The 57,549-nt window shown below is 51.7% G+C and carries 53 protein-coding genes and 1 tRNA gene (2 of these 54 cut by a window edge); 38 read left to right on the forward strand and 16 right to left on the reverse strand.

Annotated elements, in window-relative coordinates:
* Positions 1–464, forward strand: partial view of an NAD(P)-dependent oxidoreductase gene (locus F3J29_RS09695; RefSeq protein ID WP_166865699.1) — the 3' end only. 565 nt of this gene lie to the left of the window's left edge; the window shows 464 of its 1,029 coding nt (coding positions 566–1,029); the start codon falls outside the window, past its left edge; its stop codon occupies positions 462–464.
* A gap of 30 nt (positions 465–494) precedes the next feature.
* Here F3J29_RS09695 and F3J29_RS09700 read toward each other — a convergent pair whose 3' ends face one another.
* Genes F3J29_RS09700 through F3J29_RS09720 form a run of 5 tightly spaced genes read right to left on the reverse strand, consistent with a single transcriptional unit; the run spans position 495 to position 5,958 of the window.
* A complete protein-coding gene (locus F3J29_RS09700; protein WP_166865701.1) occupies positions 495–1,439 on the reverse strand; it encodes a carbohydrate kinase family protein in 945 nt (314 codons plus the stop codon).
* Positions 1,440–1,446: 7 nt separating this feature from the next.
* On the reverse strand, positions 1,447–2,454 hold the full coding sequence (locus tag F3J29_RS09705; protein WP_166865703.1) for an ABC transporter permease: 1,008 nt from the start codon (positions 2,452–2,454) through the stop codon (positions 1,447–1,449).
* Positions 2,454–3,443 carry an ABC transporter permease gene (locus F3J29_RS09710; protein ID WP_166865705.1) on the reverse strand — a complete coding sequence of 330 codons (990 nt, stop codon included), beginning with the start codon at positions 3,441–3,443 and terminating at the stop codon, positions 2,454–2,456. Before F3J29_RS09710 ends, F3J29_RS09705 begins: the two co-directional genes overlap by 1 nt.
* On the reverse strand, positions 3,440–4,945 hold the full coding sequence (locus F3J29_RS09715) for a sugar ABC transporter ATP-binding protein (RefSeq protein ID WP_166866655.1): 1,506 nt from the start codon (positions 4,943–4,945) through the stop codon (positions 3,440–3,442). The genes F3J29_RS09710 and F3J29_RS09715 overlap by 4 nt, the downstream gene beginning before the upstream one ends.
* 32 nt (positions 4,946–4,977) lie before the next feature.
* A complete protein-coding gene (locus F3J29_RS09720) occupies positions 4,978–5,958 on the reverse strand; it encodes a sugar ABC transporter substrate-binding protein (RefSeq protein ID WP_166865707.1) in 981 nt (326 codons plus the stop codon).
* A 531-nt stretch (positions 5,959–6,489) separates the two neighbouring features.
* Here F3J29_RS09720 and F3J29_RS09725 point away from each other — a divergent pair.
* Positions 6,490–8,796 carry a molybdopterin-dependent oxidoreductase gene (locus F3J29_RS09725; RefSeq protein WP_166865709.1) on the forward strand — a complete coding sequence of 769 codons (2,307 nt, stop codon included), beginning with the start codon at positions 6,490–6,492 and terminating at the stop codon, positions 8,794–8,796.
* Between the two features lie 4 nt (positions 8,797–8,800).
* On the opposite strand, the gene F3J29_RS09730 is transcribed toward F3J29_RS09725, so the two are convergent.
* A complete protein-coding gene (locus tag F3J29_RS09730) occupies positions 8,801–9,676 on the reverse strand; it encodes a LysR family transcriptional regulator (RefSeq protein ID WP_166865711.1) in 876 nt (291 codons plus the stop codon).
* Between the two features lie 144 nt (positions 9,677–9,820).
* Between F3J29_RS09730 and attM the strand changes: the two genes are divergently transcribed.
* Positions 9,821–10,603, forward strand: a complete 783-nt coding sequence (gene attM, locus F3J29_RS09735) for an AttM family quorum-quenching N-acyl homoserine lactonase (RefSeq protein WP_166865713.1) — start codon at positions 9,821–9,823, stop codon at positions 10,601–10,603.
* A 1-nt stretch (position 10,604) separates the two neighbouring features.
* Here attM and F3J29_RS09740 read toward each other — a convergent pair whose 3' ends face one another.
* Positions 10,605–11,792, reverse strand: a complete 1,188-nt coding sequence (locus F3J29_RS09740) for a sensor histidine kinase (protein ID WP_166865714.1) — start codon at positions 11,790–11,792, stop codon at positions 10,605–10,607.
* A complete protein-coding gene (locus F3J29_RS09745; protein ID WP_166865716.1) occupies positions 11,789–12,487 on the reverse strand; it encodes a response regulator in 699 nt (232 codons plus the stop codon). The genes F3J29_RS09740 and F3J29_RS09745 overlap by 4 nt, the downstream gene beginning before the upstream one ends.
* Positions 12,488–12,613: 126 nt before the next feature.
* Here F3J29_RS09745 and F3J29_RS09750 point away from each other — a divergent pair, with 126 nt between their 5' ends.
* The 20 genes from F3J29_RS09750 to F3J29_RS09845 all read left to right on the forward strand — a co-directional run bounded on the left by F3J29_RS09750 (position 12,614) and on the right by F3J29_RS09845 (position 35,960).
* Positions 12,614–13,402, forward strand: a complete 789-nt coding sequence (locus F3J29_RS09750; RefSeq protein WP_166865718.1) for a MipA/OmpV family protein — start codon at positions 12,614–12,616, stop codon at positions 13,400–13,402.
* Between the two features lie 358 nt (positions 13,403–13,760).
* Positions 13,761–14,105: a helix-turn-helix domain-containing protein gene (locus tag F3J29_RS09755; RefSeq protein ID WP_166865721.1), complete on the forward strand. Its 345-nt coding sequence runs from the start codon at positions 13,761–13,763 to the stop codon at positions 14,103–14,105.
* Positions 14,106–14,747: 642 nt separating this feature from the next.
* Positions 14,748–15,239, forward strand: coding sequence for a type VI secretion system contractile sheath small subunit (gene tssB / locus F3J29_RS09760; RefSeq protein ID WP_166865722.1), 492 nt, complete (start codon positions 14,748–14,750; stop codon positions 15,237–15,239).
* Entirely contained in the window at positions 15,236–16,717 is a 1,482-nt protein-coding gene (gene tssC / locus F3J29_RS09765) for a type VI secretion system contractile sheath large subunit (RefSeq protein WP_166865723.1), read from the forward strand. Before tssB ends, tssC begins: the two co-directional genes overlap by 4 nt.
* 27 nt (positions 16,718–16,744) lie before the next feature.
* The gene (locus F3J29_RS09770) at positions 16,745–17,236 is read left to right on the forward strand and encodes a hypothetical protein (RefSeq protein ID WP_166865725.1); all 492 of its coding nucleotides are present in this window, start codon (positions 16,745–16,747) and stop codon (positions 17,234–17,236) included.
* Between the two features lie 49 nt (positions 17,237–17,285).
* Positions 17,286–17,702 (forward strand): GPW/gp25 family protein, encoded by a 417-nt coding sequence (locus F3J29_RS09775; RefSeq protein ID WP_166865726.1) that lies wholly within the window; start codon positions 17,286–17,288, stop codon positions 17,700–17,702.
* Positions 17,695–19,494 carry a type VI secretion system baseplate subunit TssF gene (gene tssF / locus F3J29_RS09780; protein WP_166865728.1) on the forward strand — a complete coding sequence of 600 codons (1,800 nt, stop codon included), beginning with the start codon at positions 17,695–17,697 and terminating at the stop codon, positions 19,492–19,494. Before F3J29_RS09775 ends, tssF begins: the two co-directional genes overlap by 8 nt.
* Positions 19,485–20,426: a type VI secretion system baseplate subunit TssG gene (gene tssG / locus F3J29_RS09785; protein WP_166865729.1), complete on the forward strand. Its 942-nt coding sequence runs from the start codon at positions 19,485–19,487 to the stop codon at positions 20,424–20,426. Before tssF ends, tssG begins: the two co-directional genes overlap by 10 nt.
* Positions 20,427–20,441: 15 nt before the next feature.
* Positions 20,442–22,421: a type VI secretion system Vgr family protein gene (locus tag F3J29_RS09790; protein WP_166865731.1), complete on the forward strand. Its 1,980-nt coding sequence runs from the start codon at positions 20,442–20,444 to the stop codon at positions 22,419–22,421.
* Positions 22,422–22,430: 9 nt separating this feature from the next.
* Positions 22,431–22,871, forward strand: coding sequence for a DUF6931 family protein (locus F3J29_RS09795; protein WP_166865732.1), 441 nt, complete (start codon positions 22,431–22,433; stop codon positions 22,869–22,871).
* On the forward strand, positions 22,871–23,170 hold the full coding sequence (locus tag F3J29_RS09800; RefSeq protein WP_205246728.1) for a PAAR domain-containing protein: 300 nt from the start codon (positions 22,871–22,873) through the stop codon (positions 23,168–23,170). Before F3J29_RS09795 ends, F3J29_RS09800 begins: the two co-directional genes overlap by 1 nt.
* A 10-nt stretch (positions 23,171–23,180) precedes the next feature.
* Entirely contained in the window at positions 23,181–24,248 is a 1,068-nt protein-coding gene (tssA, locus tag F3J29_RS09805; RefSeq protein WP_166865734.1) for a type VI secretion system protein TssA, read from the forward strand.
* Entirely contained in the window at positions 24,248–24,874 is a 627-nt protein-coding gene (gene tssJ, locus F3J29_RS09810; RefSeq protein WP_166865735.1) for a type VI secretion system lipoprotein TssJ, read from the forward strand. Before tssA ends, tssJ begins: the two co-directional genes overlap by 1 nt.
* Position 24,875: 1 nt before the next feature.
* Positions 24,876–26,237, forward strand: a complete 1,362-nt coding sequence (gene tssK, locus F3J29_RS09815; RefSeq protein WP_166865736.1) for a type VI secretion system baseplate subunit TssK — start codon at positions 24,876–24,878, stop codon at positions 26,235–26,237.
* Positions 26,237–26,854 carry a DotU family type IV/VI secretion system protein gene (locus F3J29_RS09820; protein ID WP_166865738.1) on the forward strand — a complete coding sequence of 206 codons (618 nt, stop codon included), beginning with the start codon at positions 26,237–26,239 and terminating at the stop codon, positions 26,852–26,854. Before tssK ends, F3J29_RS09820 begins: the two co-directional genes overlap by 1 nt.
* A 5-nt stretch (positions 26,855–26,859) precedes the next feature.
* Positions 26,860–30,273, forward strand: coding sequence for a type VI secretion protein IcmF/TssM N-terminal domain-containing protein (locus F3J29_RS09825; protein WP_166865740.1), 3,414 nt, complete (start codon positions 26,860–26,862; stop codon positions 30,271–30,273).
* A 20-nt stretch (positions 30,274–30,293) separates the two neighbouring features.
* A complete protein-coding gene (gene tssH / locus F3J29_RS09830) occupies positions 30,294–32,819 on the forward strand; it encodes a type VI secretion system ATPase TssH (protein ID WP_166865742.1) in 2,526 nt (841 codons plus the stop codon).
* Positions 32,816–33,907 (forward strand): VasL domain-containing protein, encoded by a 1,092-nt coding sequence (locus F3J29_RS09835; protein WP_166865744.1) that lies wholly within the window; start codon positions 32,816–32,818, stop codon positions 33,905–33,907. Before tssH ends, F3J29_RS09835 begins: the two co-directional genes overlap by 4 nt.
* Before the next feature lie 732 nt (positions 33,908–34,639).
* A complete protein-coding gene (locus F3J29_RS09840) occupies positions 34,640–35,479 on the forward strand; it encodes a winged helix-turn-helix domain-containing protein (RefSeq protein ID WP_166865746.1) in 840 nt (279 codons plus the stop codon).
* Positions 35,469–35,960 carry a hypothetical protein gene (locus F3J29_RS09845; protein WP_166865748.1) on the forward strand — a complete coding sequence of 164 codons (492 nt, stop codon included), beginning with the start codon at positions 35,469–35,471 and terminating at the stop codon, positions 35,958–35,960. Before F3J29_RS09840 ends, F3J29_RS09845 begins: the two co-directional genes overlap by 11 nt.
* Before the next feature lie 32 nt (positions 35,961–35,992).
* Here the strand turns inward: F3J29_RS09845 and F3J29_RS09850 are convergent, their stop codons facing one another.
* On the reverse strand, positions 35,993–36,592 hold the full coding sequence (locus F3J29_RS09850) for a hypothetical protein (protein WP_166865749.1): 600 nt from the start codon (positions 36,590–36,592) through the stop codon (positions 35,993–35,995).
* Positions 36,593–36,918: 326 nt separating this feature from the next.
* Here F3J29_RS09850 and F3J29_RS09855 point away from each other — a divergent pair, with 326 nt between their 5' ends.
* From F3J29_RS09855 to F3J29_RS09870, 4 genes are all read left to right on the forward strand, one after another.
* Complete coding sequence (locus F3J29_RS09855) at positions 36,919–37,701, forward strand: fimbria/pilus periplasmic chaperone (RefSeq protein WP_166865751.1); 783 nt, start codon at positions 36,919–36,921, stop codon at positions 37,699–37,701.
* Between the two features lie 17 nt (positions 37,702–37,718).
* Positions 37,719–40,232, forward strand: coding sequence for a fimbria/pilus outer membrane usher protein (locus tag F3J29_RS09860; protein WP_166865753.1), 2,514 nt, complete (start codon positions 37,719–37,721; stop codon positions 40,230–40,232).
* Positions 40,233–40,287: 55 nt separating this feature from the next.
* Complete coding sequence (afaD, locus tag F3J29_RS09865) at positions 40,288–40,731, forward strand: AfaD family invasin (RefSeq protein ID WP_166865755.1); 444 nt, start codon at positions 40,288–40,290, stop codon at positions 40,729–40,731.
* Positions 40,732–40,895: 164 nt separating this feature from the next.
* Positions 40,896–41,450 (forward strand): hypothetical protein, encoded by a 555-nt coding sequence (locus F3J29_RS09870; protein WP_166865756.1) that lies wholly within the window; start codon positions 40,896–40,898, stop codon positions 41,448–41,450.
* A gap of 413 nt (positions 41,451–41,863) precedes the next feature.
* On the opposite strand, the gene F3J29_RS09875 is transcribed toward F3J29_RS09870, so the two are convergent.
* Together F3J29_RS09875 and F3J29_RS09880 are read right to left on the reverse strand one after the other, a co-directional pair.
* Positions 41,864–41,951 (reverse strand) — tRNA-Ser (locus F3J29_RS09875).
* Between the two features lie 156 nt (positions 41,952–42,107).
* Positions 42,108–43,733 carry an ABC transporter substrate-binding protein gene (locus F3J29_RS09880; RefSeq protein ID WP_166865758.1) on the reverse strand — a complete coding sequence of 542 codons (1,626 nt, stop codon included), beginning with the start codon at positions 43,731–43,733 and terminating at the stop codon, positions 42,108–42,110.
* Positions 43,734–43,959: 226 nt separating this feature from the next.
* On the opposite strand from F3J29_RS09880, the gene yccA reads away from it, so the two are divergent.
* Together yccA and tusE are read left to right on the forward strand one after the other, a co-directional pair.
* Positions 43,960–44,619 (forward strand): FtsH protease modulator YccA, encoded by a 660-nt coding sequence (gene yccA / locus F3J29_RS09885; RefSeq protein WP_039291604.1) that lies wholly within the window; start codon positions 43,960–43,962, stop codon positions 44,617–44,619.
* 136 nt (positions 44,620–44,755) lie between these two features.
* Complete coding sequence (gene tusE / locus F3J29_RS09890) at positions 44,756–45,085, forward strand: sulfurtransferase TusE (protein WP_166865759.1); 330 nt, start codon at positions 44,756–44,758, stop codon at positions 45,083–45,085.
* Here the strand turns inward: tusE and yccX are convergent.
* A complete protein-coding gene (yccX, locus tag F3J29_RS09895) occupies positions 45,082–45,369 on the reverse strand; it encodes an acylphosphatase (RefSeq protein ID WP_166865761.1) in 288 nt (95 codons plus the stop codon). The two genes, tusE and yccX, sit on opposite strands and share 4 nt — an antisense overlap.
* Before the next feature lie 164 nt (positions 45,370–45,533).
* Between yccX and rlmI the strand changes: the two genes are divergently transcribed.
* Positions 45,534–46,724, forward strand: coding sequence for a 23S rRNA (cytosine(1962)-C(5))-methyltransferase RlmI (rlmI, locus tag F3J29_RS09900; RefSeq protein WP_166865763.1), 1,191 nt, complete (start codon positions 45,534–45,536; stop codon positions 46,722–46,724).
* Positions 46,725–46,785: 61 nt separating this feature from the next.
* On the forward strand, positions 46,786–47,103 hold the full coding sequence (hspQ, locus tag F3J29_RS09905; RefSeq protein WP_008461265.1) for a heat shock protein HspQ: 318 nt from the start codon (positions 46,786–46,788) through the stop codon (positions 47,101–47,103).
* 27 nt (positions 47,104–47,130) lie between these two features.
* Here hspQ and F3J29_RS09910 read toward each other — a convergent pair whose 3' ends face one another.
* Entirely contained in the window at positions 47,131–47,544 is a 414-nt protein-coding gene (locus F3J29_RS09910; protein WP_166865764.1) for a CoA-binding protein, read from the reverse strand.
* A 168-nt stretch (positions 47,545–47,712) separates the two neighbouring features.
* On the opposite strand from F3J29_RS09910, the gene csgI reads away from it, so the two are divergent.
* Together csgI and mgsA are read left to right on the forward strand one after the other, a co-directional pair.
* Positions 47,713–48,360: a curli synthesis inhibitor gene (gene csgI, locus F3J29_RS09915; protein ID WP_166865766.1), complete on the forward strand. Its 648-nt coding sequence runs from the start codon at positions 47,713–47,715 to the stop codon at positions 48,358–48,360.
* A gap of 99 nt (positions 48,361–48,459) precedes the next feature.
* Positions 48,460–48,918, forward strand: coding sequence for a methylglyoxal synthase (gene mgsA, locus F3J29_RS09920; RefSeq protein ID WP_166865768.1), 459 nt, complete (start codon positions 48,460–48,462; stop codon positions 48,916–48,918).
* Here mgsA and helD read toward each other — a convergent pair whose 3' ends face one another.
* Complete coding sequence (gene helD, locus F3J29_RS09925) at positions 48,919–50,973, reverse strand: DNA helicase IV (RefSeq protein WP_166865770.1); 2,055 nt, start codon at positions 50,971–50,973, stop codon at positions 48,919–48,921. It lies immediately after the preceding gene.
* A 130-nt stretch (positions 50,974–51,103) separates the two neighbouring features.
* On the opposite strand from helD, the gene F3J29_RS09930 reads away from it, so the two are divergent.
* A complete protein-coding gene (locus tag F3J29_RS09930; protein ID WP_166865772.1) occupies positions 51,104–51,550 on the forward strand; it encodes a YccF domain-containing protein in 447 nt (148 codons plus the stop codon).
* A gap of 9 nt (positions 51,551–51,559) precedes the next feature.
* Entirely contained in the window at positions 51,560–53,701 is a 2,142-nt protein-coding gene (gene yccS, locus F3J29_RS09935) for a YccS family putative transporter (protein ID WP_166865774.1), read from the forward strand.
* Here yccS and F3J29_RS09940 read toward each other — a convergent pair.
* Positions 53,686–54,315 (reverse strand): TfoX/Sxy family DNA transformation protein, encoded by a 630-nt coding sequence (locus F3J29_RS09940; protein WP_166865776.1) that lies wholly within the window; start codon positions 54,313–54,315, stop codon positions 53,686–53,688. The genes yccS and F3J29_RS09940 overlap by 16 nt on opposite strands.
* A 217-nt stretch (positions 54,316–54,532) precedes the next feature.
* On the opposite strand from F3J29_RS09940, the gene sulA reads away from it, so the two are divergent.
* Entirely contained in the window at positions 54,533–55,042 is a 510-nt protein-coding gene (gene sulA / locus F3J29_RS09945; protein WP_166865778.1) for an SOS-induced cell division inhibitor SulA, read from the forward strand.
* Positions 55,043–55,399: 357 nt separating this feature from the next.
* Positions 55,400–56,455 carry a porin OmpA gene (gene ompA, locus F3J29_RS09950; protein WP_166865781.1) on the forward strand — a complete coding sequence of 352 codons (1,056 nt, stop codon included), beginning with the start codon at positions 55,400–55,402 and terminating at the stop codon, positions 56,453–56,455.
* 91 nt (positions 56,456–56,546) lie between these two features.
* On the opposite strand, the gene matP is transcribed toward ompA, so the two are convergent.
* Positions 56,547–56,999, reverse strand: coding sequence for a macrodomain Ter protein MatP (gene matP, locus F3J29_RS09955; protein WP_166865783.1), 453 nt, complete (start codon positions 56,997–56,999; stop codon positions 56,547–56,549).
* 176 nt (positions 57,000–57,175) lie between these two features.
* Here matP and F3J29_RS09960 point away from each other — a divergent pair, with 176 nt between their 5' ends.
* Positions 57,176–57,549: the start of an AAA family ATPase gene (locus F3J29_RS09960; RefSeq protein WP_166865785.1), read on the forward strand. 1,381 nt of this gene lie beyond the right edge of the window; the window shows 374 of its 1,755 coding nt (coding positions 1–374); its start codon is at positions 57,176–57,178; the stop codon falls past the right edge of the window.

A 57,549-nucleotide genomic window follows, 5' to 3' on the forward strand; every position in this document is an offset into this window, starting at 1 on the left:
CTTTCGGGATGAATATTTTGGTGGTGGATCCGTTTGTCGCTGCCGAAGATATCGACGAGCCGGGGCTGCATAAAACCACGCTCGACGCGTTGTTCCGCGAGTCAGACATCGTCAGCCTGCATTTAAGCAGCGGGCCACACAGCGATGGTCTGGTCAACGCGTCCCTGCTGCACAGCATGAAACCGGGCGCGAAGCTTATCAATACCTCCCGCGCCTCCGTGGTGGTGGAAGCCGATCTCATCGAAGCCTTGCGTCACGGGCCGCTCGGCGGCGCGGCGCTGGATGTCTACCACCAGGAGCCGCTGTGGCGTGATCATCCGTTTATCAGCGAGCTGGATAACGTCATCATTACGCCGCACATCGCCGGGGCAACCCGAGAAAGTATCCAGAAACACACCGCGATGATTGCCGCCGATCTTCAGCGGTTTGTGGCTGGTGAGCCGCTGCTGTACGCCTGGCGCTAAGAGAAAAAACGGCCCTTCGGGGCCGTTTTTTTATGCCAGCAACGGCGTCGTCGCCATAAAATCCTGCAAGTGTTCCCAGTTCACCACGCCCGCATCAGAGCCTAATCCGGTTGCCACCAGCGCGGCAGTTGCGGAAGCGACCCGGCAGGCTTCATCCTCCGAAAGTCCCCTGGCCAGGGCGGCAATAAACCCGCCGCAATAGCTGTCTCCACAGCCGGTTGTGTCGCTGGCAATCACGCTCCAGGCCGGGAAATGCCGGGTTTTCTCGCGGCTGAATAGCCAGGAGCCCCGCACGCTGTCTTTAAAAATGCAGCATTTCGCACCCAGCGCGAGGAAGAAATCGGCAATCTCTGCGGGCGCCTGTCGCCCGGAGATAAACGCGGCCTCTTCGAGCGCAGGCATAAAATAATCCACATAAGGCAATAGCGGGCGTAAGAGTGCCAGCGTATTGCTATCCGGTGCGATTAAATCAAAGCTGGTAATGACGCCCCTCACTTTCGCCGCGGCCAGTAAGCGAGCGCTCTGGCCGCTATCCATGCCAGCAAGTAGCCCGGTGCCACCGTGGTGCAGATAGCGCGTATTCAGTACCCGACCGAAATCAGCCTCAGCGACGAATAGCTCATCCGATGCGCCCCGGCAGTGCAGCGCAGGCCGCTCGCCGTTCGGACGAATGGGCAAAATCGTCGCCGACGTCTCTTTTTGCAACGTCCGCTGGATCAGCGAACAGTCAATCCCCAGCCGACGATAGCTGCCCAGAATAAACTCGGCTTTTTCGTCCTCACCCAGGCAGGCCACGGTTGACGTGCGAATGCCCAGTTTGGCGGCATTCACTAAAGCCCCGGCGGCGGTTCCCGCCGGGTTGAGGCGAATTTGCTCAATAAACTGCACGCCGCCGCCGGAGGGGATGCCCACTACCGGCCGCCCCGCAATATCCAGGATGGTCAGGCCCACAAAAATGGCGTCAAATTTGCTCATAACGTCCTCACCGGTGCTGCTGGCGCAGACGCGCCTGCCAGAATGAAACGGCCAGCGCCACCACCAGGATCACGCCCACCAGCGCCTCTTTCACCAGGTAGTTCAGCCCCATCAGGTTAAGCCCGTTATCAATAATCGCGAGGAACAGCACGCCGCCCAGGGTACCGCCCATGCTCACCCGCCCCTGCCGCTGGAACGCGGTGCCGATAAACACGGCGGCAATGGCATCCATCAGGTAAGACTGCCCGGCGAGCGGCGTGAACTGACGCAGGTTGGCGGATAAAATAATGCCGCCCACGGCACACATTGCCGAAGCGGCAATCAGCACCCAGAACAGGGTTCGCTTATCGGCTATCCCGGCGATTCGCGCGGCTTCACTGTTTTGCCCAATCGCACGCACCCGCTTACCAAACAGCGTCCGCTCGGTCAGTAACCAGGCGGCGAACCAGACCACCAGCACGATAAGCACCGGCGTGGGGATCCCGCCAACATTGCCCACAGCTAAATCGTGATATTCCGGCGCCATGCGCCGCCAGGAAATCGCCCCGCCGCCGTCGGTGTAAATACGCTCGGCGCTGCTGGCAATAAACCAGGTACCTAGCGTCGCCAGAAACGGCTTAATGCGGCAGGCGAGGATAAGAAAAGCGTTGACCAGGCCTATCACCACGCCGCCCAACAGGGCGCACAGCACAGCCACCTGCCAGGGAAGCTGCCAGGTTTTGAGCGCAATTAAAGCCAGCATGGCGCCAAAGTCGATAGCCACGCCGACGGAGAGATCGATCGCCCCGGCGCTGACAATCAGCGTCATCGCCAGCGCCACAATCAGCAGAATGGCGCTGCCCTGAAGCAAATTGCTCCAGTTATCCAGCGTCAGGAAAACGGGGTTTGACCAGCTAAACAGGACGATGAAAAACAGCGTGACCAGCGCAAAGCCCGCGCGCGAAAGCCAGGCCAGCGGTTTTCTTCCGGATTCACCGGTCGGAAGCGTTGCCGCCAGAGCAGAAAAAACTTTCATTATTTATTGGCTCCTTTCTGCTGCAGGGCTGAAGCCGCCAGCACCACGAGAATAAGTCCGCCTTTAATTGCGCCCACCCAGAAAATATTTACCCCCAGCAGCCCAAGGCCGTTAGACAAGGCATTGACCAGGATAGCGCCCAGTAATGCCCCCCAAACGGTGACCACCCGGCGGCGCGAGAAGGCTGCGCCAAGGAAGGTCGCCAGCACCGTTTCCATCAGTAAAGGCGTGGCGGTTCCGCTGGAACTGCCCGACCCCTGCGCCAGCAGCGGGAAGACCGCCAGCCCGGCTGCAACGGCGGCAATAAGCCAGGACGCGAGAATAAGACGGCGCACGTTAAGCCCGGACATCTGCGCCATGTCTTTGCTGCCCCCCGTCGCCTGCAAATGCTGGCCAAAACGGGTGTGATGCAGCAAAAGCTGGAAGCCCACGAAGACCAGCAGCAGATAAACCAGCGCATAAGGAATGCCCAGCACGCTGCCGTCGCGAAACGCCACCATCAGCGGGTCGCTGACGCTAATCCGGCGCTGCCCGGTCAGCAGATCGGTCAGGCCAGTAAAGGCCACCGAGGTTGAGAGCGTTGCCAGCAGCGGGGGCAGTCCGGCAACCAGTACCAACAGCGCGTTGATGCCCCCGCACAGCAGACTCAGCGCCGCCACCAGCAGCAATAGCAGCGGCCACGGCGTAAGCCATTCGCTCATGCCCAGGCTTAACAGCGCCACGCCGAACACGGCGATGGCCGGGAGGGAAAGATCGATCCCGCCGGAAACGACGTCATCTCCTCCGGCAGCAATCACGCAAACAAGGCCAAAACTCAGGATAGCCAGCGGCACGCTTTGCACCAGCATCAGGCTGATGTTCTGCCAGCTAAGGAACCACGGCGATTGAATGCTCAGCCAGACAAACAGGCCAACAAACAGCAGCAGCGGAAATTTTTCAAACAACGCAACGGAGCGGCCTGCCCCAAAGCGGCGGATTTCAGTCATCATGCTGCATGCTCCCGTCCACCGTTAATCGTTGCCAGTAGCGCGTCAAGGGTCAGTCCCTGAGTGGGCAAGTTCGCCACCAGTTCCCCGCGCCACATCACCAGAATACGGTCGCACAGGCCCAGCAGTTCGGTCGCGTCGCTGGAAGAAACCAGCACCGAACGCCCCTGCTCGGCAAGCTGTCGGGTGCGTTGATAGATATCGCTGCGTGCGCCGATATCGACGCCGAGCGTGGGCTCATCAAGAATAAACAGGCGGGCGTCAGTCCCCAGCCAGCGGGCAAGAATCACCTTTTGCTGATTCCCACCGCTCATAAAGCGCACAGGCAACGCCGGGAGTGCAGGACGAATACTCAGCCGCGCAATCCAGTCTCTGGCTTTTTGCAGCGCCCGGGAGCGGTGCTCCCAGCCAAACGTTGCCGTGTCCGGCAGCGACGCAAGGTTGATGTTATCGGTGGCCGAAAACGGCAGGATCAACCCCTGATGACGGCGATCGCGAGGTACAAGCGCCATACCGGCCCGGATAGCCTGCCGCGGGGAGCGAATACGGCGGGAGCGCCCTTCTATGACGATCTCGCCCTTTTTCGCCGCGTTCAGTCCGTAAAGTGTATCCACCAGCACGTCCCTACCCGCACCCAGTAGCCCTGCCACGCCGACAATTTCACCTTTGCGGATTTCAAAGCTGATGTCCCGTAGCTGCTGCCCGTCAGACAACGAACGCACGGCAAGCAGCGGTGTTTCTCCCTCTGTGGCATCAGCCTCGTGCTGACGAGGGGTATAAAGTCGGTCAATTTCTCTGCCGACCATCATATGAATGACGGCATCGGTATTCTGCAGCAGGTCGCGATCCGGGTAGCCCACCACTTCCCCGTTGCGCAGCACGGTGCCCGCATCGCACAGCGCAGCGATTTCGTTGAGATAGTGGGAGATGTACAGAATCGCGATGCCCTGCGCCTTGAGGCGTAGGATAGCGTCAGACACCAGGCTCGCTTCGTGAGCTTCAAGCGGCGCCGTAGGTTCGTCGAAGACCACCAGCTTTGCAGTGCCGTCAATCAACGCTCTGGCGATTTGCACCAGCTTACGCTCGGCCAGGCTCAGTTGCCGGATCAGACGGTCAGGGTCGAGATCAAGTTGCCATGTTCGGAGAAAAAAGTCTCTCGTCGCCTGTCGCATACGGCGGCTGTCCAGCAGCCCACCGGCACGGCGATATTCCTGCCCCAGAAACACCGACTCAGCAACGGTAAAATGTGGGATTAGATTGAGTTCCTGATGAATAACGCGTATTCCCTGAGCCTCAATCGCCGCGGGCTTACCCAGCGGAAGCGGAACGCCGTCAAGCGTGGCCACGCCGCCATCGGCCTGGTAAACCCCGGCAAGAATTTTAATTAAGGTGGATTTGCCCGCGCCGTTTTCACCGATAAGCCCGTGAATTTCACCGGGGCCTATCGTCAGCGTGACCGCGTTTAACGCGGTCACATTGGCAAATCGTTTACTGATGCGGTCCATCACCAGACCGCGTTGCGTTTTTGCCGCGTCCACTACTTCAGCTCACCGTAACCCAGTTTTTTGTACACGGCTTTGGCTTCATCCGGGCCTTTCACCGGGATTACCGGAATAAAGGTCTGAATTGGCAGCTTCTGCCCTGCGAAGTAACGTGCCACGTTTTCGGCAGACGTCTGGCCAATCAGGTGCGGCTGCTGGGCAACGTTGGCCACCAGCGGGCTGTCTTTTTCTGCCATGATTTCCAGCGTTTCCGGACCGGCGTCGATGGCGGTGACCTTCACATCTTTATCACGTCCGGTCTCTTCCAGCGCCTGCACAATACCGATAGCCGGCTGGTCCCAGCAGGCAACATGGATAGCATCCAGCTTGCCTTTCGGATACTGGCTAAGTAATTCGAGGGTTTTCTTACGGGCATCCTCCGGCGAGTTAGCAAACTGCTCAGCAAGCTCCGGTTGAATAATTTTAATGCCCGGGTAGTCCTTCAGGACATATTTCCATTGGTCATAACGTATACCGCAAATGCGTAATGAATTAGAGAAGGCATTAAATACCGCGACGTTACCTTTGCCGCCAAGCGCATCAGCCATATAGCGGCCAATGGTTGAGCCCAAAGTGTAGTTGTCAGATGTCGTGTTATTCACAGAATACTGAGAAACATGGTCAACGGTAAAGACTGGAATACCGGCATCGCGCAATGCTTTAAATTTAGGCTCAACGGCACTGTCGCCCAAAATACTGATTACGGCATCCACCTTACGGGACAGCAGAATATCGTGGTTATTGGCATGAACCTGGTTGTCCCTGCCACCATCAACACCGATAACCTTGCCGCCCAATTTTTCTACTTCCTCGGTCGCGCCCTTATAGGCTTCACGATCCCAGAAGTGCTGGGTTCCTACGACGGCAACCCCGATTGTTTTCCCCTGTAATGAGAGCGTATCTGCGGCGAAAGTAGCGCTTGATGCCAGTGACACCAGGCCAACAGCGGCAGACAGAAGTCTTTTTTTACCCTTCATTGCTATAGTTATCCTGTAGTTATTATTCACACTTACGCTTGATGATCCGGGTTTCAGCCTGGCAGCAGGGGCTTATTCCGCGACACTTATTTGAGGCAATAAATGTCGCGAGCGCCCTGGCATCCGGCAAAAAAAGACCATTAAGCGACAGCATGACAACAAGCATTATCAAGCCAAAATAAAAAATAGATATATCTTATACTTTCACAGTCATGTCATTAAGTCACTTTGGAATGAGGTAAACAAACATGAAAAAAACACATGTAAAACAGACAACAAGAAAATAATTCAACCACATTAAAATCGCGGGTTAATTATTTTTAGAGTGGAAACGAAATCCCTTAAAATAAAATTAAACGACGATATATTCTTGTCAGTTAATTATAAATCCTGTCGGCTTATATAAATGAAACAGTATTCGCTAAAGTTCTGCCGATTTGCCTGATTTTTCATCGCCGGATGAATTTCCTCTTTGCGCCCACCTCCCCGTATGATGCCGCATTAGCCCTATTGAAAACGCATGGTATAAGCATGAAAGCGGAACATCAGCTGGCGGTAATGCACTGGGGAACCTACCAGATCACCACCGAGGGCGAGCGTATCGCCGCCGTTTCTCCCGTCTCGTGGGACAAAAATCCTTCCCGCATCGGCCAGTCTCTGGTGGATGCCGTCACCGGGAATACCCGGATCCGTCGCCCGGCGGTTCGTCTCGGCTACCTGAAAAACGGCCCGGCCTCACGCGAAGGCAGAGGGAAAGAGCCTTTTGTCGAGGTGAGCTGGGAGCAGGCGCTGGATCTGCTGGCACGCGATCTCCGCTCGGTGCAGGAGCGCTGCGGCAATGAAGCGATTTTTGGCGGCTCTTACGGCTGGGCCAGCGCCGGGCGCTTTCACCATGCCCAAAGCCAGCTGCATCGTTTTCTGAAAGGCTTTGGCGGCTACACCGCCAGTACCAATACCTACAGCAGCGCGGCCGGAGAACGGATCCTGCCGCATATTCTTGGCCCGTTGAGCCCGCTGCATAAACAACACACCCATTTCTCCGTGCTGGCAGAACATTGTGAGATGTTTGTGGCCATAGGCGGATTGCCGCTTAGAAATGCTCAGGTCAACGGCGGCGGCGCAAACGACCACATGCTGAAGCACTGGCTTGAGCGTCTGGCGCAAAATGGCGTGCAGTTCGTGAACATCAGTCCGGTACAAAACGATCTCAGCGCCGTAGAAAGCGCCCGCTGGCTGGCGATTCGCCCCGGCACCGATACCGCACTGCTGCTGGCGCTTTGCCATACATTGATTGCAGAGTCTCTGCACGATGCAGCTTTTATCCATAGCCACACCGTTGGCTTCGAACAGCTGCGCCGCTATCTTTTCGGCGAGCACGACGGCGTGCCTAAAACCGCTGACTGGGCGGCAGATATCACCGGCATTGATGCCGAACAAATCTTAACGCTCGCCCGTACCATGGCGGGCAAGCGCACGATGATCAATATTTCCTGGTCCATTCAGCGTGCTCGCCAGGGAGAACAGGCGTACTGGGCAACCGTGGCGCTGACTTCTCTTCTTGGCCAGATAGGTACGCCTGGTGGAGGTTTGGCTTTCGGCTATGCCTGTACCAATCTTGCAGGTGCTGCGCGCGTGCCTTTCTCCGGGCCTCGCCTTCCCGCAGGAGAGAACAAGATAAAAACGGCGATTCCCGTGGCTCGCCTGTCGGACATGTTGTTACATCCCGGCGGCGAATATGAATTTGATGGCAAGCTCTGCCGCTACCCCGATATTCGCCTCGTCTATTGGGCTGGCGGCAACGCTTTCCATCATCATCAGGATCTCAACCGCCTGGTTGAAGCCTGGCGTCGGCCGGAAACCATCGTTGCCCACGAGCAGTACTGGACGGCGCAGGCGAAGTTTTCCGACATTGTGTTGCCGGTGACGACATCTCTTGAACGCGACGATATCGGCAGCGGCAGCCATGACGGCTTTATGATTGCCATGCGCCAGCAGATCCCGGCCCTCGCGGAAGCGCAGGATGACTACACCATTTTCTGCGCGCTTGCGAAAAAACTGGGCTTTTACGAGGCCTTCAGCGAAGGGCGGACCGCCGCCGACTGGTTGCCTCATCTGTATGAATCTTCACGGGAGAGAGCGCAGGAAGACGGCGTAGAGCTTCCCGCTTTTGACGCCTTCTGGGAGAAGGGAAAACTGGAGTTCACCCCGCCCGCTAAGCCACAAGTTTTTCTGGCCGATTTCCGCGCAGATCCGCAACAATTCCCGCTTTCTACTCCGTCGGGAAAAATTGAGCTTTATTCAGACACCGTGGCCGGTTTCGGCTATCGGGAGTGCCCGGGCTTTCCCTTCTGGGATGAAGAAGAGGCCGCTTATCAGCAACAGCAGGCCAGGCAGTGGCCTTTGCACCTGCTTTCCAGCCAGCCACGCACCCGACTGCACAGCCAGTACGATCATGGCAGCGTGAGCCGGGCCACAAAAATTCAGGGGCGCGAGCCGCTGTGGATGCACCCGATTGATGCGCACAAACGCGGGATCCAGGAAGGGGAAGTGGTAAAGGTCTTTAATGGCCGGGGGGCCATTCTGGCCGGCGTTCACATCAGCAACCAGATCCTGCCGGGGGTGGTTCAGATCTCGACCGGGGCCTGGTATGACCCGATGGATCCTTCCACGCCGGGCTCTTTAGATAAACACGGCAACCCGAATGTGTTGACCGAGGATCGAGGCTCTTCGCGCCTGGGTCAGGGTTGCAGCGCCCAAAGCTGCCGGGTAGAAATTGAGCTTTGGCACGAGGCACTCCCGCCGATTACCGCGTTTGATCCTCCCGCGTTTGTGGCCTGAGAAGTTACGCAAGAGCCTCTGCAAGCGTGTCTTTCAGGAATGCGACGCAGGCACTGACCTCGCGGGAGGCTTTATTTATTGGTGGGTAAAGTAAAAAAGCGCTAAATGGCGGCACGGCGTATTCCGGCAGTAGAGCGACAAGCTGGCCGTTTTCCAGCGCCTGGTGACATACCGGATATTGCAACACGCCGAGCGCGGCACCCGCCCTCAGCATCGTGTAGAGCGGCCGCCAGTGATTGGCGCTGAACACCACGTTCAGCGGGGCGCTGATAATCTGGTTATGATGTGAAATAAGCGGCAGGCGGTTGTCGTTAAACAGGCCAGATACCCGCGCAAAAGCATGGTGAATCAGCTCGTCGGGGGAAACTGGCGTACCGTTTCGCACCAAATACTCCGGGGAAGCCACCAGAATCCGCCGTACATCGCCCAGTGGATGTGCCACGAAATCGCCCTCACCTGAGTCGCCAAGCCTGAGTGAAATATCAACGCCCTCCGTCACCGGATCGACTACGCGATCGTTCAGAACCAGCTCAATATTCAGATCGGGATGGTTTGCTCTCAGCTTCAGCAAGGCGGGCATCAGAATTTCTTCACCCGCGCCAAAGGGGGCTGCGATGCGAATCAGCCCTTTTAGCCCCACCCGCTCATCCACGACCGCCAGCGCAAGATCTGCCGCCGAAATCACGACTTTACTGCGTTCATAGAATAGCGCTCCGCTGTCGGTCAGGGACATTCGGCGCGTGTTTCGCCGCAGCAGACGGGTGCCAAGGTGAGCTTCCAGCCGCTCAATCCTCTCACTCACCGCCGGCTGTCCGATGCCGATATCGCGCGCGGCGGCGGACATACTGCCCCGCTCCACCACCCGCACATAAATTCGCATTGCCGCCAGAAGATCCATGGACTGAGTATATTGGTTTTTCCGATAGATGAAAGCAGCAACAGATATCTACTGCGCCTGTGCATTTTACATAAAACTGATGGCTTATGGCGTTATCAACTGCTCTTACTAATCAGGAATATCATCATGGCAGAGATCAGACTTTATCTTTTCCAGTCCGGCACTCAACGCTGTAAGTATCACGATATCAGGATGAATCAGGGCGAAGGGAGCCACTATGAAATCCCCGTCCCTTGGTTCCTTTTGACTCACCCGAAAGGCCACACCATTATTGACGGCGGGCTAGCGGCAGAAGGCCTGGCCGATCCTCGGGCATACTGGGGAGATACGGTCAAACATTATCAGCCGTTAATGACCGAAGAACAGGGATGCGTGGCGCAGCTGCGTGCGATGGGCATTGCGCCGGAAGAGATTCGCTATGTATTACTTTCCCACCTGCACTCTGACCACACCGGCGCGATTGGGCGTTTTCCAAATGCATTGCATATCGTGCAGCGGCAGGAATACAACTATGCCTTTCAGCCGGACTGGTTCACCGCAGGCGCCTATTGCCGCAAGGATTTTGCCCGCCAGAATCTGAACTGGCAGTTGCTGGATGAAGACGGTTTTGATTTGTACGGCGACGGGACGCTGCGCTGCATTTCGACCCCGGGACATTCGCCGGGGCATCAGTCGTTTCTGGTGACGCTCACCAGCGGCAAGGCATTCACGCTGGCGATTGATGCGGCCTATACGCTGGATCATTTTTATGACCGCGCGCTTCCGGGCTTGATGACCTCAGCCAGCGACGCTGCACGCTCGGTGGCAAAATTGAGACAGCTGACTGAGTGCAACGGGGCAAGGCTGATTCCCGGCCACGATCCCGACGTTTGGCCGCAGTTTACGCTGGCACCGGCGTGGTACGAGTAAGTCAGGTTTCATCTTCGCTGAGCGGCACGGGCAGATTTATCGTCATCAGCAACCCGCCTTCAGCAGGCAGGCTGGCGTGGATATCCCCGTGGTGCGCATGACAGATTTCTCTGGCAATAGAAAGCCCCAGCCCGCTGCCGCCTGAATCCCTTGCCCGCGAGCGCTCCCCGCGGGTGAAACGCTCAAAAATATGCGGCAGATAATCCCCGGCGACGCCAGGCCCGGTATCAAGAAACTGGATTTCAATGCCTTGCTTAAGATGGCGAAAACGAATGGACATGCGATCGCCCTTGCTGCAATAGCGAAGCATGTTCTCAATGATAATGGTGAAGACCTGCCCCAGTCGGGCTTCATCTCCTGAGTAATAGAATTCATCTTCCGCCTCCACCGAGACGGGCATCCCGGCCGCTTCCAGCTGGGGTTTTAGCCATGCTACCCGTTCATTCAGGACTTCAGAAAGCGAGAATACGCCGTGCTGGAGCGAGAGTTGCCCGGCGCTCGCCAGAGAAAGAAAATGCAAATCGTCAGTGAGACGGCTGAGGTTTTTTAATTGCGTCATCACCATATTCAGCTGTTTTTCATCCGCTGGGAATACATTATCGAGCATGCCCTGAAGCCTTCCCATTGCGGCGGTGAGCGGTGAACGCAGCTCGTGTGCCGCAGCCACGTGCGCGGCCTTAAGCTCGCGTTCGTACAGCGCCAGCTGGCTGATCATTTTATTGAAGTTGCTGGCAAAACGAGTCACCTCCGCCGGGCATTCATCCACTCGCTTCGCCTGTTGATTGAAATCCCCCTGAGCAACAATTTCTGCAACGTCCGTCAGGCTGCGAAACTGCGCGGCAAGCGGGCGCGTGGCACGTAAACAGCTGACGATCACAAACGGGGTTGCCATCGAAATAAAGATGAACAGCCAGCCCCAATTGAGAGAGCTGATGGAAGGCGTGCTGTATTCGATTCCCCAGCGAGCGTCCACAATTTGATGAAAACGAACAATGTCTAAGTCAGGGTTCGCCCGCAGCGTCAGAAACTCCTGGTAAGCGGCAGGCGACATATGATGCACAACCCAGTAATACTGAACCGCGTAGATGCTCCACATCGCCAGTACGATGAAAAACAGAACGCTGACGGCCACCACGATGATGCGAATCGAGATCCACGCCAGGAGCGATTTGCTCTTTTTATTGTTCATGGTTTGCAGAACCTGTAGCCGATGCCGCGCACATTCAGGATTAGATTCTCAATCCCCGCCGCCTCAAGCTTTTTCCTTAAGTTATAGACATGCGTGTCTACCACTCGCTCCAGAGCGTCGCTTTCGGGCAGGCACTCTTCGAGCAAAAACTGGCGGCTGAGCGGCCTCGTCGAGGCGCGCATGAGCGTTTTTAAAATAGAAAACTCGGTGAGCGTCAAATCCAGGCGCAAGGGAGAAACGGCCTCGCGCAGCACCTGCGCCACCATATTGGTAACATCAACCTCAAGTGGGCCCCAGCGTAAAACATCCTCTGCGGGGAGTTGGCTGGCCTGACTGCGCCTGAGGACGGCCTGCACCCTGGCCATGACCTCACCGGGATTGTAGGGCTTGACCACATAATCATCAGCGCCATAGCGTAAAGCGCCGATCTTGTCATAGGGTTCGCCCATTGCGGTGATCATGATGACCGGCGTATTGCCCTTTCGCCTGACGGCAGCAAGGATTTCCGTACCGTTCATCCCGGGGAGCATGACGTCCAGCAAAATAAGATCGGGCTTCCAGGTTACCGCCGTGTTCATACCTGCCAGGCCATCGCCCGCCACCGAAACGCTGTAGCCTTCGCGTTTAAGATAGGCCTCTAACACATTTGCCGCGTCGGCGTCGTCTTCAATCACCAGGACCCGTTTATTTTTCATTTAATGTTACCTTGACAGTTTCTTCACAAATCCCTGGTCATTCATTGATAAGCCTTCAGCATAATCCTTTTACTGACTGAGTTAAGTCATACACAAAAATATAAACACCTGACAACGAGAATCATAATGTTAATAAAGAAAAACACAAAATATATAATCACACCGTTGCTAATCTCCAGTATTTCATCTGCATATGCAAGTGAGTATAACTCTGATGAAACAGAAATTACTCTGGGACTTGGGGCTATATCATCGCCACGCTACAGTGGTGCTAACGATCAAAGCACTGGTGTCATACCTCTTATTCATATTCAAAAGAACAATATTTTCTTTGACTCTACAAATGGCATTGGCATTCACCTGCAAAGTGATAACGGTTTATATTTAGAACCGGCGCTGGGCTATGATTCAGGACGTACTGATAAAAACTCTGGCTGGCGTAAAGGCTCAGATAAACTTAAAGGTATGGGCGATATTTCTTCCACCGTTAATTCAAGTATTGCCGTTGGTTGGGCGGTCGCCTCCTGGCTGGTCTTTGAAGGGAAAACAACGCTGCCGCTGAACGATGGACAGGGTGTTTCTTATTCCACGTCGGTAGATTACATCCCCATTATGGATGAGGATAATACGGTTACGCTGCAGGCGAGTGCGTTATTCGGTGATGCCCGGTATATGAATACCTGGTATGGTGTAAGCGAAGTGCAGCACAACCGTTCAGGTTTCTCGCGCTACAGCAGCGCCGGCGGGTTTTACGGCATGGACACCGGCCTGACGTTAACTCATCAGTTCAGCGAACACTGGGGAGGCTTGTTTAGTCTGAGCTATGCCTGGCTTAACAAGAAGGCATCTAATAGCCCCATCGTCATGAAAAAAGACGGTACAACCGGTATGCTTGCCGTCAATTATACCTTCTAAGCGCTTATGCCATCGGGCGTTCATTAAACAACTGACCGAAGCACAGTTATGAAGTTCGCTCTTATTATAACTTTCATCTTCGCGGTATTGCCCTCCTCAACGGGCGTCCATGATTTTAGAGCCTGTCTGTACGAAAAGGGTGACTTTAATATCTGCAACAATACATGCGTTAAAAACATACATTCAAAACACCATGCGAAATCATCACTATATATAAAAAGTATCAAGCGCTGTCATTCAGATAAAACAAAAACTTTCGATCATTATATTTTTCCTTGTCATCTTAGGTATTTCATTAAGTCACTACTGCAGCATTCAACACGTCACTAAGTATTTACCAACACTGAGAGGTAAAAGCATGAAAATTGCCGCCAAAGTCATAGAAACCATCACCGCCTGGATAGACAATAATATTCACCGTCGATTACGAATAGAGGATGTTGCTCGCTATTCTGGCTACTCTAAATGGCATTTTCAGAGAATATTTTCATATCATAAAGGCGAAAGTATAGGTCGGTATATCAGGATAAGAAAATTACAGCTGGCGGCACAGGATCTAAAAAACACCAGGGAGCGAATCGTAGATATTTCGATGAAATATGGTTTTGATTCACAACAGAGCTTTAACCGGCTGTTCACCCGCTGCTTTAAGGTGTCGCCAGGAACGTACAGGAAGGCCAAAGGTGTTCGGGGTGATGTATAAAACCTGCACTGGCGACGTGCAGCTTCAGCGCCAAAATACAAACAAAAGGGGCTGTCTTTCGGCACCCCTTCCGATGTTGCCGGAAGCGCTAACTGCCTGCCTTATTCATAATTTAATCCAACGTCATCAAATTAGTATTTAAATATCAGCAAGATTGATACCTGCATAGCCCTTCATTGTCTTATTCTCCCTCTTCACCCTTAGAATATAAGCCCCAGCATAAACACTCTTCAGTTTACTAACATCTTTCGGTTACACATCTCAATTTTTTAACAAAGCGCTATAGCTATAATAAAACCAGATTAGCGAGACACTTTCCACATCACTTCACAATAGAAATCGTCTTAAAATCAGTCTTAACCTTTAAGTTAAAAGCTAAGAAATAGGATAAGAAAATCACAGCACATGCGTCCTACCTGTGATTAAAATTTATAGCACACCTGGTTTCAACAACGCTTTACCGATCAATGTAACTTAATTAATAGATAATCGTTTGTTTTGAGACGGCCTGTTTAATAGCATGAGGTGTAATTGAGAGAGCTAATTTAGCTTATCTGAAATTACTCTTTGCGTCGGAATATCATCGCGCGTCGGAGTATCATCTCAATTAGAAATTTTACCTCTTTATATTGGGAAAAAGGAATGAGCAATACTCAGCATAAATTGAACAAAGCACGACCGCCGCGAGTACAAATTACTTACGACGTAGAAATCGGCGACTCACAGTCAACAAAAGAATTACCTCTTGTTGTCGGAGTGATGGGCGATTTTACTAAAGCTGAGGATGAACTTCGCGATCGTAATTTTTTAAACATCGATAAAGATAACTTCAATGAAATTATGTCATCAATGAAACCTGATGCAGAATTTCTTGTGGATAGTGCATTGCCCGAGCACAGCGGGAAGTTAGCTGTCTCACTGACTTTTCAGAATATTGACGATTTCTCCCCGGATAACATCGTTCAGCAGATAGAGCCTTTACGTAAGTTAATGGAGCTACGTGAGCAATTAAGCGATCTACGAAATCGAGCCGCCAGCAATGAACGCCTTAAAGAACAGCTGGCAGAAATGGCGTTGCAGCAGCAAAACATGATGGGGAAATCCGCCATAGGTGAAGAGGAGGATGAAGCATGAGTGATGCACAGGCAGCCAACGTCGCTACCGAAACAACATTTAGCGATGATTATCTAAATCAAGTTATTGATAATACGCGTGCTATTCGTCGTGAATCCGACCGTGGCCGCATGAAAACACAGCTCAATAATTTCCTCGCGGAAATCTTATCAGGAACGGTAGTCATTTCCAGCGATCTCATTGGTAGTATTGAGCAGCGTATTACCGCAATTGATGAGCTTCTGTCTGAACAGGTAAGTTTGATTATTCATGCACCGGAATTTCAGAAAAAAGAGTCCTCGTGGCGTGGTTTACACAAACTGGTGCAATCGAGCGTCACTAATAATACGCAAGTGCGGCTGCTGCAGTGCACCAAGCAAGATCTGATCAAAGATTTTAAATCTGCCAGTGATTTCGATCAGTCCATGCTGTTTAAATGTGTCTATGAAAGCGAATACGGCACCTTTGGTGGGACTCCGTTCTCTGCATTTGTCGGAGATTTCCAATTTGATAACACACCGCAGGATATTAACCTGCTGGAGCAAATTTCCCACGTTGCCGCTGCCGCTCATGCACCGTTCCTGAGTGCCGTTGCTCCCGGTATGCTGTCGATGAATGATTTCTCCGAGCTGCCCCGCCCTCGCGATCTGGCTAAGCTTTTTGAAACCACCGACTATGCTCGCTGGCGCTCTTTTCGTCAAAACGACGACAGCCGCTATATCGGGCTCACACTCCCCCGTGTACTGGGACGTATGCCCTATGGCGCAAAGACAATCCCGGCTGAGAGTTTTAATTTCGAAGAGCGAATTCAAGAAAATGAAAGCGGCAGCGACTATCTGTGGATGAACTCTGCCTGGGAGCTGGCGGGCAGAGTTATTAATTCTTTTGAAGAATTTGGCTGGTGCGCTTCAATCCGCGGAGTTGAAGGCGGTGGATTGGTTAAATCTTTACCGGCTTACAGTTTCGTATCTGAACGCGGCGAACACACCATGCAGTGCCCTACTCAGGTAGCAATTTCCGATCGTCGGGAGAAAGAGTTATCAGACCTGGGCTTTATTCCGCTGGTTCATTGCAAAGGCACAGATTACGCCGCCTTCTTTGCCGTGCAGTCTATTAACAGCCCGCGTTTATATAACTCGGATATGGCAAATGCCAATGCACGTTTATCCAGTCAGCTTCCTTATATCCTTGCAACCTCACGCTTCGCCCATTATTTGAAATCTATTGTCCGCGATAAAGTTGGCAGCTTTATGTCGAGAAACGAATGCGAGGAATATTTACAGAAATGGATTATGCAATACGTTGTCGCCTCCGATAATGCGGGTCCGGAAACTAAAGCACGCTATCCACTGCGTGAAGCAAAAATTGAAGTTGTTGACGTGGCTGGTAGTCCAGGAACTTATCGTGCCATTGCATGGTTAAAACCTCATTTCCAGCTGGAAGGTTTGAGTATGTCTTTGCGTCTGGTTGCAGATTTACCATCTACTGCAGGCGCATAATCCCCTTAAATAGTATAGGAATCTATAATGGCTAAATTGCAAGATTGTCAGTTCATTGAAATTAAAATTGATAACAAAGTTATTTCCGGTTCGTCAGAAGAGCAAAAATACAATAAATGGATGGAGGGTTATTCTTCAGGTGCATTGCGCACTTATTCGGGACCGGACGGTACCCATTTCGATGGTGTACCGGTCTCGATTCTTGTCACCAAAGACACCAGTAGCTTCTATGAGCATTACCTTAAACGCGGCTACAAGACTATGACCATCACCATAGTCGAGCGTGCGTCTGATAATCTTGGTGCTGACTATGAGCTTCAGCGCACCGTTTACAGCGAATGTAAAATTACCAGTCTAAGTATTGCCAAACATAGCCAGCTTAACCAGCTTTTTATGGATTTTGACTTTGTATTTGAAGGTATGGTCGAAGTCACTTTCAACGTTCCAAATGCAAAATCGGACGGTCTGGATAAAATTGGACCGGTTAAATACAGCATCGCAGAAAAAACGCTCAAATAAATTAAAAGCCTGGCTATAACCGGCCAGGCTTTTCTGGAGACCACGAAACATGTCATCTTTGCTTTGTCGTCTCAGTGATAATCACCCTTTATCTATAGAGGATGATTATGCCTGTGATGCCGATATTATTGCCCCCATGATTTCGGATCTTAAAATGTTACTGACATCACGTACCCGCCTACCCATGGTGGAAGAAATCCCATTAGTGAATGCTTCAATTATCAATTACGGAATTAATGAATCATTCGGCAGCAAAATCGAAATGATTTCCCGCGATAAGATTATGACTTCCCGGATTAGCAATGCGCTATTACGCTTTGAACCACGCCTTGTCGATGTGTTTATAACTAGAAAGAGCAACCCTGAAGCTGTGATATTCATTCTTCAGGCAAGCTATCGACATACTCCGTTCAGGCTTGAAATGATATGGGATGATAGCACCGGGAGATTTTTCTTCGATGAATAAATGGTTGTCTTATTATCAGAAGGAACTCAGCGACCTGAAGCAATATGGAAGATTATTTGCCAACCGTTTTCCTAAAATTGCTGGCCGTTTAGGTATTGTCGAGGGTGAGACTGAAGATCCGCATGTCAGTCGTTTAATTGAATCCTTTGCACTATTAACCTCCCGGATTCATCAACGTCTTGACGATGATGTACCTGAGGTAATTGATGCTCTGCTCTCGGCGCTGGCGCCGCAGTTTTTACGCCCGTTGCCCTCTGTTTGTATTGTAATGGTTGAACCCGATCCGCAGAAGTCGGGCATTACTGGCAAAAATAGACTTGAAGCGGAAACAGCGCTGTTTACCCGTCACAGCGAGCCGCTTGCCTGTCAGTTTCAAACCGTCTATCCCATCACGCTATTGCCGTTATCAATGCATGCAGCGGAACTGTACTTTGACAGCGATAAACTCAGCTGGGAATTGATACTGAATATTAAGATCTGGCCAGGTGCGACGCTGACCAGCGATACGCTACGCTTGTTTCTGCACGGCCCCTCGAACGCCGTCAATACTCTCTATACCCTGCTATGTTCAGAGAAACGCGATCTGAATCTGCGACATAACGGTATCGTTACACCGTTATCGAATGATGCTCTACGTCCGGTCGGCTTTGCCACCGAGGACGCGCTGCTCACGCGGGATACACGGATTGATCCCATCCATATTCTGCTCCTGGATTATTTCTGGTTTCCGCAAAAATTCTCCTTTATCGATATCCAGCTCCCTGCCGGTTTCACTGCGGCAGGCAATGAGCATATTGAGCTCCAGGCGGTATTTAATCATCATGCTCTTACCGAAAAGTTAGAGAAGCTGGCACCGCTGGTTGATAAAAACTTTTTCCGGCTGAACTGCTCACCCGCCGTCAATCTGTTCTCCCAGCGAGCCGAGCCAATCTCCCTGACCGACGCCATCGCGGAATATCCGATTATCCCCGACTCCCGGCATCATGATCACATTGATATCTGGGCCATCAATCGCGTCTACCTGCAAAGAAAAACCAATAATCAGGTCGAGAATTGCCCGCTTTTGCCTCTGATAGAAAGCGGTGGCAACCCTCACGCAGCAGAAGATATTGGGCTGTACTGGCAGTGGCTACGTCGGGAAATACCCAGTAAGAGCGCCATTGAATATCAATCATTGGTCGCCTTTAGCGAGCGTCAGAACGCCCGCACGAACGCAGAATCAGGGATCGTTGGCATCGACTTGATATGCACAAACGATGGGCTGGCGCACCAGTTTCAGTACGGTTCTACCGGTGGCGATTTTGAACTTAACGTGCCGATTGCCGGGTTAAAAATCAGCGCATTGACGCATCCAACCCGGCAGATAAGCCCCGTGGACAAGAGTGTCATACGCTGGCGTTTTCTGTCGCAACTCACGCTGAATCACCAGTTACTTGACGGCGAGCTGGGCATTCAAAGGCTGAAAGAGACGCTTAGCTTATACATTATCGATGATAGTCAGGACAGATCGCGACTCCTCTCTTTGATTCAGGGGCTGTTGTGCGAGCCTCTCACAACCCGCCTTATCAGCAACGATCCCCATTCTCTTGCGCGCGGCATCAGCCTGACGCTGACATTCAGCCGAGAGGCACTTCACGAGCCAGAATACTTTTTGCTCTGCAGCCTGCTGGATCGGCTGCTTGCGCTATATGCCCCCGTGAATAGCTTCACGCGACTAACAACCTGCATTGAGCAAGAAACGCAGACCCGTCGTATCTGGCCTATCCGTGCTGGGAGACTGTCATGGCTATGATACCCATCGCCAGTAAATTTAATTTTTATCAGCAGATCCGTCTGCTGCTGCGTAAGCTGCGCGATGGCAAAACGAGTGACAATGTTCTCCTTGACGAAAAATTGCACATCACCTCCCCGCTATCCCTGGACGCGCCTAACGGGCAGGTCGAAAGTCTGGCCCAGGAAACACCCGAATCACCGCTGCAGGTTTGCACAGGATACAACGGACTGACGGGCGCAATGGGGGCGCTGCCGACGGTCTATACCGAATGGCTCATTGAGCGTCAGCACCGCTATAGCGATCGTTCTGCCAAAGCGTTTCTGGATATTTTTGGTCACCGGCTACACAGCCTCGACTACCTGGCCTGGCAAAAGCACCATTTCTATGCCCAGGCCGAGGCGCAGCATCAGCCTCCCCTCCAGCAGACTATCCTGGCGCTCGGTGGCCTGCTGGTCTCTGAGATTGCCGCCTCGCAGGCCCAGCATGCCGCTATTTTTGCCTCGCCAGTACGCTCAATGGTCAACCTTGAGCGCTGGTTACACCAATACTTTGCTGTTCCGGTAGAAATAGTGCCCTTCACCGGCGGCTGGCGTGACGTCCCCGCAGAGGAATGTTGCCAGCTTGGTAATCCAGCGCAAACGCTGGCGACGGCTCCGATGATGGGCAATATGCGGCGGGAAGTTAATGCTCATTTCGATGTCATCCTGGGGCCAATGTCTCCCGAAACATCGCGCCGCTTCACGCCCCGGGGAAGCCAGTGGCGTGAAGTCTGGTCATCTATTCGTCAATACGTCGGTCCGATAATGGACTTTTCAGTTTCAATCAGCATCAGCAGCGCGGAACTTACCTCGCGGCCTCTGGGGATGAGCGCCATCGGGCAAGATTTTTGCCTCGGCCTTAACCGTGATTTGCACCTTCATCTGGTGCGCATTCCCGACCCGACGGTTTAATCAGGAAATTTTTCTATGTCACTTATTGATAAACCCAGGCTCCATCAGCAAAACCGATTTCTACGCTGGAATGGCGACATTGCGGACGACTTGCTGCTTGTTTCACTCACAGGCGAGGAGGCGATGTCATTCCCTTTCATCTACCAGATCCGCTCGCTAACCAACAAGTCTGAGGAAGAACTCTTGCGCTGGCACGGGAAAGCTGTCTCTTGTCAGATTGGCGACGCTGCGAGCCAGCACCCCTTCCGCACACTGCACGGCATGATAACTCGCATCGCCTACAGGCAGCATGTAAAAGGCGAATCTGAATGTTTACTGACCATCGAGCCGTCACTCGCCCGATTAAAAAAGGGTCAAATGATGCGCGTCTGGCAGAACATCAGCGTCCCTGAACTCGTGCAATCTTTGCTCAAAGAGCTTGGGGCTGGCCAGCCGGAGCTCCAGCTTTATGGCCAGTACGATAAACGTGAATATTGCATCCAGTATCGCGAATCGGCCTTCGACTTTATCCAGCGTTTACTGGATGAGGAAGGCATTTATTACTTCTTCCGCCATAGTACGGACGGCCATACGCTGATACTGGGTGACCATCCCACTAGCCACAGTAAGATCGCCGGCGAAACGCTTCTCTGGCACCATCAGGGAAGCATTATCGCCCCGGGCAATATTGAGAGCTGGGAAGCCACAACCTCACCACTCCCACGCGGCGTTACGCTGATCGGCATCAACATGCCGCAGGCGGCAGTTATTGAAGATAAGCAAAACGGAGCAGGCTCTACCGCCAACATCGATGATATTGACTTTATCGATATCACCCCACAGGGCGAACGCGACCGGCTTTCTCGCGAAGCACAGCTGGCAATGTCTGCCTTTGAAGCCAATCACCGATTCCATGCGGCAAAAGTTAATGCGCACTGGCTGAGCAGTGGAGAAATCTTCACCTTTATCGATCACCCTTCGGGTAAAAAACCGTACTGTATTCACGCTATGTCATTTAGCGCCAGCAATGGCCTCGGCGATAGCGAACAACACTACGATTGCCAACTCAGTGTTATTAGCCACGACCGGGCGTGGCTCCCCCCCTCACCAGCTCGCCCGAACATACCTGGAATATTAACGGCAACAGTGGTTGGTCCAGCCTCGGAGGACATCCACACCGACGAATTTGGCCGCATCAAAATTCAGTTCCCCTGGGATAAAGAGAATCCATTTGACGATACCAGTTCCTGTTGGGTTCGCGTCTCGCAGCCGTGGACCGGCGGCAAATTCGGCGCCCAGTTTATTCCACGTATTGGGAGTGAAGTTCTGGTCAGTTTTATTCAGGGTCATCCTGACTATCCGATAGTCACCGGTGCCGTTTATAACGGACAAAACAAGCCGCCGTTTGAACTGCCGGAGGAGAAAAATGAGAGCGGGTTCATCACCCGTAGCACCCCCCAGGGCAGCGTCGATACCGGCCATCGCCTGAGCTTCAACGATAAAAAGGGTGAAGAGCGGCTAACTATCGTGGCGCAAAAGGATCTGGCGATAACGGTGAAAAACGATCTCAACCAGACGATTGCGAGAAACCGCGCCGTGGAGCTGACTAAAGGTGACGATCGGCTGATGCTCAAGCAGGGAAACTGCGATCTGACCCTGGAAAAAGGCAACTTATGCCACAGCATCACAGGCAACATCACCACCGAAATCAATAACGGCAACTATGCCCTCCACGCCTCCGGCGGCAGCGGTAGCATCAAAACGGACAAGGCGCTAACCCTGGAGTCCATGCAATCCATCGAACTAAAAGTCGGCGGCAACAAAATAACCCTGTCCACCAGCGGGATTTCAATCAACGGCACCATGATCAAAATCGAAGGCAGTGGCAGTGCAGAAATGAAAGCAGCGATGGTCAAGGTCGAGGGCAGCGGGACCGTCGAGATGAAAGGTGCGATGGCAACTATTTCGGGCAGCGGGATGACTCAGGTCTCCGGCGGCATCATTAACATTGGTTAAGAGGCTTCTATGTCACACAGCACCTCCCCAGCACCAGGAACAGAGGAATGGCAAAACTCGCTCCTGGAGTTAGCCCAAAATTTTGCTCCGCTTACCCAAGCCCCTAAGCTCATTGCCCTGCTACGTCAGGTGACGCAGCCAGATCTGCATGCGCTGCTGGATGACATTGCTTTGCAGTACCGAGAACCGAGCAATGAACGACGCTGGCCGCTATTTGAGCGCGCCAGTGCGGCAGGCTTCAGTACCCTGCCCGGTGCACTGGCGTTATCACAATTCTGGGCGACCGGCAGCATGAGCCCCGATGGCTTAGAGCCGGTTTACCCTGACCCACAAATGAGTCCACAGATCTTGCACAGCCTCCTGGTCATTCTGGCCATACAGTTGGCGGAAAATCCCGCGGAAGGTGCCAGCCAACTGATCGAGCTATGTACTAAAGAGGAGAATGCATAATGCCGCTCCCTGCTGCCCGTGTTTCAGATATGCACGTTTGTCCCATGGTAACTCCCGGCGTTCCCCCCATCCCACATGTCGGCGGACCGATTCTGCCACCAGGCGTTATGACGGTGATGATAGGCGGCCTGCCTGCGGCCACAGTCGGATCCATGGCCACTTGTACCGGACCGCTCGACACTATTGTCATGGGCAGTACCAAAGTTCTCATCGGCAAAAAACCAGCGGCGCGGATGGGCGACACCTGCGCGCACGGCGGCACCATTATTGCGGGCTGCGTTAAGGTATTAATTGGTTAAGGCACAAAAAATGAACACCGATATTTCTACACTTTTAATCCCCATAACCCCGGAAAAACCGGCCGGGGAAAATCTGGAATATGAACCGATATTCGATGACATCCGGCAAGCGCGACATAGCGACCCGGACTATCTTCCGCAGGATGAATGGGCCGTCAGTGAGCCTCGCAAGGCTGACTGGAACCGGGTCCACGATCTCTGTAAACAGGCTCTGATTGAGCAAAGTAAAGATCTGCAGTTGGCCTGCTGGTATGCCGAAGCACTCAGCCACAAGCACGGTTTATCAGGCGTAAGGACAGGCATTGAGTTTCTCAGCGAGTTTCTGACCCGCTTCTGGTTTCAGTGCTGGCCTTCGCTGGAAGAAGATGGGCTGTCCATACGACGTAGCAAACTGCTACGCCTCGATCGAGACCTCAGCCAGCAGCTTTTTTCCCTGCCGATGCTACGCCAGGAAAATAGCAGCCTCTCCCTCTGGCAATCCATCCTGACCTTTGAACATAAACTCAGTACGCAGCCGGACGATCGTGACGAGCTAATCGCCGCGGAAGGGATCATGACGATGGAAGAGTTTGATCGCGAGGCCGCGCGCTTTTCTTCTATCGAGATAGGCCTGCGGGCTAACGAGATCGAGCAATTACAGCAAGCGTTTGAACAGCTTGAAGCTCGCTATTGCTCGTTAAGCCAGGATCCGGACAGCGATACCTTTACGCTCACTCGGCAGACGCTGCGCGATCTTAGCGACTACCTGCAGCGCCTGGCTCAACGCGTTATTCCCCTTGCTGACGAAACTATCTCTATGGGTCTCGATGTCGAGGAAGCGATTCCACAGCCGCCAGAGGCCCCTGCTCGCCCGACTTCTCAGGGGCAAACGATGAATCGTGATGTTGCTATCGGCCAGATGTTGGCAATTGCGGGCTATTTTCGTCAGACCGAACCCTCTAGCCCTGTGCCTTTTCTGATGGAACGTGCAGCCCGCTGGGCCAATATGACGCTCACCGAGTGGCTGGAAGAAATGCTTCATAACGAAGGAAACATTGTTAGTGAAATCAATAACGTATTAATTGGACAACGGCAATAATGCGAACCAGCATCCCCTTTTTCTTTTTACTCGCCAGCGCTCTGGTCAGCGGCTGCTCGACCGTTTCCAGCAGAACAACGAGCGAAAATCAGGCGATCGAGCAAGTTTCGGCCTCCTTTGGCCATGGGGCGATTACCCTGGAGGTCTTGACCGATCCGGATCTTAACGCCCTAAACGGCATCGCAAATAGCTGCACGCTGTTAGTGGTTCAGGCAAATAACGCGGGCACGTTACGCAAGCTGCTCTCTAATCCCTTTGCGCTGAAGAGCCTGTTCAGCGGCGCCGGCGCTCAGGATGATATTTTGAAGGTAGATCGCTACTCTGCCATGCCAGGTCAGAGCGCGACACTGCACATCGATCGCAGCGAAAATAGTCGTTATCTCGCCGTTGTGGCTGGCTACTACCCCTTCCCACAACAGCAGCATATGTCGCTGGTCGCCATTCCTGTTAGCGTGGAAAACAACGGCTGGCTATTACCTGACTGGCGCGCACAGCTCGCCCCGCTGTCTCTCCGGCTGCGTCTTGGCAGCAGCAGTATCACCCAATTTGAAGGTGCGAAGCCTGAGCGTATAACGCTCACCAGCGAGTCCGCCGTCCCCTCCCCGGTAGCTGAACAAGGAACGTAATATGTATACCGAGCTACAGCAAATCTATTGGTACTCTGGCGTTTATCTACAGCCGCAGCATCTGCAGTCAGTCGACTTACACCACAACTATATGCTTTCCAGGCAGCGCCAGCTGGCTCAGCCCTGGAATACCGGCATGATCCTTTGCGATTTTAATGCCGAAATTCTGGTGAATTTCACGCTCAAAATTGAGCGTTTACAGGCCATTTTGCCATCCGGCGACTATCTGGAATACCCCGGTAACTGTACCCTGCAACCACGTCAGTTTCGCGATGCCTGGAAGCAGATAGAAAAACCGTTCACGCTGTGGCTGGCTCTACGCCGGTTCGACCCGGGACACGCTAATGTAGGGGACTCCCCAAACAGCCGTTGGTTAAAGCCAAACGAAGAAGGGGTGATGAAGGATGTCTATTTCAACGGCCCCGAGTGCAGCGTCTCCCGCATTCTTTATAACGTGCAGATCCTCAGTGATGAGGAGAAGAAAGCGGTGGTCGACTGTGAATTCCTGCCGTTGATTCGGTTGCGTTATGAAAACGATCGCGTCATTAGCGACGAGCAGTTTTGTCCGCCGCTGGTTACCCTTAACGGCTATCCAACGCTGAAAAATCTGCTTGAGGGGCTTTACGCAGAACTGGCAAACCGTGCCTATCAGTTAGCAGAATACAAACGCGCCGACCAGCTAAAAGACGCCACGCGAGGTGACGTCACTCAGCTTCTCGCTATGCGGTCGCTGAATCGTACCCTACCGCTGTTAAACCACTATTGTCAGCTGCCAACCATGCATCCCTGGCCCATATATGGGCTATTAGCACAACTGATTGGGGAACTTTCAAGCTTCAGCGAGCTTTGCTCGTTTAACGGGGAATGGGACGGCCAGGAGGCTTTATTGCCCTATGACCATTTCAATCTCTATGCCTGTTTTGACAGTGCGCGCAGGCTCATCATCAGCCAACTCAATAGTCTGACGCTAGAAAATAATACCTGGGTCACGCTCACCGCCGACAGCCAGCGAATTTTCCGCACCAGCCTTCAGTCGCTGCCGTGGAAAAACACGGGCAGCCTGCTGTTGATGCTCCGCTCAGAAACACTCATCGACGTACAGCAGATTGACAGTGTCAGCTTTAAAATCGCCTCGGAGTCATCAATCCAGACGCTGATCCAGCATGCATTGCCCGGCCTGGGTGCTACCTGGCTGAATCCTACCCCCCGCGGGATCCCGCATCGTAAAGATTCATTCTATTTCCAGCTTAACCAACAAAGCCCCGGCTGGAATGCCATCGACCAACAGAAAACCCTCGCTTTTTACTGGGATGACGCACCGGCCGACCTTCAGGTTCAGGCCATCTTCATGGAGGCGAAATAATGACTCTCCTCGACATCTATCTGCCAATCTTCAAAACGGTGCTACAGATAAAGAGCACCCCCTCAGCATTTGAAGACTATGAGCACAGCCGTCAGCTCTGCATCGATTTACTGGAGCAGGCGACGTGCGAGTCTGCTCAGCACGATGTCAGTGAAGAAGAAAAAGAGGCCGCGCGCGTGGCAGTTATAGCCTGGCTGGACGAGACCATTCTGCGTTCGTCACTTCCCTGGCGTCAGCGCTGGCAAAAAGAGCTCCTGCAGCGCAAGTACCTCAATATCACCACCGCTGGGGAGTTTTTTTTTACCGTTCTCGAACAGCTTAGCCCGCAATATCGTCAGGCCAGAAAGGTATTTTTGTTCTGCCTACAGCAGGGTTTTCAAGGCCAGCTAGGCTCGGTTGATGACCCGCTGCCCCTGCAATCTGTCATCGCCGAACAGCGCAGTCTCTGCCTGCCGGAAGCCTGGCAAAACTGGCCAAACGATGCGCCGCTGGTGTCCATCAGGACGCCGACAAAAGAAGCAATGACCCAGAATCTTCGACCATTACTGTCCCTGACTGTCTGTGTCGGGCTGCTATATGTCGCGCTCTTCATCTTTCTTCACAACTACTTATTTTGATTGCTATGTTAAAAAAATTAGCCTGTTTCACCGGCTGGGTACTCGTTCTCACGCTATCGCTGCTGTTTTGTTTCACTCTTGGACTTTGGCAAGGCTGGAGTACACCATCAATTTTCCTGTTATGGCTGGCGCTACTGCTGCTGACCTTACTGCTATGGGGCACAGTTGGCTTCTTCACCAAAGCCATCAGAGAAAAAAAACACCTCAGCTGGCTAAAAAAATACCGCCTTTCGCGCCGTGAATTTGTGTTACATACCCACTGGAAGTACGGTTCAGCAGTCATTAAACGTATTCGACGTCGGCGTTCACCGCTTGCCTGGTATTTGCTGCTGGGCGACCGCTGCGGCAAAAGTACGCTACTGGCAAGTGCCGGACTGCCGCGTTTTGATGGCGACCATGATGGAACTTTCCCTGGCCCGACGAGAACATTACGCTGGTGGTTCTTCCGTCAGACGGCAATCCTCGATCTCTCAAGCAATTTTATCAACGGTAACTCCGTATTCCGCCAGGCCTGGGGAAAGCTGGCGCAATGGTGCTCACGCATGCCGATGCCGGCAGGGATTATTATCGCGGTGCCCATCGATGCCCTGATGAATGATAATCTCAGCGAACTTCACTTGCTGGCGCGTAAGCAACGCGCGCTCATTGAACCCCTCATCCGCCGCTTCGGTGAACACTTACCTCTTCATGTGATCGTCACTCAGTGCGATCGCTTTCCAGGCTTTACTTTGTGGCATCAGCAGCTTTCCGACGCTCAGCGCCAGCAGCCTCTCGGCTACAGCTGGCCAACGCCGCCGCATATTGACGGGCAAGACGAGCGTACTCTGCATGCTCTGTTCGGTGCGCTGAAAAGAGGCATGTCGAGAGTCCGTCTTAGCATGATGTCAACACAGGACCTTAGTGCCGAGGAGAGCGCCATTTTGCTCGATTTTCCGGAAACATTTGCCGGACTTGAGCCAAAACTTCGCTATGCACTGGCTTCACTCTGTGAACCAAATGCCTACTTTAGCCACGTTCAGTTGAATAGCGTGTGGTTCTGTGCCACAGAGCCACAGGCCGAAAATCGCGGTCGCCGCATCGGCGTTTTCATTCAGGATCTCGTGGCTGTTCACTTACACAATTTCAGCCTGAGTCGTCAGGCACGGCGGTGGTATCAGCGTTCGCATGGTAAAAGTGCATGTACTTTAACACTGGTCGCTCTCGCACTATGGATAACCGTCAGCGCGGCGCTAAGTGTTGACCGTCTAAGGATCGATCTTGAACAGCTGTCAGCCGAAAAGCTCGCGGTATTTCTGGCTCAGGAAGAAAATTATCCAACATTTGCTTTGCGCTACCTGCCGTTTCAACCTCTGCTAAACCTACAGTATCAGCGGGCGACATCTCGCCTGACATCTTTGCCCTCCTCCCATCGCGATCCTTACGCCGCCCTGGCGCAATTTCAGCAGCAAGCACTCGACGCCACGCCGGAAAATCAAAGAACGCTGATCTTACAACTCACCCGGGCCATTTTACTCGGAGAGCAAATGCGTCAGGGCATTTCACTGGATGCACTGAGCAAAAGGGGGCCAGCAATTTCAGCACTACGGCTCAGGAATTACGAGGAGGAACTGCCACCATTGACTATTCTGGCCCTTGAGCGCCACTACATGCAGAGTTCAGTCGGAGAACGCTGGCTTCAGGAAGCCAGACAGATACTGAGTCGCCTGGTTAATCACGACCCGGCACTTAACTGGCTGACGGTAGCCGGCGACCTTCTACCGAAGCAGCAGGCCAATGCATTCTGGCCATCGCTGCCAGAAAACTTCGCGATATCCAGCATCTGGACACTCGCGGGGCAGACAACGTTCAAAGACTGGATGAACCAAATTGAACGCGCCATTGGTGAACCACAGATAGTCTTCAATCCGGTACGCCAAAACAACCCTGTTCAGCGTCAGAACGCGTGGAAAAAGTATCTACTGGATGTCACGGCCCATCTTGCCAGTATGGCACCAGCCATCATGCCGCATGAGCGGCTAATCGCGATGGGGCAAAACCAGAGCCAGTCGATGCAGTTTATCGAACACATTATCCATGAACTAAGCGACATCCGGCCTGCACAGGCGCAGCCCTGGCTGATGACCATGCGCCAACTGCAACAGCTGGCCACCAACGAGCAAATCCCGGCACTATTGAATCGTGCGATGAAAACGGACAACGCCGTACGCCAGTCACTCACCGCCTGGCTACAGGGCGCCCCATCGGAACCGATGACTGCAGCCATTCCTCGAGTTGAACAGGCCTGGCGTCAGTGGGCGGAAACGCGCAATCGTGCAGTAAAAGAAGCAGTCGCTTTTGGTACAGCGGGTAATCAACTAACGCGGGGATTGTTTCACGATGCACCCAATAATGAGGGCCAGATCAATCCTTTACCTGGACTATTTACGGCGCTAAATGCTCTGCAGGAGCTTATTTCACCCCGGAGCAACGACCCCGGTACCGCTGCGGTATGGATGCTGTACCGGGAAGATGCACACCATTTGCTTGGCAATGCACTCACGCAAAGCGCCTGCTGGCTGAATACACAGTGGCGCACGGATATCATTTGGCCCCTCAACAATGCCGCCCTCCAGTACCGCCATGACGACCGGCAGGCACGAAGTCGGCAGGCCGTTGAAGCCTTCCTGCGTGGCCCGGCTAAAAACCTGTTAACAAGCGATAGCGCTGGCTTGACCGCTGCGGACTTTGGCGGAATGAAAGTGCCGCTGAGCGAGAGCTTCATCTACTACATACGCCAGGTCTTTTCACCGGAGGCAGTACAGGATGTCCCACAGCGTGCTACCACCCGCGCTGACGATCGCAGGGCGGCACTACTGACACAGCGTGATGCTTTGATAGCGCAGTTGCACCAGCAGGAAAAAATCAGTTGGAAAACCAGTGTTGTCAGCCAGCCAGCAACCGTGCCCGGTGGCGCCAAAATTATCCCCACCGGCGTACAGCTGACGCTCAACTGCCAGAAAGGCGATCAGCAGCTCAGCAGTATGAATTTCGCAGAGAAGCGTGAGTTCTCCTGGCAGGCCGGACAATGTTCAGGCGTAACGCTTGATGTCCTGTTCCCCGACTTTACTGCCCGTCATCAAATCACCGGTGACGATGCCTGGCCGTGGTTTATCAACAGCTTTAACAACGGGGAAATGCTGCTGGATAGCAATGAATTTGGCGATAAATCGAAGCTTTTGCAGCAGATGGGCATCAAGCAGATTTTGGTTCGTTTTGCGATTGAACCGGCTCCAGAGCTAGAGGCCGCCTGGCAGAGCTGGAGCGATATAGCGGACAGCATTCACGATCTCGACACGTTACTCAAGGAGTCGCATGAGTCTGAGCCCCAGCCGCTTCCTCCAATTTCCATGCTGCCCGATAACATTGCGCAGTGCCCGTAAGATTTAAACCAGGGATTATTATGAATCATCATTTGAAATTTGTTATCGATAAACTCAGTCCCGAAAGCCGGACTGTACTTGATGTCGCGGTAAGTCATGCTGCAGCACAGCGCCATACTGATATCACGCCCGAGCATCTTCTGCTGGCGATTATCCGCCAGGAGAGCGTAACTATCGAGTCACTCGGTTTGAAGGCAGGATTGCCGGTTAATTCTCTTCTCAACGAGCTGCGCCACTCGCTAGAGCAACTTGAGATGGGACACTCTCCCACACCGGTCTTCGCTCCGGCGCTTATCCAATGGCTGGTCGATGGCTGGCTGCTAGCCAGCACCCGCTGGCAGCAGCAGCAAATCAGCCCCGCGGCACTGCTAGCCTGCTTATTTGATGAAGACAATCCGCCGCTGTTTGGAACCAACATCCAACGGCACCTTAGCGGCGATCGCGCACAGATTCAGATGCTACTACAAGGGAGTGAACCACAATCTTCGTTACCTCCCGCGGCTGCCCATGGCGGCGTACTCGCAAAATATACGCGAAATCTTAGTGAACTGGCTCATAAGGGCCAGCTTGATCCGGTATTGGGGCGCGAAACAGAAATTCGCCAGATGGTCGATATTCTCCTGCGCCGCCGCCAGAATAACCCAATCCTGACCGGTGAACCGGGGGTCGGTAAAACAGCGCTGGTAGAAGGACTGGCGTTACGCATTGCGGCCGGAACGGTGCCGGAAGCGCTCAAATCAATGACCGTGCTGACGCTTGATTTAGGTTTGCTGCAGGCAGGTGCTAGCGTCAAAGGTGAGTTTGAAAAACGGCTGCAGTCGCTATTAAAAGAGGTTAACAGCGCGTCGACTCCCGTTATTTTATTTATCGATGAGGCTCATGCCTTAATTGGCGCTGGCGGACAAACAGGGCAAAACGATGCTGCAAACCTGTTAAAACCCGCACTAGCTCGCGGAGAGTTGCGCGTTATCGCAGCCACTACCTGGGCTGAATATAAGAGGTATTTTGAAAAAGATGCCGCCCTGGCGCGACGCTTCCAGGTCGTTAAAGTCGAAGAACCAGATATTGAAACCGCCACGGTTATGCTCCGAGCAATGGCACCAGCAATGTCGCGTCATCATGGTATCCCTGTGCTGGAGAGCGCCATTCATGCCGCCGTGTCGCTGGCAAATCGCTATATAGCGGGTCGCCAACTACCAGATAAATCCGTAAGTTTACTGGATACCGCCTGTGCGCGCGTTGCCGTTTCACAGACTCATGAACCTAAAGAGGTTGAGGCACTTAAGGTCCAACTTCAGGCCAATGAACATGAACTTCAGGCCCTGCGTCACGAAAACAGTGCACCAGAAAAGCAGCTGAAACTCATGGAGCACGCAGCCATGCTTCAGTCGTCACTCCACGAGTTGGAAAAAGAGTGGCGACGCCAGCACGCGTTAGTACAAGTACTGCTCAAAAGTGAAGATGCGCAAGAGATAGCCCGCGGGCGCGAGACGCTGGCCAATTGGCATCAGCAGCATCCGATGGTTTTCGAGTGCGTGGATAGTACTTGTATCGCAGATGTCGTCGCCGGTTGGACCGGGATCCCACTCGGACGCATGCTGGAAAAAGAGCATCAGCAGCTCGATTCTCTTTGCAAAAGACTCGAAGAACGGATCATCGGCCAGGAGCATGCGCTGGGGAAAATCACCCAGCAGATCCGCATCAGCCGCGCGGGATTAGGCGATCCACGTAAACCGACCGGAGTATATATGCTTACCGGGCCATCCGGCACGGGGAAAACGGAAACCTCTCTGGCGCTGGCGGACCTGCTCTTTGGCGGCGAGCGAAATCTGATCGCCATCAACATGTCGGAATACCAGGAAGCTCACTCGGTCTCTGGACTAAAAGGATCGCCCCCAGGCTATGTAGGCTACGGACAGGGAGGCGTTCTGACGGAAGCGGTACGACGTAATCCTTACAGTGTGGTGCTACTGGACGAAGCGGAGAAAGCGCACCCAGACGTTATGGAGTTGTTCTATCAAATTTTCGACAAAGGGATGATAGAGGACGCTGAAGGACAAACGATTAACTTCCGCAATACGCTGATTATCATGACTTCAAACCTTGGCTCCGCATCATTAGCTGCTGCCGTCGATCGGGGTGAACTGAGCCCCGAAACGCTGTGTGAGTTAATACGCCCAGAGTTTGAACGCGTGTTCACACCTGCGTTAATGGGGCGTATGACGCTCATCCCTTTCCTCCCCCTTCAGGCAGCTACGCTGGCGCAGATTATTACGCTTAAGCTGCAGCGACTTTGCCAGCGTTACCAGAGCACCTGCAGCGCGCAGATACAACCAACATATAGCCCGCGAGTTATCAGTTGGATATCAGCCCGCTGCCAGGTGAAACAAAGCGGGGCCCGGGACATTGATCAAACGCTCAACCAATACGTGCTTCCGCTACTGTCTGCCCAGATCTTAGGTAATGACGAAGCGAAGAAGATAAAAATCGATGTAAGCCGGGACACTCTGGTGCTACGTACGCAGAGGGTGAAATTACAAGCATGAATAATGCAACTATTGATTTGCAAACGCTAAAAATGAATAGTCACGATCCGCGTTGTCATCAGCGTTTTCTTGTATTTAGTAATGATATGAGTCATTGGCGGGCGCACGCTGACGATCGTAGCTGGTGGCTGCAGCGAGAAAAAGAGTGCGTTGAATTATTCAGGCATCACGGCTATGACCTACAAAGTGGTATCTGGTACTGCCTGATAGCTTGTCATCGCAATGGCTGGGAAGGGATATCCAGCGCATCGCTGCTGCTGTGTAACGGCTACAGCCAAAAACATACCCCGTGCTGGCCGCCACTGGCGGCACGGGAACTGCGAGCGCAGATATTGAATAGCTATTGTAAGCTACTTATGCCATTCATTTATGCCCTCCCCCTGACTTCAGCGAACCGCACGGCGCTGGCGCAGCTATCCCATGCCATACGGCTACTCAAGGATCATTCAGAAGCGCTGGGGGGTTCTCATCAGGATGCGTTTCAGCAGCTATTGCAGTGGCAGGAGGCGCAATTACACTCTTCTAAAAGCGAGAATCCGCACTCGAAGGAAAAAAGCTTACTGTCCGATGTCTCGCCGACGCCCAAGACGCTCGTTCAAACTGATTCAGGGCCATGGCGATTCAGCTGGTTATCAGGCACCATAGGTGCCTCGATCGCAGCTATCTGCATAAGCGGAGGGATGTTATATAAAGATCCTGCGGTGCTGTCCTTTTCTAACAAGATTTGGCCTGAAAATCGACTGTACAAATCATGGAAGCAAGCACTGGAAAATAATGTATCTTCATTGCAACCGAATAACTCTTATAAAGAAATCCATCAGCATTTAATCTCGCTGGAAACAAGGCTTCTTGACGCAGAAACAAAGCGCAAACCCCATATGACAATTTCGGAGCTAAAAACATCGATTTATCAAATACAAAAAATGTTAGAACCGCAAAAATTATCGCTGGAGTACCAACTTACGGATATCACGCTGCAACGAGAGAATAATAGGGAAATAAATTCCCTGGAGCTGGCTATGTTGTCGGAGAAGGTAAACAAACTACAAGATTGGATTACTCTGCTAAAAACGGCTTCAGCTCATTGATCACAACCCTCAATAAAAAAGTAAAAATGGATATTCACTTTCCATTTTTACTTTTAATCCTGAACTAAATACACTCGATTCCAATCTAAAAATACCCACATTAAAAAAACCAAATATATATTCAATACAAAACAACGAGTGTCATCGTAATCGCAGTGATGACAGCGCGGCAAGTTTTACTTGTCATCACAGCCTGAATATCCCTTCAAGGATCATTCGTGACTCGCCATATAAATCAACGCGCACAACATATCGCAATGTGCCTTTTCGGGCACCTCTCTGTTGGGCCGGCAGGACTTTTTTACCCAGACGTTCCGTCCAAAACAGTGAAAAAATGTATGAGCTGAACCCGTTACCGGATATTAATTGACACCGGCCTGAAGCCAAAACCAATTGGAAGGAGAACAAGAAAATCATCTATTACATAACACATGATATTAATCACAGCCTCGCGTTTTCGCGGGAAAATATTTTTTGATTGCAACGAAATAAAAAATAACAAGCTAATGCATTCTCATTATAGCATTGCAGAGCTAATAAAAATTGACCCAAAACAATATTATCATAAACATCCGATCCCACAAAGATCTTAACCGCCATTATTAACCATTAACTAAGATTGCATAAAGCCAATTCAGGCTAAATAAAGAAAAAAAACTTTAATTTAAAGAGTGCTCACTTTATAAAGCATCAGCAAATTTTCTTAATGTAATGGACATAATGGATCTATTTATGAAAAAATGGATTTTTTTAATCAATGAAAAAGTTGTTTTTTCTCCATGTGACAGAACGCTATCGCGTGTTGATGGCAGCATACCGCCAATCGTTCTCAATACCCCGTCGGCAATTATATTGGAAGTGCTTCTAACCAGCAAAGAAACCACACCACAAAAAAAATTATACGAATCAGCGTGGCGAGATAATGGTGCAAAAACGACACCTAATAATTTATATCAAAATATATCGCTTTTACGCCGCGGCCTTAATGAAATATTCGCTGAGGTTGATGAATACATTTTAACTGTTCCAAGAAAAGGTTTTCACATAAACCCTACATTAACTGTTAATGCGGTTGAGTCTGATGATGATCCGGCTTATGGCATTGACGTCCCGGCAATCCCTCATAAACAAAAAATTCCTAATGAGATTAACATTAAGAATGCAGAAAGAAACACCAATGTTCTCAGCAAAGTAATTAAATCGATCCGGGACAAAATATTAATATTTCGCCCTCTTTTATTATTGGCTATCGCCTGTTCTCTCGTTATTGCTTTATTAATATGGGCAATCCATCAGTATCAGCCCTTGAACTTTTTCTCCAACTATATTCTTTTTGATAAAAATGATCGTTGTCATATTTATTTTCATCCAGATGCTACGAAAGATTTGAAGGAGATGGTTATCACTCATATCAATCCTACGTGCGCTACGCACTCTCATCAATATGTCACGACACAGAACGGTTTTCCAACGGTCTCAGTTATAGCTTGCAAAAAAGCAATGTCAAGTAATGCTGCCGACAACAATTGCGATTCATGGTTTTACCAAGGATTATTAAAGAATGAAAACTAAGAACAAGCGTATTATAATCTCACTATCTTTAACCATAGCCTTTATAATTACAGCCGCAATCAGCATATATTACAAGAATAATACAGCAGGAAATTTAAAGTGCATGGGTAATTATAATATAGCCAATTCAAAAGAAACACTTCAGTCTACTATCCGTGTTACCTTTGATAAGCAACATGGTGCACTGGTTCTCCGCGGAGCAATTAAAAATATGGAAGGAAAAACAGCGGAGTTAACAATAACCTCCCTCTTCAATGTTAATATAATTAACAGATCCTATGCTCTGAAACTCTCGGAATATAGTGTGAAGCAGTTGAACCATCGCACACCTGGGATTAATTTGAATTACGAGCATTTATTGCCGCCTATTTTTTATAAAAAAAATAGCCTTGCTGTTTATACGATTCACCATCAACCCGATGGGAATTATATTTTCTCTGTCGGCGATATGCCTGTTTTCTTTTGTGTAAAACAAAAATAGGTAAAAGCCTCCGTGACAGGTATTTATAAATATCAATCAAAAAAATAACGCTGGTAATGCTCCCCACTAACTGGCTCCCCTGTGATGGAGTTGACCAACAGTTCCCGAATATTTCTTAGACCAAGTTTCCTGAGCGCGGCAGCTCTGCGATTGTAAAAGCTTTTTTTCTCGACTCCATTGAAATTATTCTCGGGATGCATATTTAATGCATGAACAATTGCTCGCCGCTCTATTTTAGACAATTTTTTAAACCGTACCATGCGAGGCTCGATTTCTAACCATACATTTTTATTTTTTGATAGAGACTTGTGCCAACTGTGCCGAAGAAAAAAGCGCTCAGGCCGAACGCCGCACTCATCAAGAAACGTTAACTCACCCAGTGTCCCTACAAAATAAATACGTTTAAAACCTTCCTCCCTTAACGATTCAATTAACTTAATCAGTTCTATATAGGGTTTCCCTGGCGTAGAGAACACAACTGAAACACCTCCTGTATTGTCAACATCTGATGACAACTTACCATTAACCATATCTATCTTAGACAGAGTAACCCCTGGTAATAAATTACTCAGACCTAAAAATAAATACTGACATTCGCTAAACACCATCATGGGTGGAGATTGCTGCGTCATATTAAGCCCTCATAGCTTATCAAGAATAATTATATCTTTACATAACTATTTTTACACAGCATATTGACCCAGTCTTCTATCAATTCCTTAATTAAGCACAAACCCCACCTACAGCAATACTCTGAGCTTATTTTTAGTCTTAATTTTCCATATTAAGAATATCGCGGGAAAAATTAATCAAAAATTAATTAACATTTTTTTGGTGGTTTCCTGCCCCTTCTGATGGTTAATTGTAAAAACACGAATTAACAAAACTTGAAATTGAAATACTATTGCAACGCAATTAAGCATAGTCAGGGATACTTACTTTCTGACGAAGGAGTGTTATGTCTTTATTTTGTAATAATAAAATTTATAGCGCAGGCGGTACCGCACTGGCCGCTGCGATATTAATCAGTAATAGCGCTATTCCGGTTTTTGCGCAGGGGCAGAAGACAGTCACCAATACCAAGGTATTTCAGGTCAAACTGGGTGCCTCACGTGTGATATATAACCCGGACTCCAGCGGGGCGTCTTTATCCGTAACCAATGCGCAGAATTACCCCATTCTGGTGCAAGGAAAGGTATTTACGGAAGATAAAAAAACGGTCGCACCTTTTATTATTACCCCACCAGTTTCCCGCCTGGATGCGCATCAGCAGAGTCGTCTGCGAATTATCCGCACCGGAGGACAGATGGCCGGTGACCATGAAACGCTGCACTGGCTTTGCGTGGCCGGCATTCCACCCAAAAACACCGATGTCTGGGCTCAGGATGAGAACAGGAGTCAGTTAAAGCCCGCTGATATCACGCTGAATCTGGAAGTCAGTGCAAATAGCTGTATTAAGTTGCTGGTGCGCCCATCCGGTGTGAAAGGGACGGTGATGGATGCCGCATCTGCACTTAAATGGCAACGCCAGGGCAATAAGATGACGGTGACTAACCCCTCCGCGTTTTATATGAACCTGTCCTCGCTCAGCGTGGGAGGGATGAATATCCTGGATAAGGAATATGTCGCTCCGCGTTCTTCCCGAAGCTTTACCCTGCCCAAAGGCGCTGCCGGTCAGGTGAAGTGGTCCGTGATTACCGATGAAGGCGGAGCAAGCCGCCAGTTTCGGGCGCCGCTGTAATCACCGGGGGGCGGGCAATGCAGTATTTTAGGCTTTCTACTGTGGCACTAACCCTATCTGTCGGCATGTTTTCATTGTCGGTGCAGGCCCGGGTCTGGGAGTTTGATGCTTCACGTCTGGGTGGCGATATCAGTGATGCGGATATCGCTCTGTTTAACCAGGGCGGGCAGCTTCCGGGAACCTATCAGGTTGAGGTGTTGCTCAATAGCGAGCAGGTGGATTCACGGGAAGTGGTTTTCCACCTGCGGGAAGATGCCCGGGGAACGCCTGTTTTACAGCCCTGCCTGAGCAGGACACAGCTTTCACGTTACGGCATAAAGACGGAAGACTATCCGGGGCTGTCCGGCAAAGGGCCAGACGTAGACAAAGATTGTGCTGATATCCACGTTATTCCGGATGCCAGAGCCGAGTTTAATTTCGGTGCGCAACAGCTGATGTTGAGCGTTCCGCAGATAGCGCTGCGGCCTGAAGTAAAAGGCATAGCCCCCCGGGAACTGTGGGATGAGGGCATCCCGGCGATTCTGATGAACTACCGGGCCGGTACCAGCCGTATTGAATCACGAATCGGGAGCGGAAGTGTCAATGCGTCGCAGTATATGCAACTGGAGCCTGGCGCTAACTGGGGACCATGGCGACTACGTAATTCGACAACGTGGCAGAAGAGCCGCGGGCACTCTGGCCGCTGGCAGACGCCTTATACCTACCTTGAGCGTGGTCTGTATGACATGCAAAGCCGGCTGACGCTGGGAGAGCGTTTCACACCGTCGGAAATTTTTGACAGCGTGCCTTTTCGCGGGGTGATGCTGGGGTCGGATGAAAATATGCAGCCCTCTTCGCTGCGGGCGTTTTCACCAGTGGTGCGCGGGATTGCACGCACCCAAGCCCGGGTGGAAGTGAAGCAGAATGGCTACACGATTTACAACGCCACGGTAGCGCCCGGTCCGTTTGCCCTGCGTGACTTTGCCGCAGGGGGCTCGGGGGGGGATTTGCAGGTTACTGTATGGGAAGCCGACGGCAGTACTCAGGAGTTCAATATCCCTTATCAGACGCCGGCTATAGCGCTGCAGGAAGGCCATCGCGTTTACAACCTGATGGCCGGGCAGTACCGGGCATCCGATAACGCAGTTGATGCTGCACCGGTAGCACAAGCCACTGTTATGTATGGCCTGCCGTGGAGCCTGACCTTATACGGCGGTCTGCAGGGGGCGAAGCACTATCAGGCGACGACTGCGGGTCTGGGCATGTCGCTCGGGTCGTGGGGGGCTGTGTCTTTGGATGGAACCCACGGCCGAGGGCAGAAGAAAGAACATGAGAGTGAAACGGGCGGGTTCGGGCGGCTGCGCTACAGCAAGAGCGTAGCGGCAACAAACACCTCGTTTACCCTGTCCACCACTCGCTATGACTCATCCGGTTTCACCACGCTGTCTGAAGTTCTGGACAGCTACCGGCAGGGAAGTCCGGCCGGCCGCGATGCAAAGCGCCGGTCTGAAACAACCCTGACGCTCGGTCAGTCGCTGGGCGGATGGGGAAGTTTCACTCTGAGCGGTTCCCGCAACAGCTACGGCAACGGGCAAGGAGGTACCGAGTCGTTCAGTGCTGGCTACGGCGTCGGTATACGCGGTGTTTCCCTGTCGCTGAGCGCGACGCAGAACCGTACCCGGAACCGCGGCGATAAATGGCAGGATAATCGGCTGGTTAACGTGATGGTTAGCGTTCCGCTGGAGCGCTGGCTTGGCGGGTCAACCCGAGCGACGTATCAGACAACGGCGTCGTCATCCGGCGGCAACACGCAGCAGGTGGGGCTCAGTGGTCAGGCATATGACCGCCAGCTGCGGTGGAATGTGAACCAGCGCCAGCGCTCGGGGGCGATCAGCGCAGACCGCAACGACAGCGACCTGAACCTTGGCTGGAGCGGGGGCTACGGCCAGCTGAATGGCCGTTACGGCTACAGCTCATCTTACCGGCTGATGGGGCTGGATGCGTCAGGCGGCGTGGCGATCGCCCGCAGTGGTGTGATAGCCGCGCAGACGATGAACGAGACCGTGGCACTGGTGGAAGCCCCGGGCGCATCCGGGGTGCAGGTCAGGGGCTGGCCGGGCGTGAAAACCGATTTTCGTGGCTACACCACGCAGTCTGGCCTGCAGCCTTATCGGAAGAATATTGTCAGTCTGAACCCGGCCCGTCTTTCGGCTGACGCAGAAATAAAGCAGACGGACGTGACGGTGGTACCGACTCAGGGTGCGATTATTCCGGCCACCTTTATCACTCATATTGGCGGGCGGGCGCTGGTGACACTGACGCGTCCGGACGGTAAACCGCTTCCTTTTGGAACACTGGTCACCTCGGAAAAACAGACATCATCCAGCAGTGGCATTACCGGTGAAGGTGGGCAGGTATATCTGTCAGGCCTGGACGGGAAAGGTGCCATGGTGGCGAGATGGGGAGAGGCGCAACAGTGCCGGGCGGACTACCGTCTGCCGGAAAAACAGGGGCCGGCCGGGCTGTATCTGTTAGAGGCAGTTTGCCGCTGACAGCAGGGACACACTCCCGAAACGATCAAGCAGAAATATTACCCTGAGGCTGAGCATGATGAACAAAAAAACAATGTACCTGACTGCAGTAGCACTGTTGGCAAGCACGACACAGGCCCGAGCAGCAAACAGCCCACAGCTTGTTCTGCAGATGAATCAGGGCCTGCAGGCAGGTGCGATCAAAGACGGCACAAAACTTGGCAGGGGCACGCTGGTCAGCTACGACACCCATACCGGCTTTCAGCTCCGGAGTGAGTCAGCGGTCAGCACGCCACGGCCGGGGCACTATGTGCTGACAGGTAACCAGAACCCGTTGCATACGTTGCGGGTGCGTCTGGTTCCGAAGCAACTGGCGGTGACGCGGCTGCCTGATACTCCGGGAATAACCGTGCATACCAGCGAAGATCGGATGGTTTTTGACATTCTGGCTGATGGCTACCAGTTGGTTAAAGCAGACATTTATTCAATAACAATTAATGGCGTGGTGTTGCTTCCGTAGAACAAAACGTCATACACCTGTGCAGGCATATTTTAAAAGTAACTTATATTTTCTTGCGAAAATATAAAAACAATAATTACGGCCTTATAAATTCCGAATTTACGCACTGGCAGCTGCCTGCGCGTAAAATAACCCACCCTAAGTTAAATAAGAGAGTAAATTATATGTTAATTTCCAATCACCCATTAAAAAACGTATTATCAGCAGTAATCGGTGTTACCGCATTATTTACTTCAGCAGGAGCGTTTGCTGCTAAAGTGACCGCCCCACAAACAGCAACAGCAGCAATTGTATTAAATAATCCCATAATATTCACTCATTCACTCACGGTGAAGGAAGACATGATGGCTGGGATTGATAACGGAACGTTGGCAGAAGGTAATGTGACCTTTTCGGCTGGTGCTACAGAAAAGGTAGCGTATACCTTCGGGGAAGGAACACAGCAATATAGCGGCTTTAGCGGCGGTATTGAAACCCTCCTTACTGGAAGCAATAATCCCGAAAACAAGTTAAGGGTAATGCTGTCGTCAGCAACAGATGCTATTTCCGACTGGGAGTTTCATGCAGCAGACAGCTTAATCCCGTACGCGTACGTTACGGGCCCCGTTACGGACGACGTGTCATCCTACAAGGTAACAATACCAGGCAGAGCTGATATTAATAATTCAAAACCCGACTCATACGTTCTTTCGGTTACAGCTTACGGCTATACCTCTTAATGGCAAAAATACGTAGCCAGATAAAGAAGTAAAAAAGCCCTCTTCTATAAAGGCTGCTCAGAACGAAGAGGAATCCTGCCTTTCAGTGGGATTCCTCTTTTGTAATAACCACAGGCCACTCTCGACAACCCCTTGCATCAAAAATCTTGTCCGGTGACAACATCCCGATTCCCTGAAGATAATCTGCTTAATGGACATCGAATGAGGGCGCTGACAGTAGCGAATAATTTTAGCCCTGAGTACCTTGCGCGCTCTGCCGGAAACTCTCTCAGGGGTGAAAATTGGTTAGCGTGACGGAGGCCAGACTTGTGTCAGGTAACCGCCAGCCAAAGCGCATACAGGCAGATAATGGCATACTGAAAACAGCTATAAACCAAAAAACCCAAGTCGCATAACGACTTGGGTTTCAAATTTGGCGGAAGCGCAGAGATTCGAACTCTGGAACCCTTTCGGGTCGCCGGTTTTCAAGACCGGTGCCTTCAACCGCTCGGCCACACTTCCAACGAGGCGAACTATAAACATACCCATACTTCATGTAAAGCACGATTTTGTTCAATCGCCTGAAATTTCATCATATTTGTATTATTTGCCTGAAACTGCAGCAACATGCTCAGTTTCAAACCGCTTTTCTGCCCTCCGTAGAGGGCAGCATTAGCATTAGTGCTTTTTAATGTAGAGATCCTGGGTTAGATATTTGCCTAGCGTGTTCGGGGCGTAACCTCCAACGTAAGGTTTCACCAGTTGAACCTTCACATAGTGATACACCGGGATGGTCGGGACGTCTTTCGCCAGAATATCTTCGGCCTGCTGATAGTATTTCGCTCGTTCGTCCAGGGTGGTAGCCTGTGAAGCTTTGGCAATAATCTCATCGTAGGCAGGATTGCTGTATTTGGAACTGTTCTGGCTATCGCCAGTACGGAAGTTGTTCAGGTAGGTCGCAGCATCATCGTAGTCGGCAATCCAGCCGTAGCGCACCAGGTCGTAATTACCCGTGCGCTTGGTGTCCAGCATAGTTTTCCATTCCTGGTTTTGTAGCTTCGCCTCGACGCCGATGTTTTTCTTCCACATTGAACTGGCTGCAATGGCAATGCGCTGGTGCGATTCAGACGTGTTATAAAGCAGGTTAAATTGCAGAGGATGCTTCTCGCTAAAGCCCGCTTCTGCCAGCAGCTTTTTCGCCTCAGCAACGCGCTTGTCGTGACTCCAGCTGCCGTACTCCGCAGGCTTAAGCGTTATCCCGCCAATTTTAGGCTGACTGACCAGCCAGGCCGGCTTTTGCCCCTGCCCTAATACTTTCCCGGCGATAATATCTTTATCAAGCGCCAGATTCAGCGCCAGGCGAACGCGTGGGTCGTTAAACGGCGCTTTGGTGGTATTGAATTCATAATAGTAAGTGGACAGATAAGGCGTGATATGGACCTGATCCGGAATGGATTTTTTAAGCGAGGCGAAAAGCGTTTCCGGCACGGTATAAGTGATATCAATCTCACCCGCTTTATAGCGGTTGATATCTGCTGTACCGGAAGTCACAGGCAGATAAGTCACTTTATTAATCACCGTGTGAGCATCGTCCCAGTACTGCTTGTTACGCTCACCGACGACTTTTTCGTTCACCACCCACTGAGATAGCTTATACGGACCGCTGCTGACGAAGTTGGCGGGCTGGGTCCATTTATCCCCAAATTTTTCAACTGCCGCTTCGCTCACCGGTACCATAGACGTGTGGCCGAGCATCAGCAGGAAAGCCGACGTTGGCTGGTCAAGCGTCACCTGCACGGTGTTAGCATCCAGCGCTTTCACGCCCAGGCTATCGACCGGCTTTTTGCCTTCGGCAATGTCATTGGCATTTTCGATATGCATCGTGCCGGGATAAGTTGCGTAAGGGGAGCCCGTTTTAGGATCGACTAAACGCTTCCAGCTCCAGACTACGTCCTGGGCGGTGATAGGCTCACCGTTCGACCACTTTATCCCCGGGCGCAGATGGAACGTCCAGACTTTGTTGTCCTGATTATCCCATTTTTCGGCCAGATGAGGCTCGATGGAACCATCGTTTTTGACGCGAATCAGACCGTCAAAAAAGTCGCCGATGATATTACTTTCAACGTCGCTCTCCACTTTGTGGGGATCCAGCGAAGCGGGTTCACTGCCGTTGTTACGTACCAGCTCCTGTTTGGCTGCAAGCTCGGTTCCTGGCGGAACGTCTGCTGCCCATGCGCTGGAAATCGCGCTGAGCAGCCCCAGAGCAACCAATGATTTTGAGAATGTGTTGTTGTTTGCTTTCATGACCTACGCCTTATTAATGTTATTTAACGACGGTACGGCTAACACTCTTAGTCGGCTTTAGGTAATAAAGCAATATTTTTCAGCCACCTATAAGTGGGTGTTATGGCATTAATTTTGTACAATGTGATAAACTGCACGAGGTAAAGATGGGTAAAAAGGCTTTTGTCTAATAAAGGCGGGCATTATGCTCATGACCATAAAACACCTGTAAAAGAGAGAGTTTAGAATGGATCGCATTATTACCTCCTCGCGTGACCGTTCGTCACTGCTCAGCACCCACAAAGTGCTACGTAATACCTATTTCCTGCTGAGTTTAACGCTGGCATTTTCCGCGTTGACGGCAACCGCCAGCACCGTACTGATGCTGCCTTCTCCTGGGCTGATTCTGACGCTGGTGGGGATGTACGGCCTGATGTTCCTGACCTACAAAACTGCGGATAAACCGGTGGGCATTCTGTCTGCGTTCGCCTTTACCGGCTTCCTGGGTTATATCCTGGGGCCAATGCTGAATGCATATCTGTCCGCTGGCATGGGAGATGTTATTGGCCTGGCATTGGGCGGTACCGCGCTGGTCTTCTTTAGCTGCTCCGCTTATGTACTGACTACCCGTAAAGACATGTCCTTCCTCGGCGGCATGCTGATGGCCGGCGTGGTGGTGGTGCTGATTGGTATGGTGGCAAACATCTTCCTGCAGCTTCCAGCCCTGCACCTGGCGATTAGCGCGGTGTTTATCCTGATCTCTTCTGGCGCCATCCTGTTTGAGACCAGCAACATCATCCGCGGCGGCGAAACGAACTACATCCGCGCGACCGTCAGTCTGTATGTTTCTCTTTACAACATCTTCGTTAGCCTGCTGAGCATCCTTGGTTTTGCCAGCCGCGACTAACTGATGCGGTAATCGCCAAAAGAGAATGCCTTGTGCATTCTCTTTTTTTTACCCTCAGTCCCGCCGCATTCCGCCCTTAAGCCCACAGAGAAAATTTGCTACACTTCGCCCGATTTGACGTAAATAGCGGATAACTATGTTGACCTTTGAAGGCAGAGAAATAGAAACAGACACCGATGGCTATATGAAAAATAGCCAGGAGTGGAGCGAGCCGCTGGCGGAAGAAATTGCCGCCAAAGAAGGCATTACCCTGGCGGTAGAGCACTGGGAAGTGGTTCGTTTTGTACGCGAGTTTTATCTGGAGTTTAATACCTCTCCGGCCATTCGCATGCTGGTTAAAGCTATGGCAAACAAGTTCGGCGAAGAAAAAGGCAACAGCCGTTACCTGTATCGCCTGTTCCCGAAAGGCCCGGCCAAACAGGCTACTAAGATTGCGGGCCTGCCAAAACCGGTAAAATGTATCTAATAGCGGATACCAAAGTTGATCCATTCGCGTTCAGGTTGATGTGGTTCAGTCAGAACTTTATCAACCCTGGCGCTGCGTGGCCCGCCGGATTTTAGCCACGCCAATAGCTTTTCAACCTGCTCCGCCTCTCCGCAGGCTACCACCTCAACGCTGCCATCATCCAGGTTACGGGCATAGCCTGTTAAGCCAAGCTTTTCGCCCTCACGCTGAGTGCTGTAACGAAAGCCCACGCCCTGAACCACCCCGTGTACCCAACACTTCACGCACTGTTTTTCTGAACTCATTATTGCCTCCGCCTGAATACACAAAACAGCTCTAAGTTTAACAAACACCCTCTTTTTTTCTCAGGTAGTAACCCACTCTGTGAGGCTCCCACGCGAATAAATTGCAATTAGCGGCTTCAGACCGGAAAATGGCGCCCATTTCTTAGCGAAGCAGCAAATAAATTATGAGCGTACGTTTAGTGTTAGCCAAAGGGCGTGAGAAATCGTTATTGCGCCGTCATCCATGGGTTTTTTCTGGGGCCGTTGCGCGCCTGGAAGGCAAGGCCAGCTTAGGTGAAACAGTTGATGTGGTGGACAGCCAGGGCAAGTGGCTAGCCCGCGCGGCATATTCTCCTGAATCACAGATTCGCGCCCGCGTCTGGACCTTTGATCAGTCTGAGAGTATTGATATTGCCTTCTTTACCCGCCGCCTGCAGCAGGCTCAGCAGTGGAGAGACTGGCTGGCTAAGCGCGACGGGCTGGACAGCTACCGCCTGATCGCCGGTGAATCTGACGGCTTACCGGGCGTGACCATCGACCGGTTTGGCAATTTCCTGGTGCTGCAGCTGTTGTCTGCCGGCGCAGAGTATCAGCGCCCGGCGCTCGTTGCTGCCCTACAGTCTCTCTACCCTGAATGCTCTGTTTACGATCGCTCCGATGTTACCGTGCGTAAGAAAGAAGGCATGGCTTTGACTCAGGGCCCGGTCTGCGGTGAACTGCCTCCTGCTCTGCTGCCTATTGAAGAACATGGTATGAAGCTGCTGGTAGACATTCAGGGCGGGCATAAAACGGGCTATTACCTCGACCAGCGCGACAGCCGTTTCGCCACTCGCCGCTACGTTGATAATAAACGCGTACTGAACTGCTTCTCCTACACCGGCGGTTTTGCCGTTTCTGCGTTGATGGGTAACTGCAGCCAGGTGGTCAGCGTGGATACCTCTCAGGACGCGCTGGATGTCGCCAGAAAAAACGTAGAGCTGAACAAACTTGACCTCAGCAAAGCCGAGTTTCTTCGTGACGACGTGTTTAAACTGCTGCGCAAATATCGCGACCAGGGCGAGAAATTCGACGTCATCGTCATGGATCCGCCTAAATTTGTTGAAAACAAAAACCAGCTGGCGGGCGCCTGCCGGGGCTATAAAGATATCAACATGTTAGCGATTCAGTTGCTGAACCCTGGCGGCATTCTGATGACGTTCTCTTGCTCCGGGCTGATGACCACAGATTTATTCCAGAAAATCATCGCCGATGCCGCCGTAGATGCCGGACGTGATGTACAATTTATAGAGCAGTTCCGTCAGGCGGCCGATCATCCGGTGATCGCAACCTATCCGGAAGGGCTGTATCTGAAAGGGTTTGCCTGTCGAGTCATGTAGCTTGAAAAGGCGGAAATTGCCCGCATATTCGTATGCAGAGTAATGTTCCCGGGAGGTGACTATGATTGCCAGCAAATTCGGTATTGGCCAGCAGGTTCGCCACTCTTTACTGGGCTATCTGGGCGTAGTGGTCGACATTGACCCTGAGTATTCGCTCGATGAGCCGCAGGAAGACGATCTGGCCGACAATAGCGCACTCCGCGCGGCGCCGTGGTACCACGTTGTCATGGAAGATGAGGATGGCCAGGCGATTCATACCTATCTCGCCGAAGCTCAGCTCAGTTCTGAAGATGACGACGAGCACCCTGAACAGCCGTCAATGGACGAACTGGCTGCCTCGATACGCCAACAGCTGCAGGCGCCACGCCTGCGTAACTGAAAAAACCCCGCCGAAGCGGGGTTTTTCTTATTTCGCCAGCCCAAGACGAGGGATTTCGATCGCCGGGCATTTATCCATTACAACGCTTAATCCCGCATTCTGCGCCAGCACCGCTGCCTGCTCATTAATCACGCCAAGCTGCATCCACAGCGTTTTTGCTCCCACGGCAATAGCGTCCTGCGCCACCCCCCAGGCAGCCTCAGAGTTACGGAACACATCGACCATATCAATTTTCTTCGGTACGTCCGCAAGCGTGGCATATCCCTGCTGTCCTAAAAGGGTTTTACCCGCGACCTTCGGCGACACGGGAATAACCTCATAGCCTTGTTTGAGCAGGTAATCCATCACCCGATAACTCGGGCGATCGGGCCTGTCGCTGGCTCCTACTAACGCAATGGTACGGGTGGTTTTCAGGATATTTTCGATATCACTTTGTTTCATAGCGCCCCCTAAGATGTTGTCTGAAGTGTATGCCAAAGCCCGTCACCCGGCCATCTTTCAACTGGAAACTCCGGCGCGCAATTTCTGAAAATATGTCTATATGTTAATAGGCAGGGCTCGGGAAAAACTTTGAAACATCCACTCAGCATGTTCACCAGGGAGAGTGAAATGAGAGCAGGTCTGCCACTTGCAGGGCTAATATTGATGCTGCCAACCCTGGTATGGGGAACTACGCTGCGCCTTTCCGCCGATGTGGACTTACTGGTTCTTGACGGCAAAAGGGTTTCCAGCTCGCTCCTTAAAGGGGCTGACAGCATTGAAATAGATAATGGACCGCATCAGCTGGTTCTCCGTGTTGAAAAAAAATTAGCCAGCGCACGCAACCGGTCTTATGGAGTATTCCAGCCGCTGGTGATCAGTTTTGACACCAAAGAGATAGACCAGGTCAATATTGTTCTGCCTCTAAAAGATACCAATCGCTCAGTAACCTCTTTTCAAATTAAGCTGCTGGACGGCCAGGCTCACCCTATTCCCATCCGTACCGATATCCTCGAGATAAAATCCGATCCAACCGGAACGGATTATGAAGAAGAGACACAGCGCTATAACAAGTCAGGAAAAAAAGCGTCAATGCCCGGATTCGCGAATTTCAGGGTCAACGAGGGCACGCTGCCATTTGCCCAGGCCAATCCAGACCTTCCACCAGCTCGATCTGAAGCACTCACAGAGCAGCGACTAAAATACTGGTTCAGTCAGGCCGATGATCCTACGCGAGCGCGTTTTTTACGCTGGGCAAATACGACACCTAATCCATAGTAATGCCTCGAGATGCCTCGCTTTTTTGATGTTCGACTCTTGCAGCCCCGGGCACTTTTAGTAATCTGTTAGCAGCCTAAAACGACCCAGGAAAAGAGAATGGAACTAACAACCCGCACCCTTGCGGTAAAAAAACATATCGCACTGGTTGCCCACGACCACTGTAAGGACGCGCTTTTGAAGTGGGTTCAGCGCCACAAAGCAACGCTTGCCAACCACACGCTCTATGCCACCGGGACAACGGGTAATTTAATTCAGCGTGCAACAGGCCTTGAAGTCAACGCCATGCTCAGCGGCCCGATGGGGGGCGATCAACAGGTAGGTGCCTTAATTTCCGAAGGCAAAATCGATGTGCTGATTTTCTTCTGGGACCCGCTCAATGCCGTTCCTCACGATCCAGACGTTAAGGCCCTGCTGCGCCTGGCGACCGTCTGGAATATCCCGGTCGCCACCAACCTTTCTACCGCAGACTTTATTATTCAATCACCAGGTTTCAATGAAAGCGTGGATATTCTTATTCCGGATTACCAACGCTATCTGAATGAACGTCTGAAATAATCAGGGGCGATTAGCCGCGGGTACTCCAAGCCGCTTAAGTGCCTCAACAAAGACTGAAGGTTCCTGCTTGTTGAACATAAGCCAGACCCGATGGCGAGCTCGCGTCAGCGCAACATAAAGTAAACGCCGCTCCTCTGCATCCGGGAAATCCTCCGGCTGTGGCAGGAGCGCCTGCTCCATGATTGACTCACGCGCGGGCGCCGGAAAACCATCTTTCCCATCCTGCAGACCCACAATGATCGCATAATCCGCTTGCTGCCCTTTGCTGGCATGGATGGTCATAAAATCGATATTGAGCTTAGGCCAACGCGTTGAGGCTTTTTCCAGACTTTCCGGACGCAAATGATGATACCGCGCCAGCACCAAAATTCTCTGTTCAGGCAGGGCGTACCCACTCAGTTTATCCAGTAAATCATCGAGCCTGTCATCGGCAAGCAGAGTCACTGCTTTTTTATCCCCTTTAGAGAGACTATTGAGCGGTTTGCGCAGCTGATAAGGGTTTTGCTGCACAAAGCCGTTAGCGATCTCGCCGATTCGGTCATTAAAGCGATACGTAGTATCCAGCGCGCAGCTATCACCTTCCCCAAAATGGTGGCTAAATGCCGTGGTGAGCGTCATTTCCGCTCCACTAAACCGGTAGATAGCCTGCCAGTCATCTCCCACGGCATAAAGCGAAGTATGGGAGTTTTGCCGTCTTAACGCGGCCAGTAAGGCGGCCCGCTGGGGGGAAATATCCTGAAATTCGTCGACGAGAATATGCTTCCACGGGCTGATAAAGCGCCCCTTTTCGAGCACGTTAATGGCCTGATGAATCAGCCCGGAGAAATCAACCGCTTCTTCGGCCTTCAGGGCGGCTTTCCAGCTTTTTAACAATGGCGCCATCAGCTTAATACGTTTGGTGAAAAGTTCTCTAACCTCTTCCGGCGCGCTGTCTATCATTTCAGCCTGTGAGCCTCCGTGCATCCGCATCAGGCCGAGCCAGCGGTCGAGCCGGCTGGCAAGCCGCTTCGCCAGGCGTTTGTCCTGCCAATATTCACCCTCGGGCACATCCCACTCAAGCTCTTCACTAAGCCATTGCCGCCAACCTTTGGCCATGGCTTTTTTCTCCCGGCATTGCTGCTGCCAGCTACCGATCAGCAGCTGATGGCGAGCCGCTGTGTCGCTCTCAAGTTCACTGACTCGAGGAACTTTTTTGCTCCCCTGTTGAATGATGTGCAGCGCCAGTGAATGAAAAGTTCTGGCAGAAATCGCTTCGGTATTAAGGCGGCTGGCTATACGTTCATCCATTTCCTGCGCGGCCTGACGGCCAAAGGCTAACAGCAGGATTTGCTCCTCTGTTGCTTCACCGCGCTGTAACAGCCACCCGGCTCGCGCCACAAGAACGGATGTTTTACCGCTACCGGCCCCGGCCAGCACCAGAAGCGAATCTTCGCCATTCACCACGGCACGAGCCTGGGACGGATTCAGCGGCGAACTTTCAACCTGTTCAAAGAAAGCGGCATATTTTTCCAGCATCCGTTCGGTGTAAGCGTTATTACGCTGGTGGCGACGCTCTTCACCTTGTTCAAGCCAGGCTTTACATATGGCCCACGCTTCCCGGCAGTTTTCGAACTCACCAAGCCGGGCATGCGGCAGCGGGAGGGCTGAAATCGCTGCACGCAGGTTATCTTGCAACGCCTGCATATCACTTCGGCGAAACCACACTTCTTTGCGAGTGCGCTGAGCAATCTCTTCTCGTTGAGCGGTTAATACTTCGGCGGCTACTTCACTCATCTCCGTACTCCAGTTGAGCCAGAGCGAACTCAGATGATGGAAAAAGCGCTGGGTCTCTGCCCATTCGGTACCGTGCAGGCGAACTACTTTGTCATCAGGAAGAACGAATTCCAGTTCTCCCCAAACCAGGCCACGTTTACAGTTAATCGTTATTAACTGATTGAATGGAATAAGATATTCGTGGCGATCGCCTTTAACCTCAACGCCAGCAGGCAGCAGTTTGACCCGATTATAAGGGTGCTGAGCTAAATGCTTGCCAAGAGAAGTTGCTTTGAGTTCCATTACGCTGCCCGGTCCAATGTAGGAGTTGTGGCTCAAGTTTAACTGCCGATGGAATGACGCTCCAGAGTAAAAACGCGTTATAATTTGTGCGGTTAATCACTTTTTAATTTTCTGTCAGGGAAGCGTCACTATGCGTACCGTACTTAATGTTTTGAACTTCGTGCTGGGAGGCTTCTTGACCACCCTCTCCTGGTTATTTGCCACGCTGGTGAGTATTGTGCTGATTTTCACCCTGCCACTGACTCGCTCCTGTTGGGAAATCACCAAGCTTTCCTTTGTGCCCTACGGCAATGAAGCCATTCATGTGGATGAGCTTAATCCACAGGGTAAAAATTCGCTGCTAAATACGGGGGGGACCCTGTTGAATGTTCTCTGGCTGATCTTCTTCGGCTGGTGGCTGTGCATTATGCATATCATGGCGGGCATCGCGCAGTGTATTACCGTTATTGGGATCCCTGTAGGGATTGCGAACTTCAAAATTGCTGCCATTGCGTTATGGCCCGTTGGTCGCAGGGTTGTTCCGGTCGAAGTGGCAAGAGCCGCACGCGAATCCAATGCACGTCGCCGTTTCCAGTAAGGAGCATTTGTGCTAACCCTAAGCCCACTGGTACGCCGTTATACCTGGAACAGCGCCTGGCTTTACAACTTGCGTATATTCATTGCCCTGACAGGCACTGCGGCGCTCCCGTGGTGGCTCGGTGAAGTCAAGCTGACGATTCCACTCACGCTAGGCGTTGTGGCTGCAGCACTGGCCGATCTGGACGACCGCGTAAGCGGAAGGCTGCGTAATTTACTGATCACACTCGTCAGCTTTTTCATTGCTTCAGCGTCTGTTGAACTCCTGTTCCCCTGGCCGTGGCTGTTTGCTGTGGGCTTAACGGTATCCACCAGCGGATTTATCCTCCTTGGAGGGCTGGGGCAACGCTATGCCACCATAGCCTTTGGCGCGCTGCTTATCGCCATCTATACGATGCTCGGTATTTCCCTCTATGAGCACTGGTATCAGCAACCGTTGTTCCTTTTAGCAGGCGCCGTCTGGTACAACCTGCTGACGTTAGCAGGCCATCTCATTTTCCCGATTCGCCCCTTGCAGGACAACCTGGCACGTTGTTATGAAAGCCTCGCTAGCTTTCTGGAAATTAAAGCCACACTGTTTGATCCTGATATCGAAGAAGAAAGTCAGGCTCCAATGCTCCAGTTGGCCATGGCTAATAGCCAGTTAGTCACCACGCTGAACCAGACAAAAAGCTCATTACTGACTCGCCTTCGCGGCGATCGGGGGCAGAGAGGCACTCGTCGAACGCTTCACTATTATTTCGTCGCCCAGGATATCCACGAGCGGGCGAGCTCGTCTCATATTCAGTACCAGGCTTTGCGCGATAAGTTTCGCTATAGCGACGTGATGTTCCGCTTTCAGCGTTTGCTAACAATGCAATCGCAGGCCTGCCAGCAGCTCTCTCGATCTATCCTGCTGCGAGTCCCTTATCAGCACGACCCGCGATTTGAACGCGCATTTAATCATCTGGACTCCGCTCTGGATCGGATTCGTGCCGGCCATGCAACCGCCTCAGAGATAAAAGCGTTAGGTTTTCTGATTACAAATTTGAGGGCAATCGATGCACAACTGGCAAACATTGAGTCAGAACAGGCGATTGCTGAGCCACAGAACGCCCCTGAGAATCGTCTAGCCGATGACAAACTGACCGGCTTCGATGATATCTGGCAGCGGCTAAAGCTTAACCTCACGCCAGAATCCGCACTTTTTCGCCATGCGGTGCGTATGTCCCTGGTGCTCTGCGTGGGCTATGCCTTTATTCAATTTACGGGATTACAGCATGGTTACTGGATACTTTTGACCAGCCTATTTGTCTGCCAGCCCAATTACAGTGCAACCCAGAGGCGTTTAGCGCTGCGTATCATCGGCACATTGGTTGGGGTGGCCGTTGGCCTGCCCTTGCTTTGGCTTGTCCCATCTCTCGAAGGCCAGCTAATACTTCTCGTCATTACTGGTGTCCTGTTCTTCGCTTTCCGCAACGTGCAATACGCCCACGCCACCATGTTTATTACGCTGCTGGTATTGCTATGCTTTAATCTGCTGGGGGAAGGTTTTGAAGTCGCTCTTCCGCGCGTGATTGATACACTCTTAGGCTGCGCAATAGCCTGGGCGGCGGTGAGTTTCATCTGGCCTGACTGGCGATTTCGTCGGCTTTCAAGAGTCGTTGAACGTGCGTTCAACGCCAATTGTCGCTATCTGGATGCGATTCTTCAGCAGTACCACCAGGGGCGTGATAACCGCCTGGAATACCGCATTGCCCGGCGCGATGCCCATAACAGAGACGCTGAGCTAGCCTCCGTGGTTTCAAATATGTCTTCCGAGCCTCGAGTCTCCGCCGAGATGCGTGAAGCCGCTTTTCGTCTGCTTTGCCTGAACCATTCCTTTAATAGCTATATTTCTGCATTAGGTGCGCACAGGGAAAAACTCAACCACGGCGATACGTTAATGTTGCTTGATGACGCCGTCTGCTACGTTGATGACGCACTGCATCACTTGCCTGTCGATGAAGGACGCGTTCAGGCTGCCCTTACAGGGCTTTCCGCCCGCATCTCGCAGCTTGAGACTCGGGCAGACACAAAAGAACCCCTGGTGCTGCAGCAAATTGGGCTATTGATTGCTCTTCTGCCAGAGATATCTCGTCTTCAACAGCAAATCTCTCAGTGCTCCGAATAAGGATGCTGGCGCTGCTCATAGTGGCGCCACCAGTCCGTCAATTCCTGGCGAACATCAGCAGGCAGCACCGCCTCATGAACACCATGTATAGCCCCTGCAAGCGCGAGTAGTACTTTAATACCTACCGTTTTTCTGGTGCCGCGTAATTTTAGCCATGACCGTTTGGCGCCAAAGAGTTGAAGCGTTTGTGGATCATTGATGCCCACCTCACGAAGCATGACTTCAATATTCAGGGAAAGATTGGGGAGATCCTTAAGGCGGCGAGAACGTATCTTAATTTGTGTCTTCTCTCGCTGAGCGCTTCTTAAAGCCAGGGAAGAGAGCCGGATGAGTTTGTCCGGGTTTTCCCACAGTTCTTCATCCACACGGTAGTAATTTAGCGCGACAGGAAGCCCGCGTTTACTGTACATCAGCGGCGGCGCCGATTTTTGGATGAAATACTCCGCGCATTGTTCACAAGCTCGCAGGTAAAGCTCACCTTCCGCCACCATAGCAAAGACCACACCTTCGACGGTCAGACTATAACCACCAAATAACGGCCGATAACCGATTTTGCCCAGCGATGAAAGATATTCCCGTGATTTATGAATTCTAAGAAATGTCACCTTTTTCATAATATGTCCTTATATATCAACTGGTAAATAGCTGCTTTGGTTACTCATCTTCTTAACCCCTGAAAATAAGTAAGGTTACAGCTAATGGCAACGACAATTTCATCGGTGCCGCTTTTGCGTACGGAAAATGCGAGACGCTTTCCGAAATTCCGGTTGATCTTTGTTCGCACAGGCATTACTGTATATGCATACAGTAACCCATTAGGCGGGACTCACTATGCACTCACATAACGTTCAAACTCACTTTCGTCATGTTGCAGTGACTGCGCACTCCCCGGCGCAGTCACTCTCTGATAACAGCGTGCAGGGGTTAATCAGTGAAGTGGTCTACAGCGAAGAGAGCCCATGGGTTACGCAGTTTATTCTGCTACCTTTATTACAGCAGCTGGGACAACAATCTCGCTGGCAGCTATGGCTGACGCCACAGCAAAAACTGAGCCGTACCTGGCTGCAGGCGGCCGGGCTGCCGCTGGCGAAAGTGATGCAGGCAAATCAGTTAGATCCTCTTTGCACCGTTGATGCAATGGTGAAAGCTTTACAGACAGGAAATTACAGCGTAGTCATCGGCTGGCTGACAGAAGAATTAACAGATGAAGAACATTTACGGCTGACAATAGCAGCCGAAGCTGGCAACGCGATGGGCTTTATTATGCGCCCAACCAGCGCAGGAACATCCGGTTCAAGACCACGAAATGGCCTAAAAATTCATTCTAGTTTGTATCATTAAGTAAATTTAGGAGAAATCCTGGAATTTTTTACGTATGCCATATAATCCGCTGTCATGACTCAAAAATGCCCGTCATATGGCGGTTTGACGGGGTTTATCAGGCAGGTAGCCAGCTCAAAAAACAGTCCATTCTGTAAAAAATTATGTATGCAAGTCGTTTTTTTTCATATGCCTGACGGACTTCACACTTGTAACTTTCCAACTACGTTGTAGACTTTACCTCGCCAGGGTTGCTCTTCATAACACCGATATATCGGTAGAGTAACAATTGAGCGTAAACCCGGGCGAAGGATTTAACCCTGGGCTTTAAATTGGTTTAGAGCTCATGGCCTTTTGGATGATAATGAGGCGCAAAAAATGAAAAAGACAGCTATCGCGATTGCAGTGGCACTGGCTGGCTTCGCTACCGTAGCGCAGGCCGCACCGAAAGATAACACCTGGTATGCAGGTGGTAAACTGGGCTGGTCTCAGTTCCACGATACCGGCTGGTATAACAAGGACCTGCAAAACAACGGTAACACCCACGAAAGCCAGCTGGGCGCTGGTGCCTTCGGTGGTTATCAGGTTAACCCGTACGTTGGTTTTGAAATGGGTTACGACTGGCTTGGCCGTATGCCTTACAAAGGCAGCGTAACTAGCGGTGCCTTCAAAGCTCAGGGCGTACAGCTGACCACCAAACTGGGTTACCCAATCACTGACGACCTGGACATCTACACCCGTCTGGGCGGCATGGTATGGCGTGCAGACTCTACAAACACCATCGCTGGTAAAAACCACGACACCGGTGTTTCCCCAGTATTCGCTGGTGGTGTTGAGTGGGCAGTTACCCGTGACATCGCTACCCGTCTGGAATACCAGTGGGTTAACAACATCGGTGATGCACAGACCGTTGGCGTTCGTCCAGACAACGGCATGCTGAGCGTAGGTGTTTCCTACCGCTTTGGCCAGCAGGAAGAAGCTGCACCAGTTGTAGCTCCTGCTCCGGCTCCAGCACCAGAAGTACAGACCAAACACTTCACTCTGAAGTCTGACGTTCTGTTCAACTTCAACAAAGCAACGCTGAAACCAGAAGGTCAGCAGGCACTGGATCAGCTGTACACCCAGCTGAGCAACCTGGATCCTAAAGATGGTTCCGTTGTTGTTCTGGGCTACACCGACCGTATCGGTTCCGAGCAGTACAACGTTAAACTGTCTGAAAAACGTGCGCAGAGCGTTGTTGATTACCTGATCTCTAAAGGTATCCCAGCGAACAAAATCTCTCCACGTGGCATGGGCAAAGCTAACCCAGTTACTGGCAACACCTGTGACAACGTAGCGCCTAAAGCTAAACTGATCGACTGCCTGGCTCCAGATCGTCGCGTTGAGATCGAAGTTAAAGGTATCAAAGAAGTTGTAACTCAGCCTGCGGCATAAGTTACCCTTTCTTGAACAAAAACCCCGCCATGGCGGGGTTTTTTATTGTCCTGGACTTCACGATGGCGAAGTCGTACACGCTTTCAGCGCATCATTTTTTACCGAGCATGGCCTGCAGATCCTGCTTAAGCGTCGACATCTTGCTTTCCACCTTCTCTTTGCGTTCCGCATCTTCAATCAGTTGGACAACCGTTTCCGAAAGCGTAATGCCGCGGCGCTGCGCAAGCCCGGCCAGACGCTGCCAGACAAGATACTCCAGGTCGATGGACTTCTTGCGAGTATGCTGATGCTCAGCGTTAAAATGCCTTTTACGCCGTGCACGAATCGTCTGCTTCATGCGGTTATGCAGCGCCGGGTTCATATGCTGATCAATCCAGCTCTGAACCAGAACCGGCACATTCTCCAGCGTCAGGAGCTGCTCTACCGCCTCTTGGGCTGCACTGGCCTCAATGTATCGCGTGATTAATTCTCCTTCGCGATGCTTCTTAACCAGATACTTCCACTTCCAGCCGCTCTCGAGATTTTCCAACTGTTGATATTTCATTGTGATCTCAGTGTGACCGCGTAACTTAGTTCAGAATAACAGTTTTTCCGCCATTCGCTGAACTGAAAATCAACGCTGTGAGGGGGATAAAACTGTGTTACTGCTTTATCCGTGTGCTACCCGAGCGATTCTTGTATAATCGCGCCTTTGACATCTCATTAAAAAATATAGCGACTTTGACGACTAATCGACTTGACTGGCGTGCCCTGGTGCCTGATACCGAAAGCTATCAGGAAATTTTTGCACAGCCTTATGATACCGACTCTGCCCCACTTTCTGCGGTTCAACCTCGTTTAGTTTACGGGATTGAACAACTCAACCTTTCCGTTTCTTCCGTCGACCTGATGCTGGTAAAAGCCCCGGAAGAGCAAGAGTATCTGAATCTCATCGCCGCAGCCGTTGAAGCATCCCGTGATGAAATCGATGGGATCGTAGGCGGACATTATCTCATTGAAGGCGGTCGGGTTACGCTGCGTCCGGCAGAGCACTCTGACGATAACTTTGCGTCCAGCGGAGAAGTCATTGCCGTTGACTGGGTTGAACCGGAGCA

It is taken from the genome of Enterobacter sp. Cy-643, from assembly GCF_011752815.1.
Classification (GTDB): Bacteria; Pseudomonadota; Gammaproteobacteria; order Enterobacterales; family Enterobacteriaceae; genus Cedecea.

What these genes read in the sequence shown, in the direction of transcription:
- F3J29_RS09730 (WP_166865711.1), bottom strand. Translation starts at nt 9,676, where the DNA reads ATGCGAATTTATGTGCGGGTGGTGGAGCGGGGCAGTATGTCCGCCGCC.
- F3J29_RS09880 (WP_166865758.1), bottom strand. Translation starts at nt 43,733, where the DNA reads ATGAAAGCAAACAACAACACATTCTCAAAATCATTGGTTGCTCTGGGG.
- F3J29_RS09795 (WP_166865732.1), top strand. Translation starts at nt 22,431, where the DNA reads ATGTCACACAGCACCTCCCCAGCACCAGGAACAGAGGAATGGCAAAAC.
- csgI (WP_166865766.1), top strand. Translation starts at nt 47,713, where the DNA reads ATGAGAGCAGGTCTGCCACTTGCAGGGCTAATATTGATGCTGCCAACC.
- helD (WP_166865770.1), bottom strand. Translation starts at nt 50,973, where the DNA reads ATGGAACTCAAAGCAACTTCTCTTGGCAAGCATTTAGCTCAGCACCCT.
- F3J29_RS09720 (WP_166865707.1), bottom strand. Translation starts at nt 5,958, where the DNA reads ATGAAGGGTAAAAAAAGACTTCTGTCTGCCGCTGTTGGCCTGGTGTCA.
- F3J29_RS09870 (WP_166865756.1), top strand. Translation starts at nt 40,896, where the DNA reads ATGTTAATTTCCAATCACCCATTAAAAAACGTATTATCAGCAGTAATC.
- hspQ (WP_008461265.1), top strand. Translation starts at nt 46,786, where the DNA reads ATGATTGCCAGCAAATTCGGTATTGGCCAGCAGGTTCGCCACTCTTTA.
- F3J29_RS09820 (WP_166865738.1), top strand. Translation starts at nt 26,237, where the DNA reads ATGACTCTCCTCGACATCTATCTGCCAATCTTCAAAACGGTGCTACAG.
- sulA (WP_166865778.1), top strand. Translation starts at nt 54,533, where the DNA reads ATGCACTCACATAACGTTCAAACTCACTTTCGTCATGTTGCAGTGACT.
- F3J29_RS09790 (WP_166865731.1), top strand. Translation starts at nt 20,442, where the DNA reads ATGTCACTTATTGATAAACCCAGGCTCCATCAGCAAAACCGATTTCTA.
- F3J29_RS09700 (WP_166865701.1), bottom strand. Translation starts at nt 1,439, where the DNA reads ATGAGCAAATTTGACGCCATTTTTGTGGGCCTGACCATCCTGGATATT.
- F3J29_RS09740 (WP_166865714.1), bottom strand. Translation starts at nt 11,792, where the DNA reads ATGAACAATAAAAAGAGCAAATCGCTCCTGGCGTGGATCTCGATTCGC.
- tssB (WP_166865722.1), top strand. Translation starts at nt 14,748, where the DNA reads ATGAGCAATACTCAGCATAAATTGAACAAAGCACGACCGCCGCGAGTA.
- ompA (WP_166865781.1), top strand. Translation starts at nt 55,400, where the DNA reads ATGAAAAAGACAGCTATCGCGATTGCAGTGGCACTGGCTGGCTTCGCT.
- F3J29_RS09775 (WP_166865726.1), top strand. Translation starts at nt 17,286, where the DNA reads ATGTCATCTTTGCTTTGTCGTCTCAGTGATAATCACCCTTTATCTATA.
- F3J29_RS09715 (WP_166866655.1), bottom strand. Translation starts at nt 4,945, where the DNA reads ATGGACCGCATCAGTAAACGATTTGCCAATGTGACCGCGTTAAACGCG.
- tssC (WP_166865723.1), top strand. Translation starts at nt 15,236, where the DNA reads ATGAGTGATGCACAGGCAGCCAACGTCGCTACCGAAACAACATTTAGC.
- yccX (WP_166865761.1), bottom strand. Translation starts at nt 45,369, where the DNA reads ATGAGTTCAGAAAAACAGTGCGTGAAGTGTTGGGTACACGGGGTGGTT.
- tssH (WP_166865742.1), top strand. Translation starts at nt 30,294, where the DNA reads ATGAATCATCATTTGAAATTTGTTATCGATAAACTCAGTCCCGAAAGC.
- F3J29_RS09910 (WP_166865764.1), bottom strand. Translation starts at nt 47,544, where the DNA reads ATGAAACAAAGTGATATCGAAAATATCCTGAAAACCACCCGTACCATT.
- F3J29_RS09850 (WP_166865749.1), bottom strand. Translation starts at nt 36,592, where the DNA reads ATGACGCAGCAATCTCCACCCATGATGGTGTTTAGCGAATGTCAGTAT.
- F3J29_RS09835 (WP_166865744.1), top strand. Translation starts at nt 32,816, where the DNA reads ATGAATAATGCAACTATTGATTTGCAAACGCTAAAAATGAATAGTCAC.
- tssA (WP_166865734.1), top strand. Translation starts at nt 23,181, where the DNA reads ATGAACACCGATATTTCTACACTTTTAATCCCCATAACCCCGGAAAAA.
- F3J29_RS09860 (WP_166865753.1), top strand. Translation starts at nt 37,719, where the DNA reads ATGCAGTATTTTAGGCTTTCTACTGTGGCACTAACCCTATCTGTCGGC.
- F3J29_RS09845 (WP_166865748.1), top strand. Translation starts at nt 35,469, where the DNA reads ATGAAAACTAAGAACAAGCGTATTATAATCTCACTATCTTTAACCATA.
- attM (WP_166865713.1), top strand. Translation starts at nt 9,821, where the DNA reads ATGGCAGAGATCAGACTTTATCTTTTCCAGTCCGGCACTCAACGCTGT.
- mgsA (WP_166865768.1), top strand. Translation starts at nt 48,460, where the DNA reads ATGGAACTAACAACCCGCACCCTTGCGGTAAAAAAACATATCGCACTG.
- afaD (WP_166865755.1), top strand. Translation starts at nt 40,288, where the DNA reads ATGATGAACAAAAAAACAATGTACCTGACTGCAGTAGCACTGTTGGCA.
- F3J29_RS09930 (WP_166865772.1), top strand. Translation starts at nt 51,104, where the DNA reads ATGCGTACCGTACTTAATGTTTTGAACTTCGTGCTGGGAGGCTTCTTG.
- tssF (WP_166865728.1), top strand. Translation starts at nt 17,695, where the DNA reads ATGAATAAATGGTTGTCTTATTATCAGAAGGAACTCAGCGACCTGAAG.
- F3J29_RS09840 (WP_166865746.1), top strand. Translation starts at nt 34,640, where the DNA reads ATGAAAAAATGGATTTTTTTAATCAATGAAAAAGTTGTTTTTTCTCCA.
- tssK (WP_166865736.1), top strand. Translation starts at nt 24,876, where the DNA reads ATGTATACCGAGCTACAGCAAATCTATTGGTACTCTGGCGTTTATCTA.
- F3J29_RS09750 (WP_166865718.1), top strand. Translation starts at nt 12,614, where the DNA reads ATGTTAATAAAGAAAAACACAAAATATATAATCACACCGTTGCTAATC.
- F3J29_RS09825 (WP_166865740.1), top strand. Translation starts at nt 26,860, where the DNA reads ATGTTAAAAAAATTAGCCTGTTTCACCGGCTGGGTACTCGTTCTCACG.
- F3J29_RS09745 (WP_166865716.1), bottom strand. Translation starts at nt 12,487, where the DNA reads ATGAAAAATAAACGGGTCCTGGTGATTGAAGACGACGCCGACGCGGCA.
- F3J29_RS09770 (WP_166865725.1), top strand. Translation starts at nt 16,745, where the DNA reads ATGGCTAAATTGCAAGATTGTCAGTTCATTGAAATTAAAATTGATAAC.
- F3J29_RS09710 (WP_166865705.1), bottom strand. Translation starts at nt 3,443, where the DNA reads ATGATGACTGAAATCCGCCGCTTTGGGGCAGGCCGCTCCGTTGCGTTG.
- F3J29_RS09755 (WP_166865721.1), top strand. Translation starts at nt 13,761, where the DNA reads ATGAAAATTGCCGCCAAAGTCATAGAAACCATCACCGCCTGGATAGAC.
- F3J29_RS09705 (WP_166865703.1), bottom strand. Translation starts at nt 2,454, where the DNA reads ATGAAAGTTTTTTCTGCTCTGGCGGCAACGCTTCCGACCGGTGAATCC.
- yccA (WP_039291604.1), top strand. Translation starts at nt 43,960, where the DNA reads ATGGATCGCATTATTACCTCCTCGCGTGACCGTTCGTCACTGCTCAGC.
- matP (WP_166865783.1), bottom strand. Translation starts at nt 56,999, where the DNA reads ATGAAATATCAACAGTTGGAAAATCTCGAGAGCGGCTGGAAGTGGAAG.
- F3J29_RS09855 (WP_166865751.1), top strand. Translation starts at nt 36,919, where the DNA reads ATGTCTTTATTTTGTAATAATAAAATTTATAGCGCAGGCGGTACCGCA.
- tusE (WP_166865759.1), top strand. Translation starts at nt 44,756, where the DNA reads ATGTTGACCTTTGAAGGCAGAGAAATAGAAACAGACACCGATGGCTAT.
- F3J29_RS09940 (WP_166865776.1), bottom strand. Translation starts at nt 54,315, where the DNA reads ATGAAAAAGGTGACATTTCTTAGAATTCATAAATCACGGGAATATCTT.
- rlmI (WP_166865763.1), top strand. Translation starts at nt 45,534, where the DNA reads ATGAGCGTACGTTTAGTGTTAGCCAAAGGGCGTGAGAAATCGTTATTG.
- F3J29_RS09800 (WP_205246728.1), top strand. Translation starts at nt 22,871, where the DNA reads ATGCCGCTCCCTGCTGCCCGTGTTTCAGATATGCACGTTTGTCCCATG.
- tssJ (WP_166865735.1), top strand. Translation starts at nt 24,248, where the DNA reads ATGCGAACCAGCATCCCCTTTTTCTTTTTACTCGCCAGCGCTCTGGTC.
- F3J29_RS09725 (WP_166865709.1), top strand. Translation starts at nt 6,490, where the DNA reads ATGAAAGCGGAACATCAGCTGGCGGTAATGCACTGGGGAACCTACCAG.
- tssG (WP_166865729.1), top strand. Translation starts at nt 19,485, where the DNA reads ATGGCTATGATACCCATCGCCAGTAAATTTAATTTTTATCAGCAGATC.